The following is a 56,742-nucleotide window of genomic DNA, read 5'->3' on the forward strand; positions in this document are numbered from 1 at the left end:
CGGATGGCCTGCACGATCGCCCGGTGGCGGTGTCGCTGCTCGAGAGCCTCCCCCTCGCCGTGAGAGTCCTGGCCGAGCACACCGGCCCAGATCGGCACCATCTCCGCATGGTACGAATGGCCGTGCCCGCCGGTCACCTTCACCGACAGCGGCATATCGGCCGCGATCTGCCAGAACGTGATCCAGGGGAACCAGCGCATCGCCGGGGTGACATCGTGGCCCACCCGCTCTCGCAGCCAGTCGGGCTCCTCCCACAGCAGCGAAGGCCGCCACCACACCACGGGGTCCGACGGGTGCTGGGCATAGACCACACGCGGATGCTCCCAGCGCCGGTACAGACCGCCGAAGTAGTTGCGGTGCAGATCCTGCGGGCGCGTGACCACCCGGATATGCCGACCATGTTCGATGATCGGGGCGATCGCCGGTGCCCCGGGGCGGCTGCGGGAGGCGATCTCACGCCAGAGCGGCGTGAAGCTCGGAGTGCCCGTCCACACCGCCCCGTCGACCGAGGCGAGCAGATCCTGGACGTCCCGGAATGCAGAGTTCCCGCCATAGGAGCCCAGCGACTCCCCGGCCACGTACAGCGCGGGCCGCTCCTCCTCGGGCATCGCGTCCAGTCGGCGCCGCACCGCGTGGAACAGCTGGTGTCCGGCGCGCTGCGGGGTGCGACGGTCCAGCACATAGCTCAGCCCGCTGGTGTAGACGGAGTACTGCAGGGACGCCGTGGCGCAGTCCCCGCCGGTGAGGAACTCGATCGCGGAGAGCGACCACTCCTGCAGCCAGCCGGTCCCCGTCCCGGTGAACAGGACGAGCGTCCCGCGCTCCCACGCGCGGGTGCGATCCAACTCGGCGAGCACCGTCTGCACGGTCTCCTCGAGGGTGCGGGAGGTCGACTTCCCGGCATACACCCGGATCGGCTCCTTCGCCTCCGCGCCGGTGGTGCGGGCGATCATCTCCTGGGTCGGCCCTGCGGAGACGATCTTGCGGCCCGGGGCACCGAGGGATTCCCAGCTCTCCAGCGAGGAGGGGCTGCCCGAGCGCAGCGGGGAGGCGGGCCGGGGGACATCGGGGGAGATCAGCCGGTTGGCGGCCTCGCCGCTCTCGATCATGTGCTCGAGCACCCGGCCGCGCAGCAGCCGCTCGGCGAGCACGGTGACCGTGGCGGCGGTCAGCAGCAGCGAGGCGAGGCGCACCATCCCGGCCGGCAGATAGGGGCGCAGCAGAGCGCGATACAGCTGAGCAGTGGCGAGCACGCCGCGCACCGTCGCCAGCACGCCGACGGAGGCCGCCAGGCCACCGAGGCTGCCCACCACATGAGTGGCGACGTTCTTCGGCTCCTCGTGCACCAGGTGGCTGATCTCGCGCTGACGCAGCACGCCGCGCACCCACGAATAGGTGGAGATGCCCACCAGGGCGGCTGCACCGATGCCGCGCGCACGGTCCCGGTGATCCTCCTCGATCTCCATCCGCAGCCCGATCGCCTCCATGATCCGCAGGACGATCCTCTCGGCGAGCACACCGCCGGCGTAGCCGTAGGTCTGGGAGGCGCCGAAGTTGAGGGTCCACATCCACCAGGTGCGCGGCAGCATGCTCGGCGAGGTCGCGATCCAGCTCGTCACCGAGGCCCCCAGGAACCCACCGGTGGACAGCGGTCGGGCGATCGCGGTGCGGCGGGCGCGATGCTCCGTCCGCTTCGTCAGGGTGCGCACGACCTTCGCCGTGCTGCCGAGAGTTCTCACGAGGCCGGTCACGGGCGAATCGGAGCCAGAACGCATGCGGAAAGGGTATCGGACGGGCCCCCGCGCGACGCTCTGGCTGATCGGATGCGGTCCGGCCCGGCCCGGCCTGGCCCGGACCAGCTCAGGTCCGCTCCGCTCAGCCCTGCTCTGCTCAGGTCAGCTCTACTCAGCACAGGTCGGCGCCGGGCCGCGCGGCGGGCCGTCCTCGTGAGCGCCGTGCGACGCAGGGCCCGTCTCGCCGTAACCTGGGGGCATGAAGATCCTCCTGCCTGACACCATGCCGCTGAACCCCGCCCTGCCCGAGGGATGGGTGGCCGTGACCGTCGACGCGCGCGCCGAGATCCCCGCCGAGCACCACGACGCCGAGGCGCTCGTGCTCTGGGGCCCCTCCCGCACGCACCTGACGTCCGCGGTCGAGAACCTCGAGTCGCTGCGTCTGGTGCAGTCGCTCTCCGCCGGGATCGACGGGATCCTCGCCGCCGGCTTCCGGCAGGACGTGGTGATCGCCGCGGGTGCGGGTCTGCACTCCTTGACCGTCAGCGAGCACGCTCTGGCGCTGCTGCTGAGCCTGGTGCGCCGCCTGCCGGAGGCACGCGAGGCGCAGGCCCGCCACGAGTGGTCCACCGAGCTCGGTGGTCTGCAGCCCCTGCACCCCGCGGACCGCGTCACCACTCTGATCGGTGCCAAGGTGCTGATCTGGGGCTTCGGGGAGATCGGCCAGACCCTCGCCCCGACGCTGAAGGCCCTCGGCGCCGAGGTGCGCGGTGCGGCGCGCAGCGCGGGCACCCGAGGAGGCTTCGAGGTGATCGCCGAGGGTGATGTCCTCGCTGCGCTGCCCGAGGTCGACGTGCTCATCGACATCCTGCCCGCGTCGGAGCAGACCGCCGGAGCCGTCGGCGTCGAGGCGTTCGCCGCCCTGCCCGATCACGCGATCTTCCTCAATGTGGGGCGCGGCGCGACCGTGGACCAGGTGGCGCTGCGCGAGGCGCTCGAAGCGGGGACGCTGGGCAGCGCCGCGATCGACGTGACCGACCCGGAGCCGCTGCCGGCGGACAGCCCGCTGTGGGATGCTCCGCGCCTGCTGATCACCCCGCACGGTGCCGGCGGCCGGCCGGTCGGGGCCGACGAGCGGATCGCCGCGAACGTCCGCGCGCTCATGGAGGGCACCGAGGTCCTGCACGCCGCTGCGCGCTGAACGCTCTGCAACGTGACGAGGCCCGGTGGCAGCAGCCACCGGGCCTCGTGCTGAGCGGATGCCGTCCAAGCGCATCCGCGGTCGCCAGTGCTAGCGGTCCTGGGACTTGCGGCGACCTGACCCGGACGGGCGGCCCGGCTCGGGGGAGCCGGGGTCGGTGGACTCCGCGGGAGCCTCGCCATCGAGCGAGATGGCGGGGTGCTCAGCGGTGTACGTCGAGAGCTGCTCCGCCACCTGGGCCTCGACCTGCTGGTTCAGCTGGTCCTGGATCTGCTGGCCGTAGGGGCCCTCGAGGTGCGACTCCACGTGATCGCCGATGTCGCCGGTGACGCGATCGGTGACCTCGTCGGTGATCTCCTCGGTATAGCGCTCCATGAACTCCCGCTGACGCAGCCGGAGCTCGAGCTTCTCGATGACCTTCACCTCGTGGGACAGGGAGCGCCACAGGGAGATGCACATGCCGATCATCACGATCGAGAAGGGCAGCGCGGACAACAGCGCCAGGGACTGCAGCGCGGTCATGCCGGAGGCATCCGCATCGCCGGACAGCGAGCTCACCCAGATCAGCGACGCCGCGATGACGCCCGAGGCCGAGGCCCAGAAGATGCGCGTGATGCGCGGCGGATTCGGATCGCCCTTGTGCGCGATCATGTCCATCACGAAGGCGCCGGAATCGGCACTGGTGATGAAGAAGATGGAGACCAGCACGACGGCGATGCCGGAGAGCAGCGCTCCGCCGGGCAGGTTCGCGAAGGTGTCGAACAGTGCGGTGTTCGGGTCGATCGCCCCGGTGCCCCCGGTGAAATCGATGCCCTTGAAGACGGCTTCGTACAGAGCGGTGCCGCCCATGATCGTGAACCACAGGAAGGTCAGCGCGGTGGGCACCAGCAGGACCCCCGTGATGAACTCGCGCACGGTGCGACCCTTGGAGATACGGGCGATGAACACGCCCACGAAGGGCGACCAGGAGATCCACCAGCCCCAGTAGAACGTGGTCCAGCTGCCCAGCCAGGAGGCTCCGTCATCGCCACGGAAGGGCAGCGTCTGGAACGAGAGCTGCAGGAAGTTCTGCAGGTAGAAGCCGATGTTCGAGACCACGTCGCGCAGCAGGAACAGCGTGGGCCCCAGGATCAGCACGGCGATCAGCAGCAGTGCCGCCAGGCCCATGTTGAGGTTCGACAGGATCTTGATCCCCTTGTCCACGCCGCTCGCGGCGGACAGGGTCGCGAGCGCCGTGACCACCAGCACGATGATGACCTGCACCATCGTGGAGTTCGGGAGGACGCCGAGGTGATCGAGACCGGCGGCGATCTGGTTCACGCCGAAGCCGAGCGAGGTGGCGATGCCGAACAGGGTTCCGACCAGGGCGATGATGTCGATGACGTCACCGATCCAGGTGTCGGTGCGCTTGCCGAGGATCGGTTCGAGGGCCCAGCGGATGGACACGGGCCGGCCCTTGCGATGCACCGCATAGGCGACGGAGAGGCCGACGATCACGTAGATGCCCCAGGCATGCAGGCCCCAGTGCAGGAAGGTCTGCCCCAGCGCACGCTCGGCGCGGACGGGGTCGTCCATCCCGGCGGCGTTCGGCGGGATGCCGGGTCCGGCGGTGTCCGCGAAGAAGGTCAGCGGCTCGGCGGCGCCCCAGAAGACCAGGCCGATGCCCATGCCGGCGGCGAACAGCATCGCGAACCAGGAGAAGACGCTGTACTCCGGGACGTCGTCGTCCTTGCCGAGCCTGATGTTGCCCATCCGGCTCACCGCGATCACGATGCCGAACACCACGAAGGCCGTGACGATCAGGACGTAGTACCAGCCGATGGAGGCTACGACGGTGTCGTTCAGGGTGGTGATCAGCGAGTTGAAGACGTCGGGCAGCAGCAGCGCGAAGAGCACTGCCAGCAGGATGATCCCTCCGGCGAAGAAGAAGACGGGCTTGGAGAGGCCGTAGCCTCCGGAGCCGCCTGATGAGCCTGCGCCCTCAGGGGCGGAGGGGGGAGAGTTCTGAGCCGTGGATGCCGACACATTTCCTCGTTCCGGGTGGGGGATGGGGACGGGGCCGCTCCTCGCCACGATCCGGCGTGCGATGGGATCGTGACGCGGGAGAACGGCCTCCAGCACGGTATAGGCGATAGCGGCACGGTGCGAGCCCTCTGGAGCGACGGTGGCGCACGGAACTCACAGCCGTGGTGGTCACCACACGATAGTCGAATCCGACGTGAGGTGCGCCACAGGAGGTGTGTGCTCCGGTGCCCTGCGCCGTCCGATGCGGCCGATCCGCACTGCTCCGGTGCTCCGGGGCGGACGTTCCGGGTGGGAGTCTTCGGACCGGCTCAGTCGGCGAGCGAGCGGGCGAACTCCTCGACGGCCGCTGCGGAGATCTCCGCGACCAGAGCGATCTCGAGGTGGAACTGCTGACCGGCCGCCGGGCCGCACAGGTCCGAGACCGCCCGCAGGGCCACGAAGGGCACGGCGAGGCTCTCCGCCGTGCGGGCGCTCGCGGTCGTCTCCATGTCCGCGCTCAGCGCGCCCGGGAACTGCGCGCGCAGCGGGTCGGCGAGAGGGGCCGTCACGAAGGCATCACCGGAGAGCATGAGACCGCGGCGGTATCCGGCCTCCCCTGCTCGGGCTTCGGCGGCGTGCTCGGCGCGGTCGGCCCAGTCGGCGGCGGCGAGGTGGCGCTCGGGGCCGCCCGGGACCTGGCCCGGGGCGTAGCCGAACGCGGTCGCATCGGCGATGGAGTAGGTGAAGGAATCGCCCACGATCAAGGTGCCGACCTCGACGTCGGCCGCGAGACCGCCGCAGGAGCCGGCGGCGACCACGGCTCGCGGAGCATGTGCGAGGATCCCCCAGGTCGCCGCGGCCGTCGCGGCGGCGACCCCGATCCCGGTGGTGACCACGACGCTCTCGACCCCCGCGAGCATCCCCCGCACGGCGGAGACCCCGCCGATGAACGGTGTGCGCAGCTCGGCCGCGCCCTCCAGACGGGCGGTCACCGGCGCCGATTCCTCGGGCATGGCGGCCAGGACGAGCAGCGGGCCGACGGCACGGGCGGAGTCGGTGGAGACATGGGTGGGCGTCATGGAGGGAAGGATACCGGCGGCGCCGACCGGGGCGGACCCGGCTCCCTGCGGATCTCTCCGGACCTCTCCAGACCTCTCCGGTCCTCTGCGGGCACCAGTTCGTACGCCTGCCCGTGCACGTGCCCGTCCGCTGGTTCGTGCAGCAGTTTCGTGGGTCTGCACCGTGGGGGTCCCAGTCCGGTTCGTTACGCTGGAGGCATCCGCAGCGAAGCGACCCCTCGGGTCGCAGGTAGGAGGCAGTCATGGGTCGTGTCCGCGATGCAGTGATCACCGGAGCGCGGGCGGTGCGTCGCATCCCGATCCCGTCGGCCCTCACGCACCAGGCGCTGCGCGAGGCGCGCAGCCCGCAGCCCCCGAGCCATGTGCTGAAGTCGCACGCGGTGGAGCACGAGATGATCGGACGCTCCCGCACCGTCTGGCTGGACCGGCACCGTGCCGATCGCGGCATCATCGTCTACCTCCATGGCGGCGCGTACGTCTCCGGCCCTTTCGCGAGCGACTGGACCTGGCTGTCGAAGCAGGCTGACGCCCACGACTGCGCGGGGCTGATGATCGATTACCGCAATGCCCCGGATCACCAGCATCCCGTGGCCCGCGACGACGCCGAGGCGGTGCTCGCCGCGCTCGCCGCCGACGGACGCCTGACGGGGCAGCCCTGGGTGCTGGCCGGTCAGCACTCCGGCGGCGGGCTCGCCGTCGTCGTAGCGCGTCGGCTGCGCGAGCAGACGGAGATCCCTGCGCCGGCAGCGCTGATCGTGATGTCTCCGTGGCTGGATCTCGAGCTCTCCAACGCCGGTATCACCGAGACCGATCAGGTGGACCCGGTCCACGAGCGTCGGCTGCTGAAGGACGCCGCCCGGCGCTACGCGGGCCGCACCGCGCTGGATGACCCCGACCTCTCGCCGATCAACGCTTCCCTCGAGGGACTGCCGTCGATGCACCTCAGCGCCGGCCTGCGAGACCTGTTCCTCTCCGACGTCCGGGTGGCGAAGCTGCAGCTCGAGGAGAACGGCGTGGACCTCGACTACCGGGAGATCAGCGGCCGGCTGGGGCTGCAGCTGATCATGCGCAAGGGCGAGGACATCGAGCGTCTGCACCGTGAGCAGTCCGAGCTCATCGGGCGGGTCCTCGCCGGCGAGTGGGACCGGGACGGGTCGCGGCTCGGCACGCCTCGGCGCGGCTGAGCCCGGCCCGACTCAGCTCTCGACGATGACGAGGGCGGCGCCCGCGCGGCACGCGGGGGCCCAACGGCGCGCCGGGATCGCCTTGACCAGACCGGCGATGAGCAGGGCATGGCCGACGGTGTACGTGAGCATCACCCAGACCGCGCTGTAGGCGATCGAGGCCCCGGGCAGGAACCAGCTCATCGCGAGCATCGAACTGGACAGCAGGAAAAGGGTGCCGCCGGTCCAGGTGAGGCTGTTGCCGCCGGCGGCGAGGAAGGCCATCGCCGCCAGCGCGAGCGCGTAGGCGGCGACCGCGGGCAGCAGAGTGCCGGATCCGTCGGCGCAGGCCACGAACAGGCCGATCACGACACCCCCGTAGGGGATCGCCAGGGCGATGCGCAACGGATCGCGATGGCGGTTCCACAGTGGGAACAGCGCCGCCGAGTAGGCCAGCAGCGCCCCGAGGAAGCAGAGCACGGAGACCAGCTGCGCCGCCTCGGGCGCGAACTGGCTGAGGGAGTCCCCGGCCCAGGCGAACAGCAGCCCGATCAGCATCAGGGTGCTGGTGCGGGTGCGGCGAGGCAGCGCCGAGATCAGCACGGCGATCAGCAGGGGAGCGAACAGCGGCTGCGTCACCCGCTGGATGGTCTCCGCCTCGACGAGCAGGCTGCCGATATGCACCACCACGACGAGGGCATAGGCCGTCCACAGGGCGATGTGGAGGGTTCTGATCGGCGGCACGAGTCAAGGTTAGAAAGCAAACGTTCGCCGGACCAGGGGTTTTCCCCTGTACTGGGGCACATTTGCATAACATCCGATGACGTAACGGTCACGGAGCTCCTGTGAGCATCCCCTCCGAGGCGCGGCCGACGGTCATCACCTCAGCTTTCGCCGGGAAGTTTCGCCGGGAGCGTTCACATCTGCTGGGGTGCGTTCACGCCGAGGGCGTCGAGACCGTCGACGAGGACCCGCTCGGTCAGCTGGGCGAGGGCGAGGCGGCCGGCACGCAGCTCCTCGTCGCTCTCCTTGAGGATCGGCGAGGCCTCGTAGAAGGACGTGAACGCCTGCGCGAGGGAGAACAGGTACGCGCACAGCCGGTGCGGCTCGTACTCCGCGCCGACCTGCTCGAGCGTCGGGCCGAAGTCCAGCAGCTGCAGGGCCAGCGCCCGCTCGGCGCCGTTCTCGACCCGGGGAGCGGCCGCAGCGGTGATGCCCTGCGCCTCGGCCTTGCGGCCGATCGAGCGGATGCGGGCCACGGCGTACTGCAGGTACGGCGCAGTGTTGCCGGTCAGGGCGAGCATCCGGTCCAAGTCGAAGGTGTAGTCCGAATCGTGCGCGGTCGAGAGGTCCGCGTACTTCACGCCGCCGATCCCGATGTCGTGGGCGATCTGCTCCCGCTCGGCCTCGGGCAGGTCGGGGCGCAGTTCGTCGATCACGGTGCGGGCGGTCGCCACGGCCTCCTCGAGCAGCGCCATCAGCCGCAGCGAAGCGCCGGAGCGGGTGCGCAGGATCTTGCCGTCCTCGCCGAGCACGGAGCCGATCTTCACGTGCCGCGCCTCGACCGACTCGGGCAGCCAGCCCGCCTCCCGTGCAGCGGTGAACACCATCTGGAAGTGCAGCTCCTGGGCGGCGCCGACCACATAGGCGACGCGGTCGGCGCCGAGGTCGCGCACGCGGTGGCGGATCGCCGCGAGGTCCGTGGTGGCGTAGCCGTAGCCGCCGTCGGACTTGCGGATGATCAGCGGCAACGGCTGCTCGTCGCGGCCGGTGAAGCCCTCGGGGAACACGCACAGCGCGCCGTCGGAGATCGTGGCGACACCGTCGGCCTCGAGGTCCTTGCACACGATCTCGAGCTGGTCGTTGTAGCTGGACTCGCCGGCGAGGTCGTCGTCGGTCAGCGTCACGTCGAGCATGTCGTAGATGCGGTGGAAGTACTGCTTGGACAGGTCCACGAGGTGCGTCCAGATCCGCAGCGACTCCGCGTCCCCGGACTGCAGGGTCGCCACGCGCCGACGGGCGCGGGAGGCAAAGTCCTGGCCGTCCTGGCCGTCCTCGGAGGAGCCGGCGGCGCCGTCGGTCTCCGCGGTGTCGAACTTCGCGCGGGCTGCCTGGTAGAACGCGTTGGGATCGGTCTTCAGCAGCGTTGCCTCGGCGCTGTCCTCGCCCACCTCCAGGAGGTGTTCGATGAGCATGCCGAAGGGCGTGCCCCAGTCCCCGATGTGGTTCTGGCGGATCGCGGTGTGGCCCAGCTTCTCGAGCGTGCGCACGATGGAGTCGCCCACCACGGTGGTGCGCAGATGGCCGACGTGCATCTCCTTGGCGACGTTCGGCGCCGAATAGTCCACGACGACCGTCTGGGCCGCGGCCGGGGCGGGGATGCCCAGCCGTGCATCGGCGGAGAGCTCAGCGGCCTGCGCGGCGATCCACTCGGTGCGCAGGCGGATGTTCAGGAAGCCCGGCCCGGCGATCTCCGGCGTCTCGGCGATGTCGTCGAGGTCCACTGCGGCGAGGATCTCCGCGGCGATGTCTCGGGGCTTCTTCCCCAGGCGCTTCGCCAGCCCCATCGCGGCGTTGCACTGGAAGTCCGCGAACTGGGAGGGGCGGATGATCGGGTCCGCATCGGCGTACTCGGGCCCGAAGGCGGCGACGAAGGCGGACTGGAAACGCTGGGTGAGCGCGATCTCGGGAGAAGGCATGGGGCAAGCCTAGTCGGGAGCGCGACCCGGTTCGTCTGGCGTGGACGTGATGCTCGACGGAATGCGGCGAGGACGCGACGGTGCACGGTGTACGGGGATCCGCGGGGATCTGCCGGGAGGTACGGGGACCTGCGGGAGGGACCGGGGGCTCTCCCCCTTTCTCGCGCCCGCGACGAGTGCCTATGGTGGCCAGATGCGCACCGTTCTCTCGCTCCTCCTGAACATCATCTGGCTGCTCACCGCGGGCTGGGCCCTGTTCCTGGCCTACGTGCTCGCGGGGATCCTGGCATGCCTCTTCATCGTCACGATCCCGTTCGGCCTGGCGTCGTTCCGGATCGCCGGCTTCGTGATCTGGCCGTTCGGCCGCGAGGTGGTCGACACCGGCCGCGGTGGCGCGGTGGGCACGCTCGGCAACGTGATCTGGTTCGTCATCGCCGGCTGGTGGCTGGCGCTGGGCCACGTGGGCACCGCGATCGCCCAGGCCGTGACGATCATCGGACTGCCGCTGGCCTGGGCGAACATCAAGCTCATCCCGGTCACCTGCTTCCCCTTCGGCAAGGAGGTCGTTAACTCCTCCTCGGCCCGTGCCCGCATGCTGCCGACGGCACGCTGAACCGTGACCGCTCCGCAGAGCACCAGCGGCGCCCGCGAGCCCGTCGACCAGGATGACTACCGCGAGCTCAGCGAGCTCCTCACCGCCGGACTCGCGGTGCTCACCACCCGGCAGGGCCGCCACGACGTGGCGGTCACGGTGGACTCCTTCCTCGACGTCTCCTATGACCCGCCCACGATGCTGGTGGCCCTGTACGGGATGTCCCGAGCAGCAGAGGCCGCCGAGGAGGCAGGCCACTTCTGCCTGAACCTCCTCACTGAGGACCAGCAGCATCTCGCCGACCGCTTCGGCACGCCGGCCGCGCCGCTGATCGGCATGCTGAGCGGGATCGAGGTGACGCGCACGGCCGACGGCGATGCCGTGCTCCCGGGCGTGCTCGCGCACTTCGGCGTCTGCATCGAGCAGGCGGTCGACGCCGCCACCCATCGCCTGCTCATCGGGCCCGTCGTGGAGCAGGGCGCGGGACTCGCCGCTGTCGGCCCCGCCGTGCGTTTCGCGGGGGAGAAGCACCGGCTGCGGTGAGCACCGGCACCTATGCTGGGCCGATGGGACGTCTCTGCTCCGATCCGGTCGTTCATCCGTGAACCCCCTGCTGAAGGCCGCGCTGCGGCTGTTCGCCGCGCCACGGGTGAACATGCGGGAGGACTACGAGCGGGTGCGGCGCCTGCAGCGCCAGCTGGCCGCCCTGCCCCGGCCCCGCTATCGCGCCGCCTCCTGGCGCACGATCCCCGGTGACGTCACCAGCCGCGTGCCGGTGCGGGTCTTCGAGCCGCAGGAGCGACGCCGCGACGAGCTGCTGCTGTTCTTCCACGGCGGCGGCTGGGTCACCGGGGACATCGAGAGCTACACCCCGGCCTGCGCCACGATGGCCGAGCTCACCGGCGCCGACGTGGTCTCGGTCGACTACCGGCTGGCCCCCGAGCACCCCTTTCCTGCCGGCCTCGAGGACTGCTTCCAGATCGTGCATCGGCTGCTGGAGGACCCATCGCTCGCCGGCCGCGATGACGCGGACCGGATCGTGCTGATGGGCGACTCCGCCGGGGGCAACCTCGCCGCCGCGGTCTCCCTGCTGCTGCGTGAGCGCGGGTATCGCGGCGCCCGGCAGCAGATCCTGCTGTACCCCGTCACCCATTGGGACCATGACCCGGCCACCGCTCCGTTCGAGTCGGTGCGCCACCACGGCGAGGACTACCGCCTCACCAGCACGGAGGTCCAGGACTACATGCAGATGTACGTCCCCGACCCGCTGGCGCGACAGGACCCGCGGGTCTCCCCGCTGATGGCCGAGGATCTCTCCGCCCAGCCCCGCACCCTCATGATCACCGCCGAGCTGGACCTGCTGTGCGACGAGGGCGAGGCCTATGCGCATGCGCTCGAGGCCGCCGGCAACGAGGTGCGGATCCACCGGGTCGAGGGTGCGCTGCACGGCTTCATCACCCTGCCCCGCTTCTCCCGCTCGCTGCGCGATGCGTACGAGGTGATCAACACCTTCCTCGACGAGGGGCACCTCGCCGGCTCCCGCGAGACCCCACCGGGCGGCACCGCATGATGCGCCAGCACTGGGTGCGTCTGGACAACGCCTCGAACATGTTCCTCGCGGCCCGCAGCGATGTGGATCCCAAGGTGTTCCGTCTGGGTGCCGAGATGGATCATGAGGTCGATCCGGCGCTGCTCCACAAGGCGCTCGAGAAGACCTACGAGAAGTACCCGCTCTATCACGCAGTGCTGCGTCGAGGCGTGTTCTGGTACTACCTCCAGGACAGCGACCTGCGCCCGGAGGTCACTGCCGAGCTGACCGCCCCCTGCGCTCCGATCTATCAGGCGGACCGCCGGACCCTGCTGTTCCGGGTGATGCACCATCGGCGCCGCATCTCGCTGGAGGTGTTCCATGCGCTCTCCGACGGCACCGGCGCGCTGTGGTTCCTCACCGATCTGGTCACCGCGTACGTCCGCCTGCGGTTCCCGACGGGGCGGCCGACGGATCCGGGTGCGGACGGCGCGACGGAGGCGGCCGGGGGATCGGGCGCAGCGGACGCCTCGGACGGAACGGGAGCGATGCCGGGGGAGGACCTCGACGATCTCGCCGCCCACGAGCCCGTGCATGATCTGACCGGTGATTCCTTCGCGCACTACTTCCGTCGACGGCGTCGTCCCGGCAGCGATGCCTGGCAGGCCCGGGCCGCCTTCACCCAGGAGGCGGAGGCCGAGGACCGGGTGCTCAGCGTCGGATCTCGGGGCGCCGACGCCGACCCGGGCCCCCGTGACGGCACCGGCTCCCGTGACGGCACCGGCTCTCGTGACGGCACCGGGGACGGGGCCGGAGCGGACGGCTCGACCGAGGACTCGGCGGACGCCCCGCGCAGGGAGTCCGGCGGCCGACGGCGTCTCTCGCTGCGCCGTCGTGTGTATCGGGTGCGCGGCACCCGCACGCCGGATCACCGCACCCGGGTCGTCGAGCTCACGATGCCCGCCGCCGCGGTGATCGCGCTCGCCCGCGCCGAGGGCGTGGCGCTGACGATGTACCTGACCGCGGTGTTCTTCGAGGCCGTGCGCCGGGCAGCCGAGCACGACGCCCTCACCCTGGCCGCCACGGTGCCGGTGAACCTGCGCCAGTTCTTCCCCTCCACGTCGGCCCGGAACTTCTTCGCGACGACCCGGGTGGAGCACGCCTACCGCAGCGGGCCGAACGATCTCGGAGCCGTGGCCCGCACCCTCGAGCGCGATTTCCGGGCGAAGGCCACGGCGGAGGCCCTCGAGGGCAAGCTGCGCCGTTTCCTGCGGTTCGAGCGCCACCCCGCGCTGCGGATCATGCCGCGCCCGGTCAAGGACGTGCTGCTGAGCGGGATCAACCGGGCCAGCAACCGGGGCCTCAGCGTGGCGGTCTCGAACCTCGGCAGGGTGGTGCTGCCCGAGCCGGTGAGCGACCACGTCGGACGCCTGGCCTTCGAGGTCTCCGCGGTGCGTCCCCAGTTCTGCGCGATCTCCCACGCGGGCCGGCTGACCGTCACGTTCACCTCCCCGTTCGTCGAGACCGATCATGTGCGGGAGTTCGCGCGGATCCTCACCGGCGCCGGGGTGGAGATCTCCGTGGCCGCGGGCCGCGTCACCGGTCAGGAGCTCGCCGAGGCCTTCGAGGACCGTGAGGGCGATGAGCCCCAGGAGGATGCCTCATGAGCGCCGGTCCGAGCAGATGCGTCGACTGCGGCGTCGACGTCGAGGGGACCTGGAGCCGCTGCCCGCTGTGCGGCGCAGCGCTCCGGGAGCCGCAGGAACCGGGGGAGCGGACGCCGAGCCCGCTTCCCGACGTGCCTCTGCGGTTCTCGCGGAGCCGCCTGCTGCGCGCCCTGGTGCTGACCTCGCTGGCACTCGTGCTGGCCTCCTTCCTCGTGCAGCTGCTGATCAGCCCCGGGGTCTCGGGACTCGGCGTGCTGCGCTCGGTGTGGCTCGCGGTCGCCTCGCTCTGGCTGGTGGCGCTGATGGCGGTGCGCAAACGACGCAACATCGCCAAGTCCACCGTGTACTTCGTCGTGCTGGCGGGCCTGGTCTGCGTGTACTGGGACTTCCTGCTGGGCTGGAGCGCGTGGTCCCTCACCTACGTGGTGCCGATCCTGTGTGCGAGTTCACTGCTCGCGGTGATGATCGTGGTGCGGGTGATGCGGATCGAGGTGGGCGAGCACATCGTCTACAGCGGACTGATCGTGATCCTGGGCCTGACGCCCCTGGTCTTCCTCGCTCTGGGCTGGGTGAACACCCCCTTGCCCTCCGCGCTGTGCGGCGCGCTGTGCGTCCTGGCGCTCGGCCTGCTGCAGCTCTCCAGCGGCTCCGCGGCGCGCCACGAGCTCGCCAAACGGCTGCATCTCTAGCGCTCGCACGGCCCTCACGCGACCCTCACGGCCGGTCCCTGCGGCGCGTCGCCACGGGGCGGCGGGAGTCGTCTCTCTATGATCGGAAGGATATGTGCGCGCCGAGCAGGGGACACCCCTCCGGTCGATGCACGCGGAACCACGGGAGAGCAGGTCGATGGACAAGGAGCGCCGGCACGGGGAGAACCAGGATTCGGACTGGATCTTCGCGACCGATGACCCTCACACCCTGCCCACCGAACGTCTGCCCGACCGTGCAGAATTCGACCGCTACTCCGCCCCGCTGCTCGCACGGCGCCGCAGCGCCGCCCTGCCGCCGGGCGAGAACGAGACCGTCGACCTCAGCGGCCTGGACCCCGAGCAGCTGCGCGCGGGCACCGAGCCCGACGCGGCGACCGGCGCGATCCCCGCGATCGACCCCGACGCCGAGGAGGATGCGGTCCCGACCACGGTGACCGTGCCCGAGGAGTCCGTCGGCCCCAGCACCACCGCTCCGCTGCGGGCCCCGCGAGACGTCACCTACGCCCGCTCGGGCACCACGCCCAACGCCGAGGATGAGGACGCCCCCGCCACCGGGCTGAACGGCTTCGTGCTCCCGGAGCGCTTCAAGAACCTCGGGATCTTCGACGCACTGCGCGACGTGATGGCCCTGATCTGCATGGTCGCGGCCATGACCACCACCTTCACCGTCGCCCACAGCACGCTGGTGGACGGCGTCGGCAAGATCGTCATCGGAGTGGGACTGGCGGCCCTGGTCGCCGTGCACCTGATGCGCTGGATCCCGTCGACGCCGCCGCTGCCCGCCATCCGCGTGGTGCGGGTGGCGGGTCTCGCCCCGGCGCTGCTGGTGGCCGTCGGCACCGTCGTCTCCGATCTGGTGGGCTCGCTGCCGGTGCTGTTCTCCTCCCTGCCCGACGGCCCGCCCGTCGGCCTCGGGGTGGGCGTCTCGCTGCTGCTGCTCGGCGCGATCCTCGGCATCGAGCCCCGCGCTCATGAGGGCTACCTCCCGCAGGCCCGCGCCCGCCGCGTCGCGAGGATCCTGCTGGTCGCCGTCGGGATCGCCGCGGCCGCAGCGCTGCTCCTGGCCCTCGTGATGATCATCGGGCGCCTGTTCACCACGGGCTGGAGCTACTCGCTGCTGGTCATCGGCGACACCGTGATCTCCGCGCTGCTGCTGGGCATCGTGCTGGCCTCCGCGCTGCTGCGCGAGCGCTCCTGGTACGTGTTCTCCACCGCCGCGGTGAGCAGCCTGGCGGTCGCGGCACTCGCGGACAACACCCTGCAGCTGCAGTTCGCCGCACCGCTGAGCTTCGCGACCGACTACGTGTACCTGCCGTTCCTCTTCGCCGCCCTCGGGCTGATGATCTCCCGGTCGTTCGTGCGCACCATGCCGATCGCCTTCCAGCGCACGGACTGGCTCGTGTTCACCGTGCGCGCCTTCGAGTTCAGCGCCCTCCTGCACACCGCGGCGGTCCTGTGGCACGTGCTGGCCGCCGTCGTCGCGACCAGCGGGCGCATCCAAGGCAGCCCCGTGCTGCACCTCATCGATGCCGCCGTGTGCCTGTGCTTCGTCGCGGTCTCGCTGTTCGCCCGCACCTCGCTGCTGTCGCGGCCCGCCGTCACCGCCCGGGCCAACGGCGTGATCGCAGGCCTGCTGATGGTCGTCGTCGGCTTCCTGGACGTCATCGTGAACTCGCTCGCGACCGGCGCCGGCGCGGGGCTCGTCACGGGCGGCACGGCGCTGACCGTCGGCATCGCGGCCGCGCTCATGCTCACCGTGCCCGCCCCGGTCCGCGACGAGTTCGGCGCCCCCGACATCGTGCGCATGTTCGCGGACTTCCGCGCCCGCGACTCCGGCAGCATCTCGCTGCTGAGCCAGGTCCCGGACGTCACCGAGGAGACCGCTCGCAAGAAGGCGTTCCCGGGCCGCTGACGCCCGGAGGCCTGCTCCGCCTGACCCCGCGACCGCTGCGGTCGCCCGGCCCCGATCACCCCTGGGAGACCTATGTTCCGCTGGAGACTGCACGGCGACGGCCGCACGATCTCGCCCGACGCCATCGTCCTGCCCGAGGAGCGCCTGACCTGGCCGCTGACCATCGGCATCGGCGCCCAGCACGTGATCGCCATGTTCGGCGCCACGTTCCTGGTGCCGCTGCTGACCGGCTTCCCGCCCTCGACGACACTGCTGTTCTCCGGCATCGGCACGATCCTGTTCCTCACCATCACCCGGAACCGGGTGCCCAGCTACCTGGGCTCCTCCTTCGCCTTCATCGCGCCGATCACCGCCTCCACACAGGCGCACTCCATGGGCGCGGCGCTCGGCGGCGTGATGATCACCGGCATCCTGCTCGCGCTGCTGGGGCTGCTGGTCTCCCGGATCGGCACCGGCTGGATCGGTGCGCTCATGCCGCCGGTCGTGATGGGCGCGATCGTCGCCCTGATCGGCTTCAACCTCGCCCCCACCGCGTACGAGAACTTCCAGGAGTCGGCGTTCACCGCGACCGTCACCCTGTTCGCCGTGGTGCTGTGCACGGCCCTGTTCAAGGGGATGCTGGGCCGGGTCTCGGTGCTGCTGGGCGTGCTGGTCGGCTACGTCGTGGCCGTGCTGCGCGGAGAGGTCGACTTCAGCCCCGTGGCGGAGGCCGCCTGGTTCGGTCTGCCCGAGTTCCACCACCCCGAGTTCCATCTCGGCCTGCTGCCGATGTTCCTGCCCGTGGTCGTGGTGCTGCTGGCGGAGAACGTGGGGCACGTGACCAGCGTGGGCCTGATGACCCATCGCAACCTCGATCACATGGTGGGTCGCACGCTCGCCTCCGACGGCCTGGCCACCGCGCTTTCGGCGGGTTTCGGCGGCTCGCCGACCACCACTTACGGCGAGAACATCGGTGTCATGAGCGCGACCCGCGTGTACTCCACGGCCGCCTACTGGGTGGCCGGCATCGTCGCCGTCCTGCTCTCGCTGTCCCCGAAGGTGGGCGCCGCGATCTTCACCATCCCGCCGGGCGTGCTCGGTGGTGTGACCTTCGTGCTCTACGGCCTGATCGGGATCGTCGGGGTGCGCATGTGGGTGGACGGTCGCGTCGACTTCTCCCAGCCCAAGAACCAGATCACCGCCGGTGTGGCCCTCGTGGTCGGCATCGCGAACGTGACCTGGACCTTCGAGGGCATCACGCTCACCGGTATCGCGCTGGGCACCATCGCGGCTCTGGTCATCTACCACGCGATGAACGTGCTGGGCCGGATCACCGGCACCGATGTGCACTCCGAGCCGGCCGAGGCCGTGGAGCCGACGCCGCACGGCTGAGCCCGACGCATGAGCCCGATGGCTGATGCTGACGTCGGGCATCCGACCTCGGGCGTCCGACGTCGGGCGCCCGACGGTCACGGGCTGCTCACAGAATTGGACAAGCCTCGACGCGCGTAATGAGGTAAGGCTAGGCTTCCCCTCGTGCCCGAGAACCTCTCCACCCCTCGCCCCGCCCTCACCGGGCAGGAGCTGCATCTGCGCTACGGCCGGACGCCCGTCGTCCACGGGGTCTCGATCGACCTGATCCCCGGGACGGTCACGACGCTGCTGGGCCCCAACGGCAGCGGCAAATCCACCGTGCTGCGGTCCCTGGCGCGCCTGCATCCGCTGGGCAGCGGCGAGATCCGGTTGGGCGGGCCCGCGGGGGAGCGCGACGCCGCTCTGCTGAGCGCCAAGGAGCTCGCCCGGGCCCTCACGCTGTTCTCCCAGTCCCGCACCAGCCCGCAGGGGCTCTCCGTGCGCGACGTCGTCGCCTTCGGTCGGCACCCGCACCGGCGGCGCTTCGCCGGCCTCACGGACGCGGACCGCGCCGCGATCAGCCACGCCATGGAGCTGACCGGCATCGCCGACTTCGCTCCCCGCGGCATCGGGGAGCTCTCCGGCGGCGAGATGCAGCGCGTCTGGCTCGCCTCGTGCCTCACCCAGGACACCGGGATCGTGCTGCTGGACGAGCCCACCAACCACCTCGACCTGCGCTACCAGATCGAGACCCTCGACCTGGTGCGCGATCTCGCCGAGATCCACGGCGTCGCCGTGGGCATCGTGCTGCACGACCTCGACCATGCCGCCCGCATCGCCGATCAGGTGGTGCTGCTCAGCGCCGGCCGCATCCATGCCGCGGGCGCCGTCGCGGACGTGCTCACCTCCGAGCACCTCAGCGATGTCTACGACATCCCCATCGACGTCGCGCACGATCCCGGCACCGGCCGTCTCCGCATCGACGCCCTGGGACGTCACGGCGCACGCGTGGCCGCACCGGTCTGACCGCCGACGCGCTGGGTTCTGTGTGATCTCGGGGCGGCCCCGCGTCTGACCGCGGCACCTGACCACCGTGACCCCGGCGCTTGATCCCCGCGACCCCCACGCCTGACCTCTCCGTCATTCCTCCGCCCGACGCCGATCCCGTCGACGTCGTCCCTCATCCCGCCAGGAGCCCCCATGATCCGCAGTCCCCGTCGCGCCCTCGCCACGCTCACCGCCGTCGCGGCCACGGCTGCCCTCGCCGCCTGCGGCACCACCGAGACGGACGACTCCGCCGCGGGGGCGCCCTCGGACGCCGCCGCGCTCAGCGACTCCTGCGCACAGGACACCACGACCACGTCGACCGAGCCGGTCTCGGTGACCGATGACCTCGGCCGCACCGTCGAGCTCGACGGGCCCGCCGAGCGCGTCGCCGTCCTGGAGTGGCAGCAGGTCGAGGACGCCCTCACCCTGTGCGTCGCGCCCGTCGCGGTCGCGGACGTCGAGGGCTTCGGCACCTGGAACACCGCCGAGACCCTGCCCGAGGGCACGGCCGACGTCGGCACCCGCGGAGAGCCGAACCTCGACGCCCTCGCGGCGGCGGATCCGGACCTGATCGTCGTCGAGGCCACCGGTGAGGACGATCCCGTCGTCGAGCAGCTCGAGAGCCTCGGCGTGCCCGTCCTGGCGACCGTCGGCGCCGACGCTGCGGACCCGATCGGCACGATGACCGGGCTGTTCTCGCTCATCGCCGAGACCACAGGCCGCACCGAGCGCGCCGACGCGGTGCTCAGCGAATTCGACGAGCACATCGCCGAGGCCCGCACCCAGGTCGCCGACGCCGACCTCACCACCACCGACTTCGTCTACTTCGACGGCTGGGTCGACGGCGGCAATGTGTCGATCCGGCCCTTCGGCTCGGGCGCGCTGTTCACGGCGCTCGGCGAGGAGCTCGGGCTGACCAGCGTCTGGACCGGCGAGACCGACCCCGCCTACGGACTGGGCCAGACCGACATCGAGGGCCTGACCGCGGTGGGCGATGCCAACCTCATCTACACCTCGACCGACGACCCCGCGGGCAACTACGTCACCGAGCTCGAGAAGAACGATCTGTGGACCGGCCTTCCTGCCGTGCAGGACGGCCGCGCCTACGCCTTCCCCGCCGGCATCTGGACGTTCGGCGGCCCCCGCTCCTCCGAGCAGGCCATCGACGCCTATGTCGAAATCCTGACCGCCTCGTGACGTCCCGGGCGACCCATCCCTCGCCCGCTCGCCGTTCGCCCGCTCACCCCTCGCCCGATCAGGCCCCGGGCCGCAGGGCTCGCGAGTCGCTGCGGGTCGGCGCCGGGGGGATCCTCGGCGGGATCTCCACGCTGGTGCTGCTGGCACTCGGCGTGGCGCTCGTCGGCGCCTGGCACCTGACCCAGGGCACCTCCGGGATCGGGCTGGGAGACCTGCTCGCCGCCCTGGCCGGGGGAGAGGACACGGTGGGCGGGGTCGCGATCAGCGACGTCGTCACCGCGTCCCGGCTGCCGCGCCTGCTGGCCGGGGTCGCCGTCGGAGTGGCCCTCGGCTGCGCCGGCGCCCTGCTGCAGTCCGTGTCCCGCAACGCGCTCGCCTCGCCGGACACCCTCGCCGTCACCGCCGGATCCTACTTCGCCCTGTCGCTGGTCGCAGCGCTGAACATCGCGGTGCCGCTGTGGGCCTCCAGCGGCGTCGCCTTCGTCGGCGGGCTGCTCGCCGCCGGCATCGTGCTGGCCCTCGCCGGCGGCGCCGGCTCCTCGACCACGCGCCTGATCCTCGCCGGCTCCGCGGTCGCGATGGCGCTGCAGTCGGGCACCTCGATGCTGCTGATCCTCTTCGAGGCCGAGACCACGGGGCTGTACGCGTGGGGCAGCGGCTCCCTGTCCCAGCTGAACCTCACGGCCTCCCTGCGCGCGCTCCCGCTCATCGCCGCCGTGCTGATCCTGGCCCTGGTGCTGAGCAGGCGCCTGGACGTGCTCGGTCTCGGCGACGACGCCGCTTCGGGGCTGGGCGTCCCGGTGCGCTCCACCCGGGTTCTCGCCGTGCTCGCCGCCGTGCTGCTGACCAGCACCGCCGTCACCGTCGCCGGGCCCATCGCCTTCGTCGGCCTCGGCGCCCCCGTGCTCGCCCGTCTGCTGGGCGGCGTGGTGCGCTCCCTGAACCGCCACCTGCTGTTGATCCCCGCCGCCGGACTGATCGGCGCCCTCGTGGTGCTCCTGGCCGACGCCACGGTGCGCGCGATCCTCGGCCCGCAGGGCGCGACCTCGGTCCCGACGGGGATCCCCACCGCGCTGCTCGGCGCGATCGTCATCATCCTCATGGCCCGCAGGCTGCCGGATTCCGGGGCCGCCGCCCAGCCGCCGCAGGCGCGCACCGGCCTGCGCTCGCGACGCCGCGTGGTGATCGTGCTCGTGGCGTGCGTGACGGCACTGCTGGGCATCGCGCTGCTGGGCCTGCTGGCCGGGAGCCTGTGGCTGCGCACCGGCGACATCGCCCTCTGGTTCCAGGGGGACGCCCCCTCTCTCGTGGCGCGGGCGCTGGGGGAGCGCGTGCCGCGGATGAGCGCCGCCGTGCTCGCCGGTGCGGCGCTGGCCCTGGCCGGCTGCGTCGTCCAGTCCACCGTGCGCAACCCGCTCGCCGAGCCCGGCCTGCTGGGCATCACCGCCGGTGCGGGCCTCGGCGCCGTGATCGTCGTGACGGCGCTCGGCGGCGGCCGAACGCTGATGATCCTCGCCGCCGTGCTCGCCGGGATCGCGACCTTCGCGCTCATCGGGCTGCTGGCCTGGCGTGGCGGTCTGGCCCCGGAGCGCTTCGTGCTGGTGGGCATCGGCGTGGGCTACGCGATGAGCTCGTTGACCACCTTCCTGCTCCTGCAGGCCAATGCCTGGGACACCCCGCGGATCCTCACCTGGCTCTCGGGCACCACCTACGGCCGCACTCTGAACGACGTGGTCCCCGTGCTGGTCGTGCTCGCGATCGCGGTGCCGCTGATGCTCGGACTGCACCGCGAGCTGGACCTGCTGGCGATCGACGAGGACTCCCCGCGTCTGCTCGGCGTGCGGCTCGAACGCACCCGCATGGCGGTGCTCGGCCTCGCCGCGGTGCTCGCCGCGATCAGCGTGGTCGCCGTCGGCGTGGTGGGCTTCGTGGGTCTGATCGCTCCCCACCTCGCGCGATCCCTCGTGGGCGGCCGGCACCTGCGCAGCATCCCGGTGGCGATGCTGCTGGGCGGCGTCCTGGTGGGGCTGGCCGACGCGCTGGGCCGCTCGCTCATCGCCCCGGCACAGGTGCCCGCCGGGCTGCTGGTCTCCCTGATCGGCGCGCCCTACTTCGTCTGGCTGCTCTGGCGCTCCCGCGTGTGAGCGCACGCGGCACGCTCCAGTGCCGGGTGCCGGGCACCGAGCATCGGGCAGACAGAAGTGCTCTCGCCGGTCCGCCCGCCTCGCACCTCCCGCCACCCCGGCGTAATAGGCGGTATAGGGCGCTCTAAACGCCTATTACGCCCGGTTACCGGAGCCTTGCCGGAGCGTCGGCCACTGCGGGCCGAGGATCTGGGGTGGCCAGCTTCGCGCTGTCGCGTTGTCGCGTCGGACGGGACGCAGGTGCTGGGGGAGGAGCTCACGGAGGACGAGAGGGTGGTCCGGGTGCTGGCGGACCTGAGCGATTCGGCGTGGGCGGTGCGAGCCCGGCGGATCCATGCTGCCGCTCCTCTCGCGGTCGGGTGCTGCTCCGGGGCGCTCAGATCGCCTCAGGTCGCTCAGATTCCCTTTCCCTCAGGTCGTTCAGCTCGCTCACGTCCCCTCGGGCCCCTCAGGCCCCCTCAGCCCACCGGTGCGAGCACGTCCACCAGGGAGAAGAGGTCCTTGGGATCGTCGGGGTCGGCCACCAGGTCCACAACTGACTGCAGGTCGGTCCCGGCGGTGGCGTCGCGGGCGCAGCGCAGCGCGGAGAAGTCGGAGATCGCGAAGCCGACGGAGTCGAACACCGTGATCGCCTCGGGATCGATACGTCCGGCGGCCCGACCGGTGAGCACCTGCCACAGCTCGGTCACGGGGAAGTCCGGCGCCATCTGCTGGATCTCTCCCTCGATGCGGGTCTGCGGGGTGAACTCGACGATCACCTGCGCGGCCTGCAGGATCCGGGCGTCGAGCTCCGTCTTGCCGGGGCAGTCACCGCCGATCGCGTTGACGTGCACGCCCGGCCGCACCTGGGCGATGTCCAGGATCGTGTTGCGGGCCTTGTCCGCCGTGCAGGTGGTGCTGATGTCGGCCCCCGCGACCGCGTCGTCGACCGAGGCGGCGGCGTGCACCCGGAAACCGAGGGGCTCGAGGTTCCTGCGCACCTTCTCGATCGCGGCAGGATCGATGTCGAACACCCGTAGGTCCTCGATGCCGAGCACTCCGCGGGCGGCGAGAGCCTGGAACTCCGACTGCGAGCCGGCACCGATCAGGGCGAGGGTGCGGGAATCGGGCCGGGCGAGGAGTCTCGCCGCGAGGGCCGACGTCGCAGCGGTGCGCAACGCTGTCAGCAGCGTCATCTCCGCGAGGAAGGTCGGGTAGCCGGTGTCGACGTCGGCCAGCACCCCGAAAGCCGTGACGGTCTGCAGGCCGCGCGACGGATTCGAGGGATGGCCGTTGACGTACTTGAAGGAGTAGAGCTCCCCGTCGGAGGCAGGCATCAGCTCGATCACGCCCAGCGGGGTGTGGCTGGCGATCCGCGGGATCTTCTCGAAGCTCTGCCAGCGGCGGAAGTCCGCCTCAAGACAGTCGGTCATGCGCATGAGGATCTTCTCGACCCCGTCGCGCCGGAGCCATCGGGCCGTGTGCGCGACATCGAGCAGCTGGGTCATGGCGGCACCTCCTGGATGCGGGGCCGACGACGGTGTCGGCCCGGACCCCTCCAGGGTAGGGAACGCAGGGAACGCAGGGAATGCAGGGAGCGCACGGAACGGCCTGCGGTCCGGCTCTGACGCCCCCGCAGCTCGGAGGGGCCTCAGATGCCGAGCACCCAGGGCTCTGCGACGAGGGTGCCGATCATGCCGACGACGGCATAGGCCGTGACCGCCGTGCAGAGCAGCCACTCCCGCAGGCTGCCGGCGTCGCCGAGCAGCGGCACCGCGATGTCCCCGCTGCGCTGCCAGAGGCCCGAGGCCATCCGCTTCGGCGGCTTCACGACGAGCGGCCAGGTGGGGAAGGGGATGCCGTCGGTGGTGAGCAGGTCGCCGACCAGATGCGTCAGCACGCCGACGGCCACGGCGGCCGGGAGCCAGATCGAGGTGTCCGGCGCGATGGCGGCGACCAGCAGACCGGCGACGATGCCCACCGCCCAGGGCAGCAGGCGTCCCTCGACCATCTTCAGGGCCCGGGTGCCGAAGGCGCACATCACGGTGACCAGGAGGGCGGCGCCCGCTTCGATCTCGCCCAGCACGGGCACCCGGACCTGCCAGTCCAGGCGATTCACGAGCACCGCCAGCGCGGTGAAGGCGACGGCGGCCAGGAGGGTGTGGGTCGCGCCGCGATGACCCGCGACGGTGCTGACCGCTCGGGTGACGGCCTTGGTGAGGCCGCCGCCGGAGCGGGAGATGGTGGCGCTGGGATGGTCGATGTCCGGCAGCAGCGCGGCGCCGGTGGCGACCACGGCACCGGAGACCACCTGCGCGGGGTCGAGGTCCCACAGGTCGAGGCCGGCCGCATGCCCCATCACGGGGACGGAGCCCGCCAGGGCCAGCCAGGCGGCGGTGCCGCTGATCGCATGGTGTCCGCCCATCATGGGCATCGTCCTCCTCGGCAGATGGTCGACATGGCCTCACCAGGGGAAGAATGCGGACGGAGCCGCTGGTGGGACACAGGTCGTCACCGGGGGAGGAGGGCCGCCGGGAAGACTACCGGCGGGTCATGACAGGCGAGTCCAGTCGAGTCCTGGCGCGTGCTCCGCCGAATCGCTGCCGTCGTGCCGCCGTGCTGCCGTGTCGCCGTGCAGCCCGGCTGCCATCCCGGAGGAGTTGTTGGCGATCACCGCCGCGATGGTGCAGGCGACCTCGGAGTCGGCGCGCGGCCCAGCCGTCGCCTCGCGGCACCTCGCGGCCGCGGGGGCTGCGGGGCGCGCGGGGGCCGCGTCGGTGGGGGAGGCGACGGCATCGGCGCCGAGCAGGGGTGCGACGCGCCATGCCCGACGGGGCTCCGCGAGGTCCGGCGGGCGAGGCGTTCCCGTGCGGCGCACCGCCCTGGCCTGTGCCGTCGGCCTGTACCGTCAGGGGCGTGACAAGCGCACTGACCACGTACCTGGACCGGCTCACTCGGGCTCTGTCCACCGCCTCGGCGACCGGTGATCCCGACGTCGTGCTCCCGGATCGCGGCATCTCCGGAAGCGCTGAGGCCGACGGCGACATTCCCGAGCTCTCGCTGGTCTCCGGCGCCGAGTCCCACCACCTCGGTGTGGCGCTGTGCTCCGTCGAGGGCGAGATCACGGGGGCCGGCACCGACCATGCCTTCCCCATGCAGTCGATCTCCAAGGCCTTCGCCTACGGGGCGGCGATCGATCTGCACGGCATGGACTATGTGGACTGCGTCGTCGACGAGGAGCCGACGGGGGAGCAGTTCAACGCCCTCAGCCTGGATGCGCAGACCAAGAAGCCGAAGAACCCCCTGGTCAACATCGGGGCGATCCGCACGCACGCGATGCTGGGCACCACGCAGGCGCAGCGCACCCAGCGACTGCGCGAGGTGCTCGACGCCGCCGCCGGGCGCCGTCTCGAGGTGCATCGCGAGACCCTCGAGACCGAGCTGACGATCGCCGACCGCAACCTCGCGCTCGCGTACATGCTGCGCGCGGCCGGTTCGATGGAGGACGACGCCGGGGAGGTCGTCGCCGGCTACATCGAGGGCTGCGCCGTGCAGACCACCGTCTCGGACCTGTCGGTCATGGCGGCGACCCTCGCCTCGGGCGGCACCAATCCGTTGACGGGCGAGAGGGTGTTCTCCCGCGTCGCGGCTCGGCAGGTGCTCTCGGTGATGCTCACCTGCGGCATGTACGACAACGCCGGCGACTGGGTCAGCGACGTCGGCCTGCCCGCGAAGTCCGGAGTGGGCGGCGGCATCATCGCGGCGCTGCCCTCGCGCTACGGGATCGCGAGCTACGCCCCGCAGCTCGATCTGCACGGCAACTCGGTGCGCGGCACGCTGTTCTTCGAACGCTTCAGCGAGGATTTCGTGCTCCACATGCTCGACGGGGTGGAGCCCGTGGACCTCGAGGAGCGCGCCCGGGAGCTGATGGAGGTCGGCACGCATCTGTGAGGCCCCGTGAGGCCCGTCCGGGTGCGGGCTTCTGGTCGTGCCGAGCGGGTGTCGGCGAACCCGGTTGCGCGGCGGGCGGCCGACGAGAAGACTTGCGGGGTGATCACCGTGCGCTCCCTGGACTCCGATGAATGGCCGATCTGGCGGGGCCTGCGCCTGCGCGCCCTCGAGGACTCGCCCGAAGCCTTCGGCAGCACCCTGGCCGAGGTGATCGCCCGCGACACCGAGCACTACTGGCGCCAGGGCGTCTCGCCGCCGATGGTCCCGTTCGTCGCCGAGGTCGACGGGGCGCCCGCCGGCATGGCACGGCTGATGTTCCCCGACCATCCTGATCGCGCCGAGCTGATCTCCGTCTGGGTCGCCCCGGAGGCTCGTGATCGCGGCGTCGGCCACGCGCTCGTCGCTTCCGGCATCGACCACCTCGCCGCTCACCATCCGCTGACCCGGCTGCGCCTGGCCGTCGTCGAGACCAACATGCCCGCCCGTCGGCTGTACGAGGGCTGCGGCTTCGCCGTGATCGGTCGCAATCCGGACGACGACGCCGAACTGCTCATGGAACGACCGGCTCTAGCCAGCGCCTCACCCAGCACCTCAGCCAGCGCCTCACCCAGCTCCACAGCCAGCGCGTCAGGCAGCGACGCGAAGCCCGGGGCGTGAGCGTCCGACGAGGCACCCCTGCGGATCGGTAGACTTCTCGCATGAGTTCCGCCTCGCATGATGCCCTGGTCCTCCGCCCCTTCGAAGGGCTGCCGAACGAACGCGACCTGGTCGCGATGCGGCAGCTCATCCCCGCGGCGACGATGGCCGCGAAGACCACCGCCGAGTACGGTTCGGTCGACGTCGAACTGGCGACGATCCTGCCGATGGCCTGGCCCGCCGTGCGCCGCACCGACGGCTCGGTCACCGTGGGCATCCAGGCCGGCTTCCCCGGCGGCGACCTCTCGCGCGGTCTCGGCCAGGCGATCAAGCAGGCCCTCGCCCTCGAGCCCGGCAACCCGGTCACCGCGGTGACTCTCGACGACGACGCGCCGCGCCTGCAGGAGATCCTCGATCTGGACGGGGACTTCGAGATCTCCGTGGAGGACACCTTCGAGTTCTGGCTCGATCCGCGCGCCGAGCGCACCGCCGAGATCGAGTCGTCGATCCAGCAGGCCAACGACTCGATCATGCCCACTCGGCCGGTCGAGGGTCTCCCGCACGCCTACTGGGTGGATGCCGGTCCGAAGGAGCACCTGCGCTGGGTGCTCGACGCCGCTGAGGAGACGGTCATCGATGCGGTCACCCGCCTGCACGCCCGCCGCGAGTCCGGCATCGGCGAGGGCACCAAGTACGTGGGGTCCTTCCGTGCCGAGGGTCTCTCGGTCCCCGTCTGGGACCTGCCCAAGGGCTTCGGCGCGGAGGGCGTCGAGGCGGAGGCCGAGGCCTTCCGCGCCCGCTTCGAGCAGGCCCTGACCACCGAGGAGCCCCTCACCGCGCTCGAGCGGCGTGCGCGCGGCGGCATCGTGGCTCGCCAGGTGACCCTGCGATGAGCACTGCGGGGCCGCTGACGGCATACCGCCCCGAGCGGGTGGCCGTCGTGATCCCCGCCAAGAACGAGGCGGAGAGGATCGAGGCGACGATCGGCGCTGCCCGGGAGATCCGGGGCGTGGATCTCGTCGTCGTCGTCGACGACGGGTCCAGTGATGCGACCTCCGCCGTCGCCATGGGGGCCGACGCGCTCGTGGTGCGTCACAAGTCCAACCGCGGCAAGGCGGCCGCCATGGCCACCGGCGCGCAGATGGTCGCGATCCGAGAGGACGCCGAGCGCGCTGACGGTGGCGACCACTTCTCCGAGGAGCTGCACGCCGAACCGCGCTCGCCGGGCCACACCGGTCCGCTCCCCGTGATCGGGGGAACGGCTCCGCCTCCGCGCGCGCTGCTGTTCCTGGACGCCGACATGGAGACCTCTGCGATCGCCTCGCAGCCGCTCGTGGATGCTGTGCTCGGGCAGGGCGTGGACATGGCGATCGCGCTGCTGCCCCCTCAGGACGGCGCTGCCGGGATGGGCATCGTGGTGCGCACCGCGCGCAAGGGCATCCAGCGGGCCACCGGGTGGGAGGCGGCCCAGCCGCTGTCGGGCACTCGCTGCATCACGCGCGAGACCTGGGATGCCTGCCAGCCGCTCGCACCCGGCTGGGGCGTCGAGACCTCGCTGACCATCGACGCTCTGACCGGCGGGTTCTGGGTCAAGGAGATCGAGGCGGACCTGCGTCACCGGGCCACCGGCAAGGACCTGCGGGGCCAGCTCCACCGCGCCGCCCAGCTGCGCGACGTGATGCGCGCTCTCGCCCGGCGCCGCCACGTGCTCCCGGACGAACCGGCCGACGAGCTGGACGAGGGGACCGAGGTCCAGACGCCCCCGACGCAGGCACCGGTCGACGCGCCCGACGCCCCTGACGCCCCTGGCGACGTCGACGCGGAGTCCGCGGACACTCCGACAACGGGCGCGACCCCGCTGGCGTTCGAGGACGAGAACGTCGACGAGGTCAACGCCTGGGACCAGATCGACGCGATTCCAGCGACGGGCTCGGCCGCGAGCTTCGAGACGGACGTGGACCTCGAGCCGACCCTGGATCGCGAGACCGAGAAGCGGACGGAGACGGAGGAGGACCCGGCGGCGGCGACGGACGAGGACGCCGTTCCCAATCTGGATGCCGATGCCGACACCGACGCCGTTCCCGACACCGGAATCGCCGCGGAGGCCGTCGACCGCACCGCAGCCGCCGATGACCGCGCCGCCCTCGCGGAGCGCCGTCGCGACCGGCTCGAGGCGCTGCCCGTGCGCGGTGGGTTCTCGGACAGCGAGACCCGTGCCCTGGGCGACCTGGACGTCGAGACGTTGAACCGTCAGCTGCGCGCCCTGCCCGTGGCGGGAGATTTCGCGCCCGACGACGTCGTCTACCTCGCGGGCGTGGACCTCGAGGCGCTCGCGGCACGGCTGAACTCTGCGCCGGTCCAGGAGCGCTTCGAGCCCGAGCATGCCGTGATCATCGCCTCGCACCTGTCGGTGCCGGAACCCGAGCTGCCGCCGTCGATCCGTCCGCCGCTGACCAGCGACGAGTACACCTCACTGGTGGTCCACGCCGCGGTCGACGCCGGCAACGCGTCGGACGCCTGATCGGCGCGGCGCGGATCACTCAGGAGCGCGGATCACTCAGGGGCTCCGCGGCCCCCGTCCCCGTCGGCCGCGGAGCCGGGAGCGCCGCCGGCAGGAAGGCGAGCCAGATCCCGAAGACGGCGGCGACCAGCACCGGACCGGTGTCGTTGACCGCGTAGCCCAGCCAGGTGCCTGCCACGGTCGCGACCCGCACCCGGTACGCGGCGGGATGGGCCGTATCGAGTTCGACCAGCCGCGCGAGATGGAACCTGCGCGGTGCGAGGATGGCGATCGAGGCCAGCACGGCCAGCAGCATCACCAGCGCGAGCGCCCAGTAGCCCGTGGTCATCGCGATATTCTGGGCGAGCTTGCGGATGATCACGGAGAACAGCTCTCCGCTGAGCAGCTCGTCGATGAAACGTCCCAGGTGGGTGCGGTCCTCGGGCGGGCGCAGCCAGTCCAGGAAGGACACCCCGAGCACGGCGACCGCTCCTCCCGCGCACAGCGCGACGATGTGCCACAGCCGCGGTCGCACACCGGAGACCAGCAGAGCGAGCAGGCCGAAGGTGGGGATCGTGGCCAGCATCGACCCGAAGTCCGCTCCCATCGACGGGGCGACGCACACGATCGCGACGGCGGCACCCACCACGATGGTCCAGACCACGCGCGCTCGCGGCGTGCGCAGCACGGTGAACAGACACAGCAGCGCCATCATCGCCCCGGCGAACACCATCCCGAACAGGTGGTTGGAGAGCCCGTAGAAGCGCCCGCCCGAGATCGGCTGCGCGCCGAGCGGCGAGCCCAGCTGGAACCGGGAGCCCAGCGCCGATTCGCCCAGGATCACCACGGCGACCAGCGCCGCTGAGACGCCGAGCGGCCCGAAGCGGTGGCGCCGCCAGGGCCCGCCGAGCACGATCGCCGAGAGCAGGGCGCAGGCGCCCCAGACCACGCCCGTCAGCGCGAGGATGTCGTGGTCTCCGCGCCACCACGGCACGATCGACGCGCACAGCCCCACGGGCAGCGCCAGCGGAGCGATCGTCGCCAGAGCACGGCCCACCCGGCGGAGCCCGGGGCGCCGCGCCAGCGGAGGCACCAGGAGGATCACCAGACCGATCACGCCCAGCGCGAGCCAGGAGCCGAGGGCCGGCACGGTCGCCGAATCCACGATCTCTGCAGCTCGTGAGCGGTCCAGGGCGAGCAGCTGCGGATCGTCGTGATCCACGCCGCGGAACGGCTGGCCGGGGATGAGGCCGTCGGCCGTGGCGTCATAGGAGGTGAGAACGGTGGCGAGCACGTCGGTCAGCACCACCACACCGTTCTGCTTGGTGGCGCCGCTGGTCAGTGCCTGCCCCGGGAAGGCGGAGTCGAGGGCGACCTGGAGGCCGACGGTGCGGGAGGCGACGGCTCCGGTCGTCTCGACATCGTCCGGGTCGGCGGGATCGGTCGAGGCGACGGAGATCAGCAGAGTACGGGGCAGATCCGCGGCATCGCAGCCCCCGGCGGCTTCGAGCGCAGTGCCCGCACGTTCGTCGAGCTCGGCCAGCGCCTGTTCGCGGGCGGGGTCGTCGTGATCGGGCACGGAGCCCAGATCGACCTGCACGATCTCGTCGCCGGCCAGCGCGTCCGAGACGTCGGCGGCGGAGCCATCGGCGTGTGAGGACGCGTCGACCTCGGCCGTGTCCACCGGCAGTCGCTCCCACTGATCCTGCGCGGGCGTGGGGATCCCGGCGGTGCGCGGCGCCTCCTCGGCCAGCCCGCGATAGCCGGAATGGAGCGTCTCCAGGCCCTGCCGCTTCGTGGAGACCACCGACGTGGACGTGGTGTTCATGGCTGCAGCGCCCGAGCGATCGGCGAGGCACTGCAGGTTCGGCGTCGCCTCGGCGGAGATGTCCTCCCAGGTGAGGCCCGCGGTCACGAGGACCAGACGCACCGGATCGCTCGCGTCGTCGGGCTCGTCGGCCTCGGCGGCGGGCGTGAGACCCAGCATCAGGGAGCTCAGGAGAACGGCGAGAAGCAGCCCTGCCAGCACATGGAGTCGGCGGGCGGAGGAAGAGGCGAGCGAATCCTGAAGCACGTGACGATGCTACGGGGCATCGAGCGCTGCAGCGCTGGTGAGGGCCGACAGGCGCAGAGATTCCACGCTTTCCTCACGGGGCATGCCCGCGAACTCCACGAGGCGGCCGAAGAGCAATATCGTTGTCGACATGAACATCCCGACTCCTCCTTATGAGCAGGTCCGCCGCGAGATCGTCGAGCAGGTGCGTGCGGGCGAGCTCGCCCCGGGCGACCGGCTCCCCGCCATCCGTGTGCTCGCCGGCGATCTCGGCCTGGCCGCCGGCACCGTGGCTCGCGCATACAAGCTCCTCGAGGAAGCGCAGATCATCGTGACCAGGCGCGGTGCGGGCACCACCGTGGCTCCCGGCGCAGTGGCGGCGTGCGAGGAGTCCGCGGCGGCGACGAGTCGCGAGTCCGGCGCAGTCGCCGATCCTGTGGTTGTCGCGCTGTTCGCGGGCCCGGTCGCCGAGGCGCGTGCGAAGGGGCATGGTGACGTGGAGATCCTGGCCGCGGTGCGTGCGGCGCTGGCCGCTCGGGGCGTTGCCGGCACGTCGTGATTCCTCCGCGAGAGGTGACCCGCCAGTCCAGCGCACGCCTGACGCTGGAGCCGCTCGGAGTGCAGCATGCCACTGCCATCCTCGCTGGTCAGGATGACGCCCTGGCGGAGGAGATCTCGGGCCGACGGTGGGACTCGACGGCGATCACCGAGTTCCTGGACCGTGCCTCCAGATGGCAGGAGGACGGCCCGATCCGGGAGTTCGCTGCGCTCGCGGCTCCTGCGGCCGCAGATCATGCGGAGCGCGCCTCCGCAGGGGCATCGACCGAGTCGTTGTCGGGCATGACCTTCGTGGGTGGCGGCGGGCTCAACCTCCTGGCACCGGGAATCGACCGTGGCCAGGCCGCGATGACCTATTGGGTGACCGCGGCCCGGCGACGGAAGGGCTGGGGCCGCGAGATTGCGCGGCACCTCGTCCGCCGCGCCCGCGATGAGCACCGGATCTCGCAGCTGGTGCTCTTCATCGCACCGCACAACGCCGCCTCGCAGGCAGTGGCCCGCGGCCTCGGCGCGCGGCCCGAGGGTGAGCTCGAGCAGCATCCGGCCGACCCGATGCGCACTGTGCACCGCTGGCTCCTCGACCTGCGCTGAGGGCGTCGCGCCCTGGACGCGCCCTGGACGCGTCGTGAGCGCTGATCGGGGAGGCGCTGATCGGGAAGGTGCTGGACGGGGAGCAATGCGGGCAGCAGAACGGGCAGCAATGCGCTCAGGATCGCGCGGCACCGTTCCTCCCCACACGCATGTCATCCACAATGACCACCTTTCCTCCCCAATGGAGGGTTATCCACAGGACGCCGTCACCTGCACCGTTGAAGTGCCTCATGGGGTCTCCTTTCCTCCCCAAGCCATGTTATCCACAATTCCCACGATATCGGTAAATTGCTTGCGAGTAACCACTCGAAACCATAAAATGGACGCATAGCAAAAAGGGTGTGAGGGGTTCTCGGCGTCGCGTCGTGGGTGCGGCGGAACGAGCGACCGCCGGTTCGATCGTCTCGGGGGAGGGGTGAGTGTCATGACGCTGCTGGAGCATGAGCCAGGCGAGTCCATGTCGCCGTCCGCCCGGATGTCCCGGTCGTCCCGGACGCGCCAGGGGGCCCGGCGTGCCGACGGGGTGGAGCCGCCCCGACAGCGCGTGCAGGCCAGGACGCCTCTTACCGAGAAGTCCCTGCTCAAGCGAGGCGGGCTCGAGTCCGGATCGGCCGACGCGGCAGCGGCGACCCGCCTGATGGGGATGCAGCGCGATGCCTCGAGAGCACGCGCCCATCTGCTGCGGACAGTTGCGGACTTCTGGGTGGACAGGGGCGATCCCGACCTCGCCGACGACCGCGAAGAGGCGGATCTCGCGATCGCCATCGCTCTGCGTACCACCACCTCGCGAGCGGCGACGCTGCTGCGTGACGCTCATATCGCGGTGGACGAGATGCCGTTGGTCTTCGGTCGCCTGGCGGCGGGAGATATGCCCGCGGAATGGTTCGACAGACTCCTGAGATCCGTGCGCGAGCTGACGACATTTCAACGCGGAGAAGTGGATGAGCGAGTATCCACGTGGGATCTGGCTTCCATTCCTGCACCACGATTCCTGGAGAGCCTTCGGCTTCTCGTCGCATGGTTCGATGCTGACGGGGCACGCCCTCGTCCGGAAGATATGCGCGACGTCGCTCTCGAGCGCTCCCCGCAGGACGACGGCACCGCCTGCCTGCGCATCACCGGACCGCTCCACGAGATCCTGGGTCTTGCCCGCCGCCTCGACACCAGTGCGCGGGCGGTCCAGGCGCAGCAGCGTCACGCGCTCGAGGACGGCAGCCCGGTCCCCTTCGACCTCGACGGTGACACGGCGGCTGAGGGCTCTGCGATGCCGCTCGCGGCGATCAGGTATGCACTGATCACCCGCACCATGCTCGACACGGCGGGCGTCGAGGTCCCGCGTGAACGCCATCGCATCAACGTGGTCGTGCCCGTGCTGACCCTGATGGGTCTGGACGACGCGCCGGCGACCTACGACGGTGTGATCCCGCTGCCCGCGGACATGGCCCGACGGCTCGCCGCCGGCGAGGAGGTCTGGCACCGGGTGCTCACCGATCCGACGACCGGGGAGTTCCTGCCCCTCCCGGCGGACCAGTACCGTCCCACCGCGGCGATGGTCGAGCACCTCCGTCTCCGAGATCCCGTCTGCGCGGCCCCCGGATGCACCCGGACCACCAGCTCCGATGCGGAGAACGACCACATCGAGGAGTTCGACCACTCCGACCCGCAACGGGGCGGGCCCACCAGCATCGAGAACCTTCATCGATTGCACTGGGCGCACCACGATGCCAAGACCAAGGGGCGCACCGATCCCGTGCGCAACGCGGACGGCTCCACCACCTGGACGGTGGGCACACCCACGCGTGCCGAAGTCACCATCGCTCCCCGCACGGATCTCGTCACGCCCATCATTGCCGCAGCGCTCGCGGACTCCTGGGCGCAGTACGAGTGGACCCTCGAACTGGATGCCCTCGAGCGGATGGGCGAGTTCGAGCGCTTCGAGCGAGAAGCGGGCCCGTACGATCCCGCGCTCGACATCGGCTATGGCGTCGAACCGGTCTGGGGCACGCCCCCGTGCAACGCCCGCTACGACGCCGACCCGCCGTTCTGATCCAGGAGCGCGTCGACCTTCTGAGGCAGAAGCACGTCGGCCTCGTCTCGACCGGATCGGGTTCGGTCGGGGACAGCGTCCGGACCAGTACTGTTGGATCCCATGCGGTATGGATTCCTCGGCCCCGAGACCACCTTCACCCACCAGGCACTCCTGCAGGCCCTCGAGGTCATGCCCCGGGAGTTCACGGACGCGGTGGAGCAGGTGCCGTTCGCGGCCGTCGCGACCGCCACCACCGACCTGCTCGCCGGAGAGATCGACGCGCTCATCGCGCCGATCGAGAACTCCGTCGAGGGCGGGGTCTCCGGCACCCTCGACGTCCTGGCCGCCACGGACTCCATCACGATCGTCGCCGAGCAGATCGTGCAGGTCACCTTCGTGCTCGCTGCCTGTGCGGAAACCGCGCTCGAAGACCTCCGGGTCGTCTCCTCCCACCCGCACGCGCAGGCCCAGGTGCAGGGCTGGCTGCGCGAGAACGTGCCCGGAGCGAACGTCGCCACCGCGTCATCCACCGCAGCAGCCGCTCGCGACCTCGCGTCGATGAGCTCGGAGGAGGCCCACGGCCGCGCCGCCGTCTGCTCCCCGCTGGCCGCCGCGCACTTCGGGCTCACCGTGCTCGCCGAGCAGATCGAGGACAACTCCGGCGCACAGACCCGATTCGTGCTCGTCACCCGCGAGGGCCGCATCCCTGCGCGCACCGGTGCCGACAAGACCACCCTGGTGGTGCAGCTGCCGCACAACCGCTCCGGCGCCCTGCTCGAGACCCTCGAGATGTTCAGCAGCAACGGCGTGAACCTCTCCCGGATCGAATCCCGCCCCATCGGCGATTTCCTGGGCCGATACTCCTTCTCGATCGACGCCGAGGGCCACATCGAGGACCGTCGGGTCGCCGCGTCCCTCCGTGCGCTGCACCGGATCTGCCCCGTCGTGCACTTCCTCGGGTCGTATCCGCGGATCGACGGGCAGGCCCCGGAGCCTCGCGAGGAGTTCGCCGACGCCACCTACGACCAGGCGCACGCCTGGATCGAGAAGCTCACGGCGATGGTGACGCCGGCTTCCGAGGTCGAAGGCGCGGGGACCGGCAGCCCCGCGGCGGTCGATGCCCGGCCGGAACCCGACGCCTGATCAGGGCTGGGACGGATCCGTCCCCGCCGGGACCCGTAGCCGGAGGGCTCCCGGATCGATGCGCGCGATCAGATGGGTCGCCTCCGCATCGGTATCGCCGTCCAGCTGCACGGGCTGCGCCTTCGTCGTCGCAACCCGCACCTCGCTGGCCTGGTAGCGCTCCATGGTCGACAGCTTCGTGGCCTGGGCGAACCGGCCGCGGGGGACCAGCTTCGGCGTGACGACCTCCGTGAGCACCTGGCTGAAGCCGGCAGCGCCCCGCCAGCCCGCCACCACGATCTCGAGGCGACCGTTGTCCGCCGTCGCCCCCGGCATCAGCACGAAGCCGCCGGGCAGCCGACCCACGTTCCCCAGCAGCACCGTGCGGGCCTTGTGAGCGTGCCGCGTGCCGTCGGGCAGATCGAGCACCACGTCGACCGAGCGTCCCAGGATCGTGCGCACGCCGCCGACCACGTAGGCGACCCAGCCCAGGCGCCGCTTCAAGGTCGGATCGGTGTGGCCGATCATCTCGGCGTCGGCCCCGAAGCCAGCGATCACCAGGAAGATCTGCTCGGCGGAGGATGCTGCCTCGGAGACCGATCCGCCCGTGCGCAGCCATCCCACGTCGATCCGCTTGTCCTGGCCGGCCATCGCGGCGGTGATCGCGCCCGCCGGGTCCTCGAGAGGAATGTCCAGATTGCGCGCCAGCAGGTTGCCGGTCCCCGAGGGGATGATGCCCATCAGCGCCTCGCTGCCCGCGAGCACGGACGCCACCAGGCGCACCGTGCCGTCGCCGCCGGCCGCGATCACCAGATCGGCACCGTCCTGGAGCGCCAGCCGCGCCTGGCCACGGCCCGGATCATCGACCGAGGTCTCGTAGAAGCGGACCTCGGCCCCCTCGAGGCCCTCGACCACCTCGCGCACGCGGCGGCGGAAGAGCTCGGTGTCGTCGAACTTCGTGGGGTTCAGGACGACACCGACCTTCCGCACCGCGGGCTCGATCCCGGCGCCGGCGTCGGCGGCGTCGCCGCCCGCCGCGTCGTCGGAGCCGTCGCCCGCGGAGCGCTGCGGCGCCAGTTCGCGTTCGTACCGCTCAGCAGTCTCCCGCAGGGCGGAGATCTCGCGACGGTGCCGGGTCAGGTGACGCAGCACCACCACGAGCAGCACGACGGCCACGACCATGATCACGACCGAGGCGATGCTGAGTGCGAGCAGTGTGTGATCCATGAGGTCACACTACTGAGCCTGCCGCCCTCCGGTGACCGCCGCGGCGCAGGTACCCTGGTGCAATGATCGATCTGCGGCTCCTGCGCGAGAATCCCGATGCCGTCCGCGACGCCCAGAAGGCGCGCCGACGAGACCCCGCCATCGTCGACGCCGTGCTCGCGGCCGACTCCCACTGGCGCGAGGCGACGGGATCCTTCGAATCCGCGCGAGCCGAGCAGAAGGCCTTCGGCAAGAAGGTCGCGCAGGCGAAGGGCGAGGAGAAGCAGGCGCTGCTGGCTGAGGTCAAGCAGCTCTCCGCCGACGTCAAGCGTCTCGAGGCGGAAGCCGGAGAGGCCATCGCGGCCCGCGACGCGGCGCTGCGCGCCATCCCGAACCTCTCCGAGGGCGCCCCCGAGGGCCTCGAGGACGACTTCGCGCTGCGCGAGACCGTCGGCGAGAACCCGAGCTTCGACTTCGACGTCAAGGACCACCTCGAGATCGCCGAGGGGCTCCGCGCGATCGACATGGCCCGCGGCGCGAAGGTCTCCGGCGCCCGTTTCTACTTCCTCACCGGCGTCGGCGCCCAGCTCGAGCTCGCGATCCTCAACTCCGCGATCGACCAGGCCACTCAGGCCGGCTTCACCCCGATGATCACCCCGACCCTGGTGCTGCCGGAGTCGATGGAGGGCACCGGCTTCCTCGGCGAGCACGCGGACGAGGTCTACCACCTGGACAAGGACGACGACCTGTACCTCGTCGGCACCAGCGAGGTCGCCCTGGCCAGCTACCACAAGAACGAGATCCTCGATCTCGCCGACGGTCCGATCCGCTACGCCGGCTGGAGCGCCTGCTACCGCCGCGAGGCCGGCAGCTACGGCAAGGACACCCGCGGCATCATCCGGGTGCACCAGTTCCACAAGGTCGAGATGTTCAGCTACTGCCGCATCGAGGACTCCTACGAGGAGCACGAGCGCCTGCTGGATCTCGAGCGCCAGATGATGGCCCGCATCGATGTGCCCTACCGGATCATCGACACCGCGGCCGGCGACCTCGGCACCTCCGCCGCCCGCAAGTACGACTGCGAGGCGTGGATGCCCAGCCAGAACACCTACCGCGAGCTCACCTCCACGTCGAACACCACCCAGTTCCAGGCGCGTCGGCTGAACATCCGCGAGCGCACGGACGACGGGCTGCGCCCGGTCGCCACTCTCAACGGCACCCTCGGCACCACCCGGTTCATCGCCGCGATCCTCGAGAACCACCAGCAGGCCGACGGCTCCGTCGTGGTCCCCGAGGGGCTCCGCCCGTACCTCGGCGGCCGCGAGGTCTTCGAGGTCGTGTCCTGACGTGACCCACCTCCCCGGAACCAGCGTCCTGCGCCGTCTGCGCGACCGCCTGCGTCACCGCCGGTTCACCCGGATGTCAGATGCCGGTGACAGACTCGGCGGCATGAACCCCACCGCTGAGCTCACCGATCGCGATGCGACCCGCACTCGGCTCGGGGAGCACCTCGTCTCCCTGCCCGGGAATCGTCTGCTGATCGGGCTCGACGTCGACGGCACGCTGGTCGACCACGACGGTGTGATGTCCCCGCCGATGCGCCGCGTGCTGCAGAAGGCGGCGAACGAGCACGTCGTCGTCATCTCGACCGGTCGCTCCCTCGGGGCGACGCTGCCGATCGTCCAGGCCGCAGGCATCACCAGCGGGTACGCCGTCTGCTCCAACGGCGCGGTCACCCTCGAACTGGATCCGGAGGCCGACGGCGGCTACCGCATCATCGACACCCGCGTCTTCCAGCCGGGCCACGCCCTGCGCACCCTGCGCGACGTGGCGCCCGACGCGCACTACGCGGTCGAGAAGGCCGACGGGTCCTTCCACGCCACCACCGGGTTCCAGGACTCGAGCTTCGGTGTGCAGGCGCAGGAGCGACCGCTGGACGACCTCCTCGAGCTCGAGGCCGTGCGCGTGGTGGTGCACGTCCCCGATCTGACCCCGCAGGAGTTCAGCCGGGTCATCGCGGAATCCGGCGTGCACGGCGTGGAGTACTCGATCGGGTGGACGGCCTGGCTCGACATGGCCGCCCCCGGCGTCTCCAAGGCCACCGCGCTGGAGACCGTGCGCGAGAGCCTCGGGGTGCAGCTGGAGCACACCGTCGCCGTCGGCGACGGCTTCAACGACACCGAGATGCTGCAGTGGGCCGGCGTCGGGGTCGCGATGGGCCAGGCGCCGCAGGGCGTGAAGGATGTCGCGGACATCGTCACCGACTCCGTCTACGAGGACGGCACCGTGCTCGTGCTGCAGACGCTGCTGCGCTGAGCCGGCTTCGTCGGGACCTGTTCAGCTCGTCCGCGGCGCGACCTCCAGGATCACCTTGCCCAGGTGCCCTCCCGTCGTGAGCACCTCGTGGGCCGTGGCGGCCTGCTCGAGGGGGAAGCGCGCATGGACCGGGACCGTCAGGGAGCCGTCCGTCAGCAACGGCCAGGCCAGGGCCTCGGTGGCCTCGAGGATCTCGCGCTTCTCCTCGGTGCGCCGGGAGCGCAGCGTGGTGCCGATGACCCGAGCCCGCTTGCCCATGAGCATCCCGATCGGCAGCTCGCCGTGCGCACCGCCGAGGGTGCCGATGATGACCAGACGGCCGTGCTCCCGCAGCATCCCCACGTTGTCCGCGAGGGCCGGGCCGCCCACGATGTCGAGGATGACGTCGGCGCCGCCGGTCTCGCGCACCGCCTCCAGGAGGTCGGTGGTGCGACGGTTCCAGGCCATGTCCGCCCCGAGGGCGCGCACCTGGTGGACCCCGTCGTCGGAGCCGACGGTGGTGAGCACCCGTGCGCCGAGGTGCCGCGCCAGCTGGATCGCGACGGTGCCGATGCCGCCCGTGCCGCCATGGATCAGCACGGTCTCGCCCTCCGCGAGAGCACCCTCGAGCACGAGGTTGGAGACCACGGTCGCGCACACCTCGATCACGCCGGCCGCGTCGACCAGGTCCAGGCCCTCCGGCACCGGGAGCAGCTGCCCCTCGGGGACCGCGACGACCTCGGCGTAGCCGCCACCGGCGAGCAGCGCGAGGACCGGCTCCCCGGTGTCCCGGCGGTGGCCGGAGACCTCCAGGCCGGGAAGCTCGGAGGTGTTCGGCGGCGGCGGGTACTTGCCGGCCGTCTGGGCGACGTCGGCCCGGTTCACGCCCGCGGCGACCACGTCCACGAGCACCTCGCCGGGTGCGGGGACGGGCTCGGGGAGCTCGACGAGCTCGAGCTGGTGGTCCTCGGTGATGGCGATCGCGCGCATGGTCACTGGGTCACCTCCACGACCGTGCGGCCGCGGACCTCGCCGGCGAGGATCCGCTCGGCATAGGGGACGGCCTCGGACAGCCCGATGCTGGTCGTCATCGCATCCAGCTGGTCGAGGTCGAGCTCCCGGGCCAGGGCGTCCCAGGCCCGTTCGCGCAGGGCGAGGGGAGCGTCGACCGAGTTGACGCCGGCGAGCGTCACGCCGCGCAGGATGAACGGGAGCACGGTGGTCGGCAGGTCCGGGCCCTGCGCGAGGCCGAAGGCGGCGACCGTCCCTCCCCAGGCGGTCTGGGCGAGCGCATTGGCGAGCGTCGTGCTGCCCACGCCGTCGATCACGCCGGCCCAGCGCTTCGACTGCAGCGGACGTCCGGGCTCCTCGGAGAGCTCGCGACGGTTGATGACGTCGGCCGCACCGAGGGCACGGAGGTACTCCGTGTTCGCCTCGACCCGATCGGTCGAGGCGACCACCCGGTGGCCGCGCCCCGCGAGCAGTGCGACGGCGACCGAGCCGGCTCCGCCCGAAGCGCCTGTGACCAGGATGTCCCCGTTGCCGGGCTCGACGCCGCCGTCCTCGAGGCGCAGCACGGCGAGCATCGCCGTGAACCCGGCGGTGCCGATCGCGGCCGCGCGCTCGGGGGAGATCTCCGCCGGGAGCCGCACCAGGGCGTCGGGCCGCACCCGGGCGCGGGTCGCGAAACCGCCGTGGAGGGACTCGCCGATGCCGTCGCCGTTGAGCACCACCAGGTCGCCGGCGGAGTACGGCCCGGACTCGGCGGCGGTCACCCGGCCCACGAGGTCGATGCCGGGGATCAGCGGGAAGCTGCGGGCGATGCCCTTGCCGGCGATCGCCATCCCGTCCTTGTAGTTGTAGCTCGAGCACAGCACGTCCAGCTCGACATCGCCGGTGAGCAGGGATTCGTCGGCGTCCTCGACGAGGCGGGCGTCGGCGCCGTCGGACTTGATCAGTATGGCGCGCATGCGGGATGTCCTCTCCCTCGGGGGCGGGTCCGGTCAGCTTAGTTGCCATGGGCCATGACGCTGTCGACGCCGGCGTGCGCGGTGGATGCTCCGGATCGGAGCAGGTCCCGGGAAGGGGTTGACGGCCCCTCGGTTCCATGGTTCATTAGTGGAGTAATGAACCGAGCAACCTTCGGAGGCTCGGCCCCGACGATCCGACCTGGAGGCGGTGTGCTGGACGAGTCGAAGCCGCTGTTCATCGCCGTTGCAGAACAGATCGAGGAGGGGATCCTCGATGCCACCTACGTGGAGGACGAGCCCGTGCCGTCGACCAATGAGCTCGCCGCCTTCCTCCGCATCAACCCCGCCACCGCCGGCAAGGGCCTGAACCGTCTGGTCGACGCCGGCGTGCTGGTCAAGCGGCGCGGTGTCGGGATGTTCGTCGCCCCCGGCGCGGTCGAGCTGCTCCGCAGACGGCGACGCGAGGCCTTCACCCGGACCTATCTCGTCCCGTTGCTGCGCGAAGCCGCTCGGCTGGACATCCCGCCCCACGAACTCGTCCAGATGATCACGAAGGAGGCGTCCCGATGAACGCCATCGAAGCCCGGGACCTCAGCAAGCACTATCGCGACGTCGCCGCCATCGATGAGGTCAGCATCTCCCTCGAGGAGAACCGCGTCCACGGCCTGCTCGGACGCAACGGCGCCGGCAAGACCACGCTCATGAAACTGCTGACCGCTCAGATCTTCGCCAGCTCCGGGAGCATGCAGGTGCTGGGGGAGGACCCCGTGGAGAACGCCGGAGTCCTCTCTCGGACCTGCTTCATCCAGGAGAGCCAGAAGTATCCCGACGGCTTCCGTCCCCGCGACGTGCTGCGGATCGCGCAGAAGCTCTATCCGGCATGGGACCAGGGCCTGGCCGCTGATCTGGTGGCTGACTTCCGGCTCCCCGAGAAGCGGGCGATCCGCAAGCTCTCCCGAGGGCAGCTATCGGCCGTCGGCATCATCATCGGCCTCGCCTCGCGGGCCCCGCTGACGTTCTTCGACGAGCCGTACCTGGGCCTGGATGCCGTAGCCCGCCGGTTGTTCTTCGATCGCCTCCTGGCCGACTACGCCGAGCATCCGCGCACCATCGTCCTGTCCACCCACCACATCGATGAGGTCTCCAACCTCCTCGAGCACGTGGTGCTGCTGGACCAGGGCAGGGTCATGCTCGACGAGGAGGCCGATGCCCTGCAGGGCGCCGCGATCGAGGTCTCCGGGCGCCTGGCCGAGGTCGAGGAGTTCACGGCGAGGTCCGAGGTGCTGCACGAAGCCCGCATCGGAGCTCTCGCCACCGCCACCATTCTCACCGACGGCGAGACGACCGCAGCAGCTGCTCGCGCCGCTGGGCTCGACGTCGCGCCGGTGTCCCTGCAGAACTACATCGTCCATCGCACGACCGCCGCAGCGCCCGCGGCGGCCCGCTGAGAGGAACCCCGACATGCGATACCGCACCGTCATAGACATGCACTTCGTCAACCGCATGCAGGCTTACGGCTGGCCACTCCTCGTGATGGTCATCGCACTGGTCATCGTGCTCTCCATCGGTGCGATCGTCGGCACCCAGGGGGCCGAGGTCCGAGCGGAGATGTATGAGGGCATGACCTGGAGCGGAGCGATCTTCTCCCTGCTCGGCCCGCTGATCGGCTACGGCTTCGTCTCGATGGGGCAGTACTTCCCGCTCGCCCTGGGCCTGGGAGTGACCCGCCGTGAATTCGCGGCCGGGCAGAGCCTGCTGTTCCTGGGCAACGCACTGGCCTACGCGCTGCTGGTCACCCTCGGCAAGACGGTCGAGGCCGCCACCGGTGGGTTCGGCCTGGGGATCCGCTTCTTCGACGTGTTCTACACCGGCACCGGTGCCTCCTGGCAGACCTTCGTCCAGACCTTCCTGCTGATCGTGGCCATACTGTTCCTCGGTGCCGCTATCACCTCCGCCTTCCTGCGCTTCGGCCAGCCGATCCTGTGGATCTCCGGCAGCCTCCTGGGGCTCCTCGGAGTGGCGATCGTGGCCGGCATCGTCCTGGTGGACGGCTTCGGCGGGCGACTGCTGGAGCTGCTCACGCTCAGCTGGGGCTCGTGGATGGGCGTGATCGCCGCGGTCGGCCTGGTTGCGGCGGGCACCTGGGTGCTGCTGGTGCGACGGACGCAGGTGCGCTGAGCCTGCCCGGCTCCCGGTAGACTCCTCAGGTGTCTCCGGGCACCGGGAGGGTTGTCAGAGCGGCCGAATGAGATGGTCTTGAAAACCATTGTGCGGTCACCCCGTACCGCGGGTTCGAATCCCGCACCCTCCGCCCTGTGATGTCGCTGGACATCGGCATGGCCCGACCCCACGTCGTGTGGGTTCGGGCCTTTGTCCTCTCTGCTGTGGTGGGTGATCCAGCGTGGGGCCGCGCGGACGGCTCGGCCCACCGCGTCGGGGGACCGATAGCCTGGCAGGACATGACCGACATGCCTGCCCCGCCTGCCCTGCCGGCCCCGACTGAACTTTCCGGCTCCCGTCGCCTCACGCCGCAGGCGCTCCATGTGCTCTGCCGTGACGCGGTGCTCGCGGCCGGTGGCTCGCCCGAGATGTCCACGAGCCTCGCCGAGGCGACGGTCGCGGCAGAACGTCGCGGGAAGCGGGACGTCGGCGCCGCGCACCTCCTCGACTACCTCGCTGCCCTCCGCGAGGGCCGTCTGAAGGGCGACGCCTCCCCGCGGATCGACCGACCCCGCGCCGCCGTGGTGAGGGTCGATGCCGACCACGGCACCGCGCAGCTCGCCGTCGATCGTGCGGCCGGCGCCCTGGTCGAGGCGGCCCGGGACTGCGGCATCGCCGTGCTCACCACCTTCAACTCCTACCCGGCCGGTGAGCTCGCCCTGTACGCCACCCGCTTCGCCCAGGAGGGGCTGGTCGCCCTGGTGTGCGGGAACTCCTCGCCGCTGATGGCCGTGCACGAGGCCCGCGAGGCCGTCGCCGGCACGAACCCGCTCGCCTTCGCCCTGCCCCACCGTCACGGCCCGCGGGTGTTCGACCAGGCCAGCAGCGCGACAGCCTGGGTGAAGGTCCGTGATGCCGCCCAGCGCGGGGAACCGATCCCGGACGGGTGGGGGCTGGGCCCCGACGGCGAACCGACCACGGACGCCACAGCGGCGCTCGCCGGAGCGCTGCTGCCGTTCGGCGGTGCCAAGGGGGCCAACATCGCGATGATGATCGAGATGCTCGCGGCCATGTCCGGCGGCTCCTTCTCCCTCGATGCCGCCCCCTTCGACACCGGAGCCGAACCGCCCGACCTGGGCCTGTTCATCGCCGCGATCGATCCCACCGCAGTGGACCCGCGGTACGAGGAGCGCGTCGAGGAGCACCTCCAGCGCCTGACCGGCGAGCACGGCGTCGACTTCGGCCGACGCAAGCCCCCGCGCACCCGGATCGATCTGCCCGAGGACCTCTACCAGGCGCTGCTCGCCGGCTGAGCCCGGTGCGCGGCCGGCGGCGCCCATCGTCCATCGCGACCACCAGGAGCACAGAACGCATGAGAAGCACCCGAGTCATCCACACCGTCGACGCCCATGTCGAGGGTCTGCCCGTCCGCGTCGTCACCGGGGGAGTGCCCACCTTCCCCGGGGAGAGCATGGACGAGCGGCGCCGCTGGTTCCTGGAGAGCTCCGACGACCTGCGCACGCTGCTGATGTGCGAGCCGCGCGGCAACGGCTGGATGTCCGGCGCGATCCTGCAGCCCCCGACCCGTCCGGACGCCGACTACGGTGTGCTGTTCATCGAGGTCACCGGCGTGCTGCCGATGTGCGGCGCAGGGACGATCGGCGTGGCCACCGTGCTGGTCGACACCGGGATGGTGCCGGTGACGGAACCGGTCACGACACTGCGCCTCGACGCGCCCATCGGCCTGATCACCGTCGATGTGCAGGTCGCCGACGGCAAGGCCACCTCCGCCACGATCCGCAACGTCCCCTCCTACGTCCATGCGCTGGACGCGACCGTCGAGGTGCCCGGGTACGGCACGCTCATCTGCGACCTGGCGTTCGGCGGGAACTTCTACGCATTCGTGGACCTCGAGGACCTCGGCATCCCCTTCGAGCATGCGGCAGCGGAACGCCTGGTGGCGGCCGGTACGGCGATCATGGCCGCCGTGGACGAGCAGATCCCGCTCACCCATCCGGAGAGCGGGTTCTCGGGCTGCGAGCACGTGGTCCTGCTCGCACCGGGCTCCGATGCCCGGCGCACCCGCCACGTGCTGATCAACCATCCGGGATGGCTGGACCGCTCACCGGGCGGAACCGGGACCAGCGCGCTGATGGCCGTGCTCCATGCTCGCGGGGAGCTCGACCTGCACACCGACTTCGTCAACGAGTCGTTCATCGGCACCTCCTTCACCGGACGCCTCGTCGAGCGCACCCGGGTCGGCGAGATCGACGCCGTGGTCCCCACCATCACCGGCAGCGCCTGGATCATCGCCACCGCGCAGCTGCTGCTCGACCCGACCGACCCCTTCCCCGCGGGCTTCACGCTCTAGAGGTCCAGCTCAGAGGCACCCTCTGAGAGGCCGATCTCCGCCCGGGCCCAGGTCGTGACGTCCCGCGCCAGGTCCCGGTCCAGCGCGTCCGCGGAGCGGCGCAGGAACGTCGGCCTCCCGCGAAGACCCCCGGGACCGTCCGGCCCGATGTAGGAGCCGGGCGGCAGCGGCTGGGTGGCCGCGAACAGCACCGACGCGGCGCCCTGCTCCGCGGGCATCGCGATCGGTCGGGTCACCTCGGTGACCACACGGTCCAGACGCGGGGAGCCGGTCGCGTTCTGCAGATTCGTGAGCACCCATCCCGGATGCACGAGCTGCAGGTCCATCCCGGTGCGGCCGACGCCGCTGGTGCGGCCGGAGCGCAGGCGCTCGGCCAGCTCGAGGCCCCACAGCATCGTCACGAGCTTGGAGCGGCCGTAGCCGGCGCGCAGAGACCAGCCGCCGCGCCGGAAGTGGGGGTCGTCCAGGTCGATCCGTCCGACGGTGTGCGCCCCCGAGGCGACCACCACGACCCGCTCGCGCACGTGCGGCAGCAGCAGCTCGGTGAGGAGCAGCGGCGCCAGCGCGTTCACCCCGGTCATCAGTTCGAAGCCGTCGGCGCTCTCCTCCCGATGGCGGGAGACCGTCCCGGCCACGCTGATCAGCAGATCGATGCCGCGCTCGCCGACGGCCTGCACGATCTGCGCGGCCCCCTCACGCACCGAGGAGAGGTCTGCGAGGTCCAGGGCCGTCAGCTGCACCGAGTGCGGCCGGCTGGTCTCGCGGCGGATCCGTGCGGCGACGGTCTCGCCCTTGTGCCGGGTGCGCACGGGCAGCACCAGATCCGCGCCCCAGCGGGCCAGCTGGAGCGCCGCCTCGCGGCCCAGGCCGTCGCTGGCACCGGTCATCACGACGGTGCGACCGGTGAGATCGGGCTCGCTCAGGTGCTCCCATGCCATGGCGTTCATCGCGTCATCGTAGGGACTGCACCTGCGAGGTGCGGGCAGGGCCTCGCCGCCGGAGGGAGTCGGGTCTGCGCCGCGTACGATGAAGCTGTCGTCGAACCGGGTCGGTCAGGTGACGGTGCCAGAGCGCCGGCCTCCCCCTGCGACGCGCCCACGGATCCCGCAAGGAGAAGCAGCGATGGCCCAGTACACAGGTGTTGCAGTCAGCCCCGGCCGAGTGGTCGGCACGATCCGCGCGATGGCGCCGCCGGTGGCCGAGCCGGCCGCCAAGGAGACCCTGCCCGAGGGCGCGGACCCCGCGGCCGAGGCCGAGCGGATCCCGGTCGCGGCCGCCGCCGTGCAGGCCGCGCTGATCCGACTGGCCGAGCGGGCCAGCGGCGACGGGAAGAAGATCCTCGAGGCCACCGCGCAGATGGCCGCGGACCCCTCCCTCACCCAGACCGCGCAGGGCCTCGTGCTCTCCGGCGGCAAGTCCCCGGCACGGGCCGTCTGGGAGGCAGGCGACCAGGTCGCCTCCATGCTCGAGGGACTCGGCGGCTACATGGCCGAGCGCGCCACCGACGTGCGCGACGTGCGCTCGCGGATCGTCGCCGAGCTCCGCTCCGAGCAGGCCCCCGGGATCCCCGACGTCGAGGAGCCCTTCGTGCTCACCGCGATCGATCTCGCCCCCGCCGATACCGCGACCCTCGACCCGGAGCGCGTGCTCGCCCTGGTGACGTCCGACGGCGGCCCCCAGTCGCACACCGCGATCCTCGCCCGCCAGCTGGGCCTGCCCGCGATCGTCGCCGCCAAGAGCATCCACGAGTTCTCTGACGGCACCGAGGTGTTCGTCGACGCGGGCCTGGGCACCATCACCGATGAGGTCACCGAGGAGCATCACCGCTTCGCCGAGGCGTGGACCGAGCTGCAGAAGAACCCGCTCACCTATGACGGAGGGGGAGGCGTCCTGGAGGACGGCACCCGGGTGCAGCTGCTCGCCAACATCGGCGGCGCGGCGGATGCCGAGAAGGCTGCGGAGGCGAACGCCGACGGCGTGGGCCTGTTCCGCACCGAGTTCCTGTTCCTGGACCGTGAGGACGAGCCGACGGTCGAGGAGCAGACCGCCGCGTACGTCGAGGCGTTCGCGCACCTGCCCGGGAAGAAGGTCGTCGTGCGGACGATCGACGCCGGCGCCGACAAGCCCCTGCCGTTCCTCACCGACGCCGACGAGCCGAACCCGGCGCTCGGCGTGCGCGCCTTCCGCACCTCGTGGGAGAAGCGCTCGGTGCTCACCAACCAGCTCGACGCGATCGCGGCCGCCGCGGCGCAGTCCGACGCGAAGCCCTGGGTGATGGCGCCGATGATCTCCACCGTCACCGACACCGAGGACTTCGTGGCCCTGTGCCGTGAGCGGGGCCTCGAGCCGGCCGGGATCATGGTCGAGACCCCATCGGCCGCGATCACCGCGGACCGCCAGCTCGCCGCGTGCGACTTCGCCTCCATCGGCACGAACGACCTCACCCAGTACACGATGGCTGCGGACCGTCAGCTGGGCTCCCTCGCCCACCTCAACAACCCGTGGCAGCCGGCCGTGCTCGCCCTGGTGGGAGCCACCTGCGACGGGGCCCGCGTCGCCGGCGGCGATCCGGAGGCGTTCGGGGAGACCGCGAACAAGCCCGTCGGCGTGTGCGGCGAGGCGGCCGGGGATCCCGGTCTCGCCGTGGTGCTCGTCGGGCTCGGCGTGAACAGCCTGTCGATGACCCCGCGCTCCCTGCCCGCGGTCGCCAAGGTGCTCTCGACGGTCACGCTCGAGCAGGCCAAGGAGCTGGCCGCGAAGGCCGTCGCCGCTCGCACCGCGGAGGAGGCCAACAGCCTCGTGCGCGCGGGGCTGCCGATCCTCGGCGAGCTGGGGCTGTGAGCGAGCCCGCGGGCCGATGAGCGGGTGAGGCGCTGAGCCCCGCTCGACGAAACCCCCGATATGCGCCGTCTCCGGTGCGTATCGGGGGTTTCGTGCTGATGCTCTCGCGAGGCCGGCGTGATGCCGACCTCGAGCGGTCACTCCTCGGCGTCGAGATCCTTCTCGAGGAGGTCCGCCAGAGCGTTGACGGACTCCTCGGCGCCCTCGCCCTCGGCGCGCAGCGTGACCTCGTCGCCGTGGCCGGCGCCCAGGGTCATGAGCATGAGCATGCTGGAGGCCTGCACGGCGTTGCCGCCGGCCTTCTCGATGGTGACGGTCGCGGGCTGCTCGCCGGCGGCCTGCGCGAAGATGCCCGCGGGGCGCGCGTGGAGCCCGGAGGCGCTGGCGATCGTGACGGTGCGCTCTGCCATGGTGTGTGCCTTTCGACGAGCCGCCGCGCGGTGCGCGACGGGTGAGGTGACGCGGTCGCCCGCGTCGGGGACCAACGGTCGTGGTGTCATCGTGGAATATACCGGGCTGGCCAGTGAGCCCGGTGAACGGAGGCTCGCTCGCCCTCAGAGGGCCGACTGCCGTGCGGCGATCGCCTCCCGCACGGCGGGGAAGAGCGGATGGTCGGTGTCGAGACCGGTGATCTCGGAGGCGGCGGCGTCGGCGTCCTGCGTGCGCAGGATCTCCTGCAGCCGTGTCACCTCGTCGTCGCCCTCGGGGGTGAAGGCGAGCGCTGCCGAGAAGGAGGCCAGCAGGCCCTCCGAACCCAGACCGCGCTCGGCGAGCTCCGCGGACGGGCCCACGATGCGGTCGTGCCGGGAGAGCTTGCGCAGCGGCGCCCGCCCCACCCGCTCGACCGGATCGGGGAGCGCCTCGTTCGCGAAGCGGCCCAGGACCTTGGTGCGATAGCTCGCCATGTCGTCCTCGGCGAAGCCGTGCTTGGCCACCAGCAGCGCAGAGGTCTCCCCGAGCACCGCCTCGACCTGCTGGGCGACGGCCCGGTCCGCGATGGCCTCGGCGATCCTCGCGTGGCCCGCCGCCCAGCCGTGCCAGGCGGCGGTCGCATGGCCCGTGTTCACCGTGAACAGCTTGCGCTCGATGTACGGGCCCAGGTCGTCCACCCAGGTGATGCCCGGGACCTCGGGCTCCTGGCCGCCGAAGGGGCCGCGCTCGACGGCCCACTCGTAGAAGTCCTCGACCGTGACGTCCAGTCCGGCGTCCTCGGCCTGGACCGGCACGATGCGGTCGACGGCGGTGTTCGAGAACAGCGCCTTCTCGTCGAGGTCCTCGCCCTGATAGTTCGCCCGGATCTCCTGCTCCAGAAGATCCGTCGCGTTGATCGCGTTCTCGCACGCCATCACGGCGAGGCGGGGCGCCCCGGCGGGGCGGGCCGCGATCCCGGCGGCGATGTTCGGCGCGACGAAGCGCAGGATGTGCGCGCCGACGGCGGTGGTGACGATGTCCGCCGAGGCGATCTGCTCGGTCAGGCCCTCGGGGTCGTTCGTCGAGTTGATCGCGCTGAAGCCGTCGACGACGGTCGTCGCCGCGTTCTGGCCGACGGTGCGGACCTCGTAGGAGTCCGTCTCCTGCAGCTGCGTGATCAGGGCGTCGGCGACGTCCGCGAACACCAGCTCATAGCCGGCCTCGTGCAGCAGCAGGCCGACGAAACCGCGGCCGATGTTCCCTGCACCGAAATGGACTGCCTTGCTCATGCGCTCACTCCTTCTCGTCGCCGAAGATCGCCAGGATCTCCTGCGCGCTGGTGGCCTGCTCGAGACGCTCGACCTGGGCGGGATCGGAGAAGGTCATCGCGACCTTCTGGAGCAGCACGAGATGCTCGTCGCCGACCCCGGCGATGCCGATCACGAACTTCGTGGGGTTGCCGTTCCACTCGATGCCCTCGGGGTAGCGCACGAACGACATGGCCGAGCGCTTGATCGTGGACTTCGCGTCGTTGGTGCCATGGGGGATGGCCAGGCCGTTGCCCATGAACGTGGAGACCGTGGCCTCGCGCGCGTGCATGGCGTCCACGTAGCCCTGGTCCACCGCGCCGGCGGCGACCAGCAGTGCCCCGGCCTCGTCGATGCCGGTGGCGGAATCGGAGGCGGTGCCGGTCAGGACGATGCTGTCGGGGGAGAGGATCTCGGTTCCCTCGCCCGTGTCGGGCTCGGCCCCGGCGTCGGCCGGAGTGGCCGTGCCCGGTGCCGCCGCAGCGGAGTCCTCCGCCGGGCGCTCCGCGGCACGTCGGCCGTGGGCTCCGGAGGCCGCTGCAGCGGGCGCACCGGCACCGGCGTCAGCCGCCTCCGCGTCGGCCGTCGGTGCGTCGTCGGCGGAGTCGGGGTTGTTGCGCGCGTCCACGAGCTCCACGACCTCGTCGTAGCGCGGGGAGTTCATGAACTGGTCCACGCTCACGTGGATGGCGGAGCCCGTGCGCTGACGGGCCCGGTCGGTGAGTTCCTTCTGGGTGACGACCACGTCCCACTCGTCGTTCAGGCTCGAGATCGCCTTGTTGGTGACCTCGACGTCGTCGAAGCCGGCGGCGCGCACCTTCTTGCGCAGCACCGTCGCGCCCATCGCGGAGGAGCCCATGCCGGCATCGCAGGCGAAGACGATCTTGGAGATCGGGCCCGTGTGGTCGGAGCCGTCGGCCGCACCGGCGGCGCCGGCTGCTCCGGCCGCTGCTGCGCCGGCACCAGCGCCGGTCAGGGCACCCGAGACGGAGGACTTCTTGCCCTTCATCTGCTCCATCTTGGCGGTCGCCGAGGCGATGTCGCCGTCGTCCTGCTTGCCGATCTTCAGGAACAGGGTGGAGAGCAGGAAGCTCACCCCTGCGGCGGCGAGCACGGCCAGGGCGATGCCCAGATAGGAGTCGCGCGCGGCGACGCCGAAGATCGCGAGGATCGAGCCCGGAGCGGCCGGGGAGATGAGGCCGGTGCCGAAGGCGACGTTGACCGCCACGCCGGCCATGCCGCCACCGATCGCCGCGAGGATGAGGATCGGCTTCATGAGCACGTACGGGAAGTAGATCTCGTGGATGCCGCCGAAGAACTGGATGATCGCGGCGCCCGGCGCGGAGGCACGTGCGGCGCCCCGGCCGAAGAACGTGTAGGCGAGCAGGATGCCGACGCCGGGGCCGGGGTTCGACTCGAGCAGGAACAGCACGGACTTGCCATTGGTGCCGGCATCGGAGATCCCCAGCGGGGTCAGCACGCCGTGGTTGATCGCGTTGTTGAGGAAGAAGACCTTCGCCGGCTCGATGAGGATCGACACCACCGGCAGCAGGTGCGCGTTGATCAGCGCGGCGACGCCCTCCGCCAGCAGAGTCATCAGGCCGTTCACGAGCGGGGCGAGGCCGAAGAATCCGGCCACCAGGGCGATGAAGCCGAATATCCCCGCGGAGAACATGTTCACGAGCATCTCGAAGCCGGCCGGGATGTGGTCCTGCCACAGCTGGTCCAGCTTCTTCATGATCCAGGCCGCGAGCGGTGCCATGATCATCGCGCCGATGAACATGTGGACCTCGGGCAGTGCCTCGAACGCGCTCTCGGCGTTGCCCGCGGCGAGCCACTTCTCGAGGGCAGCGGCATTGTCCTGCGCGATCAGCCAGTCCGAGCCCGCGATCACGCCCATGGTGGCGATGACGCCCACCACGGCGCCGCGCGCCTCGTAGATCATCCGGCCGCCGGTGTTCGCGATGAGCAGTGGCAGCAGATAGTGGATCATCGGGCCGACGGCGCTCTCCAGCGGCGCGTTCGGCGTCCAGCCGTCCTCGATGAAGAAGGCGGTGAGGATTCCCCAGGCGATCAGGGCGGGGATGTTCGGCATCACCATGTTCGACAGTGAGGTGCCGACCTTCTGCAACGCCACGCGCGGGCTGAAACCGCTCTTGGCCTCGGTCGTTGTAGTCATGACACGTCCTCGGTGGCAACTGGGGACCGCCAGCCGGGGTCCCGTTCGGGCGGCGGAGCGCTCCGGTCGGCGCGCCGCAGCCAGGCGGGGCGGTCCCCGTCAGGGATCAGAGGAATGCTCCGTCGGCGTGCCAGCAGTGTAGTCCGGGTGGCCCGGAATCGCCCGCCCGCCCCGAGTCTCGGTGCGGGAGTTCTCCGAGGTGAGGGCGCAGAACCGGTGGCGGCGAGGTTACTCGGTGGAAGGAAGCGATCTCCGCCAGCGACGGTAGGAGAGGACCGTCAGGATGATCACCGCGATCCACGAGATCACCACCACGGCACCGTTGAGGACGGTCGGGCTCCCGAGGAACGCGCCGATGGCGATCAGGGAGACCTGACCGGGCAGGGCGGAGAGCGCGGTCGCGATGAGGAAGTCGCGGCTGGAGACGCCGAGCGCTCCGCTGCCGTAGTTCACCGGCCAATAGGGGATCCCGGGCATCAGCCGCACCGTGCACACGGCGTAGAAGCCGCCGTTCTCCAAGCGGTCCTCGATCATCTCGGCGTGGGAGCCCAGTGCCCGCATCACCGTCTCGCGGCCGAGCCCGCGGGCGATCCAGTAGCCGCCCCAGCAGCCGATCACCACTCCGATCATCGACAGCACCGTGCCGCCGGGCAGACCGAACAGCAGGCCCGCCACCACGGCCATGATCGTCACCGGGATCGGCGTGAGCGCGACCACCGCATAGGCGCCGATGAAGGCGAGCGGCCCCCAGGCACCGAGTTCGGCGAAGTCCTCGCGCAGCTCCTCGAGGGAGGGCAGGCGCACGTTCAGCGCCAGCCAGAGCATGACCAGCACCGCGAGCACGAGGGCGACGTTGCGCAGCACTGAACCCCACGGCACGTCGCCGCGACGGGCCCAGGGAGTGGAGCGCGTACGGTTCTCGCTGCTGCTGCTGCTGCTGCTGCTGCTGCTGCTGGTGCTGGTGCTGGTGCTGGTGCTGGTGCTGGTGCTGTCGCTCGACGGCGTGCTCGAGCGCGGGTCCGGGGCGTCGACAGGGTGCTCGGGCATCCCGCGATCCTAGGTGGTGACGGCCGTTCAGTGCTCCGTCTGCTCGACGCGCGACTCGCCCGCGCGCACGGCGAGGGGCAGGTGGTTGCCTGCGGGCGGCTTCGGGCAGGTGCCCCAGGCGCTGAAGGCGGAGGGGAAGTTCAGCGCGTAGTTGAGGTCCACCCGCACCTGATCACCGTCGAGCTCCGCCCGCACCTGTCGCCAGTCGGCGCTCTCCGGGCCGGAGGTCTCGTCGGTGAACAGGATGCTCGCCTCGCCCGTGAGCACCAGCTCGACCTCGCTGCCCGCCACGTCGAGCACGGCCACACCGGGGGAGGGCAGCTTCGCCTCCAGCCAGGGCATCGCCGTGCCGACGGTGACGGTGGTGGGGTCACGCCGCCACGTGCCGGTGAGCACCTGGGCGGCGTCGTAGGCGAACGTCGGCACGCCGTCGAAGGCGGCGAGACGCGGCGCGGCCGGATCCAGCAGTCGCAGGCCGATCAGTCCGCCACGGCGGATCACATCGATCTGCACGTCCTGCCCGAAGCCGGCCAGGCGCACGTCACCCGCGGCGAGCACGGTCGCGGTGGTGCTCTCGCCGTCCGCGTGCGCCTCCACCTCGGGGGATCCTGCGAGCAGGCTCACCTCCGAGGTGGGGAACGTCGCGACGAGACGGTCGTCGACGACCTCCCAGGAGCCGGGGACATCGCCGACCTGCTGCGGCCCGGCCGTCGGGTCGATCCAGTGCAGGCCGACCTGGGCGAGGATGCCGTGGGGAGCGGCCAGGGACTCGTCCCGCCGGCGACGGAAGCCCTCCCAGGTGGTCTTCGCGGTGCTGTCAGAGGTCTGGGCGGTGGTGCTCATGGGCGACTCCTCGCTCGGTGCGGATGCCTCGAGTCTGCCCCTGCCCGGTGGCGCGTGCACGCCACGCGTGATCTGCGGACACAAAGGCGCGGACTCACCGCACGGCGCTCACTACACCGCGCTCACCACACCGCGCGGAGCACCCGGATCGCGTCGCCCAGGTCGAGGCCGTCCTCGCGCGAGCTCGCGGCGAGGCGGCGGGCGGCATGGGCGACGTCGGGGGAGACGGGCGAGGCCTGGTCGCTCACCCGGGACCCGGAGCCGGCACGGGAGACGATCAGCCCGCCGGCCTCCAGGGAGCGATAGGCCTTCGCGACGGTGCCGGGGGCGACCTGCAGGTCCGTCGCGAGCTGACGGACGGAGGGCAGGCGATCCCCGCGGGCGAGAGCGCCGGTCGTGATCAGCCCGGCGATCTGGTCGCTGATCTGCTCGGACGGGTTCCCGCCGGTCGGCGAGATCTCGATGATCATGCCGTCTCGCGACGGGAGCTTGCAGAGCCTGCAGGGCTTGCAGCGCTTGCAGAGCCCGCGGAGGCGGGGAGCGCGGTCAGCGCGGTGTGGACCCAGAGTCCCAGTCCGATCGCCGCGACGAGTGGGGCGCCGTACTCGAGGAAGGGTGCCAGGTCGGAGAAGGCCGACCCCGTGGAGAAGTGCTCTCCCGATTCGGCACCTACGGTGAGGCTCAGCCTGGACGTCGACTCCAGGTCGCGGAGGATCGCGGCGAGATGGAGCAGCAGCGCTCCGGTCGTGATGCGGGCGACGTTCGTGCTCCGCAGACGGCGCCGGGCGATGTCCTGCTCGACGTCCTCGGGGTGGGGAGGTCGGGCGATGCCGGCCCAGGCCCTCACCGTGGCCACGACCAGGATGACCAGGGCGATCATCGGGGCCATGGAGTAGTGCCATCCGTAGAAGTCGGTCTCCGCGCCCCCGTTGCCCAGCTCGATGACGTAGCGCGTGAAGCGGCCGTCCTCGTCGGGCTGCGAGACCACACCGGCGGAGAGGGTGAGGATGACGACGAGCGCGAGGACGATCCCCAGGATCGCCACCCATGGCCGGCTCAGGAACGAGGTCCAGGTGCGCCGCGTCAGCTGGGCACCGCCGGCGCGCCCGCTGCGAGCGGGCAGTCCGAGCAGGAGCACGGTGAGGATCCCGAGGGCCAGCGGGAGCACGAAGCGCACGGCGCCGTACGTCTCCCACGGGAAGGACGGGACGTCGGCGACGTACATCGGGATCACCGTGGAGGTCGAGAACACGATCATGATCAGCGAGGAGGCGCCGGCCGCCAGAGCGGTCACGAGGGCGGCGGGGCGGTCGAGGCGGGGACGCTTCGCACGCAGGACGAGTCGCAGCAGCGCCGCGCCGAGCACGCCCGCGACGACGGGGAAGAGCAGGAGCCACATCGGAAGGAACCTCGATCCGTATCAGTTGAATGGTACGGACCGTATCACGCGATGAGTACACTTTGAGGTGCGGGTGCGTGCGAGAAGCGCGGACGGAGTCGCGCGACCGGGTGGGGCGACCGAGCCGCGCGACCGGGTGGGGCGAGTGGACTGGGCGGGGGCGCCAGGACGACGGAGGCGGCCGACGGGAGGGTCCCCGTCGGCCGCCTCTGCGGTGAGCCGTCCGCTCAGAGCAGCCCCTGGGCCTCCGTGCCGGCGGGGATCGGGGTCATGCGGGTGACCACGGCCGGCTTCTCGACCAGGTCGGCGATGTCGGCACGGAAGATGTTCACCTGATCGCTGTCCCCGTGGGTGTCCAGCGCCTCGACGGAGGACCACTTCTCGATCATGGTGATCGTGCCGTCCTCGGCGTCGTGGATCGAGTACAGCTCGCAGCCCTCCTCGGTGTGCACGGCGGCGATGCCGCGCTGCATGGCGTCGGCGAGTTCCTGCTTCCGGCCGGGCTTGGGATAGAAGACGGCGGTGACGACGACAGCGCTCATGAGGGCTCCTGATGCAGATCGGGGGAGTGTGCGGAGCCCCCATCCTGCCTGGTCCCGCGGGACACCTCCACCTCGTCCGAGCGGCGGGCGCTCAGCGCGCGGTCCACGCCTCCCAGAGCGTCGCGTAGAGCCCGTCTCCCCGGCTGAGCTCCTCATGGGTCCCGGAGTCCACGACGCGGCCGTGCGCCATCACCAGCACCCGGTCGGCGGTGACGGCTTGGGAGAGCCGGTGGGCGACCACCAGGCCGCCGCGGCCGGTGAGCACCGCCCCCGCCGCCGTCTCCAGATCGCGCGCGCCCGAGGAGCCGGCCTCGGCGGTGGCCTCGTCGAGGATCACGAATTCCGGATCGGCCAGGACGATGCGCGCGAGCGCCAGCATCTGCTCCTGCATCGCCGTGAGCGAGTGCCCGCCATCGCCCACCACGGTCTCCACGCCCTCGGGCAGAGTGCGCATCCAGCAGTGCGCGCCGACGGCCGTCAGCGCGGCGAGGACGTCGTCATCGGGCGCCTCCGGGCGGGGAACACGCACGTTCTCGGCGATCGAGCCGCTGAAGACGTGCACCTCCTGGCTGACCATCGAGATCCGAGCGCGCAGCTCGTCCGGGGGCAGGTCGCGCACGATCGTCGAACCCAGGCGCACCGTGCCGTCGGTGGGAGGGACGGTGCCGGCCACGATCTGCGCGAGCGTGGACTTGCCGGCGCCGGTCGCGCCGACGACCGCGACGACCTCGCCCGGGGCGATGC

At 71.2% G+C, this 56,742-nt stretch carries 52 protein-coding genes and 1 tRNA gene (2 of these 53 running past the window's edge); 30 read left to right on the forward strand and 23 right to left on the reverse strand.

What is annotated here, in order from left to right:
* A protein-coding gene (locus tag CIK81_RS05800; protein WP_114355502.1) for an alpha/beta-hydrolase family protein crosses the window boundary here: on the reverse strand, window positions 1–1,775 show its 5' portion. 22 nt of this gene lie to the left of the window's left edge; the window shows 1,775 of its 1,797 coding nt (coding positions 1–1,775); it begins with the start codon at window positions 1,773–1,775; its stop codon lies off the left edge, out of view.
* 217 nt (window positions 1,776–1,992) lie between these two features.
* Here CIK81_RS05800 and CIK81_RS05805 point away from each other — a divergent pair, with 217 nt between their 5' ends.
* Entirely contained in the window at window positions 1,993–2,934 is a 942-nt protein-coding gene (locus tag CIK81_RS05805; RefSeq protein ID WP_114355503.1) for an NAD(P)-dependent oxidoreductase, read from the forward strand.
* Window positions 2,935–3,024: 90 nt separating this feature from the next.
* Here CIK81_RS05805 and CIK81_RS05810 read toward each other — a convergent pair whose 3' ends face one another.
* Both CIK81_RS05810 and mtnN read right to left on the reverse strand, forming a co-directional pair.
* Window positions 3,025–4,959, reverse strand: coding sequence for a BCCT family transporter (locus CIK81_RS05810; RefSeq protein ID WP_199586298.1), 1,935 nt, complete (start codon window positions 4,957–4,959; stop codon window positions 3,025–3,027).
* Window positions 4,960–5,267: 308 nt separating this feature from the next.
* A complete protein-coding gene (gene mtnN, locus CIK81_RS05815; RefSeq protein ID WP_096166488.1) occupies window positions 5,268–6,017 on the reverse strand; it encodes a 5'-methylthioadenosine/S-adenosylhomocysteine nucleosidase in 750 nt (249 codons plus the stop codon).
* A gap of 242 nt (window positions 6,018–6,259) precedes the next feature.
* Here mtnN and CIK81_RS05820 point away from each other — a divergent pair, with 242 nt between their 5' ends.
* On the forward strand, window positions 6,260–7,201 hold the full coding sequence (locus CIK81_RS05820) for an alpha/beta hydrolase fold domain-containing protein (RefSeq protein ID WP_114355504.1): 942 nt from the start codon (window positions 6,260–6,262) through the stop codon (window positions 7,199–7,201).
* 12 nt (window positions 7,202–7,213) lie between these two features.
* Here CIK81_RS05820 and CIK81_RS05825 read toward each other — a convergent pair whose 3' ends face one another.
* Window positions 7,214–7,924, reverse strand: a complete 711-nt coding sequence (locus CIK81_RS05825; protein ID WP_096166490.1) for a lysoplasmalogenase family protein — start codon at window positions 7,922–7,924, stop codon at window positions 7,214–7,216.
* Window positions 7,925–8,097: 173 nt separating this feature from the next.
* Entirely contained in the window at window positions 8,098–9,879 is a 1,782-nt protein-coding gene (gene argS / locus CIK81_RS05830; RefSeq protein WP_114355505.1) for an arginine--tRNA ligase, read from the reverse strand.
* Between the two features lie 193 nt (window positions 9,880–10,072).
* Between argS and CIK81_RS05835 the strand changes: the two genes are divergently transcribed.
* The 10 genes from CIK81_RS05835 (at window position 10,073) to CIK81_RS05880 (ending at window position 22,008) form a co-directional block, all read left to right on the forward strand.
* Window positions 10,073–10,492: a YccF domain-containing protein gene (locus CIK81_RS05835; protein WP_114355506.1), complete on the forward strand. Its 420-nt coding sequence runs from the start codon at window positions 10,073–10,075 to the stop codon at window positions 10,490–10,492.
* 3 nt (window positions 10,493–10,495) lie between these two features.
* Window positions 10,496–11,014 carry a flavin reductase family protein gene (locus CIK81_RS05840; protein WP_096196657.1) on the forward strand — a complete coding sequence of 173 codons (519 nt, stop codon included), beginning with the start codon at window positions 10,496–10,498 and terminating at the stop codon, window positions 11,012–11,014.
* A gap of 58 nt (window positions 11,015–11,072) precedes the next feature.
* Window positions 11,073–12,041, forward strand: coding sequence for an alpha/beta hydrolase (locus CIK81_RS05845; RefSeq protein ID WP_096166494.1), 969 nt, complete (start codon window positions 11,073–11,075; stop codon window positions 12,039–12,041).
* Entirely contained in the window at window positions 12,038–13,666 is a 1,629-nt protein-coding gene (locus CIK81_RS05850) for an alcohol acetyltransferase (RefSeq protein WP_114355507.1), read from the forward strand. The genes CIK81_RS05845 and CIK81_RS05850 overlap by 4 nt, the downstream gene beginning before the upstream one ends.
* A complete protein-coding gene (locus tag CIK81_RS05855) occupies window positions 13,663–14,355 on the forward strand; it encodes a DUF6320 domain-containing protein (RefSeq protein WP_114305834.1) in 693 nt (230 codons plus the stop codon). The genes CIK81_RS05850 and CIK81_RS05855 overlap by 4 nt, the downstream gene beginning before the upstream one ends.
* A gap of 157 nt (window positions 14,356–14,512) precedes the next feature.
* Window positions 14,513–16,288, forward strand: coding sequence for a hypothetical protein (locus CIK81_RS05860; protein ID WP_096166496.1), 1,776 nt, complete (start codon window positions 14,513–14,515; stop codon window positions 16,286–16,288).
* A 72-nt stretch (window positions 16,289–16,360) separates the two neighbouring features.
* Window positions 16,361–17,659 carry a uracil-xanthine permease family protein gene (locus CIK81_RS05865; RefSeq protein WP_096166497.1) on the forward strand — a complete coding sequence of 433 codons (1,299 nt, stop codon included), beginning with the start codon at window positions 16,361–16,363 and terminating at the stop codon, window positions 17,657–17,659.
* Window positions 17,660–17,803: 144 nt separating this feature from the next.
* Window positions 17,804–18,646: an ABC transporter ATP-binding protein gene (locus CIK81_RS05870; RefSeq protein ID WP_114355508.1), complete on the forward strand. Its 843-nt coding sequence runs from the start codon at window positions 17,804–17,806 to the stop codon at window positions 18,644–18,646.
* A 174-nt stretch (window positions 18,647–18,820) separates the two neighbouring features.
* On the forward strand, window positions 18,821–19,864 hold the full coding sequence (locus tag CIK81_RS05875; protein ID WP_114355509.1) for an iron-siderophore ABC transporter substrate-binding protein: 1,044 nt from the start codon (window positions 18,821–18,823) through the stop codon (window positions 19,862–19,864).
* Window positions 19,861–22,008 (forward strand): iron ABC transporter permease, encoded by a 2,148-nt coding sequence (locus CIK81_RS05880; RefSeq protein ID WP_114355510.1) that lies wholly within the window; start codon window positions 19,861–19,863, stop codon window positions 22,006–22,008. The genes CIK81_RS05875 and CIK81_RS05880 overlap by 4 nt, the downstream gene beginning before the upstream one ends.
* A 458-nt stretch (window positions 22,009–22,466) precedes the next feature.
* Here the strand turns inward: CIK81_RS05880 and CIK81_RS05885 are convergent, their stop codons facing one another.
* From CIK81_RS05885 to CIK81_RS18160, 3 genes are all read right to left on the reverse strand, one after another.
* Window positions 22,467–23,495 (reverse strand): ornithine cyclodeaminase, encoded by a 1,029-nt coding sequence (locus CIK81_RS05885; RefSeq protein WP_114355511.1) that lies wholly within the window; start codon window positions 23,493–23,495, stop codon window positions 22,467–22,469.
* Window positions 23,496–23,638: 143 nt separating this feature from the next.
* Window positions 23,639–24,421: a metal-dependent hydrolase gene (locus CIK81_RS05890; RefSeq protein ID WP_114311229.1), complete on the reverse strand. Its 783-nt coding sequence runs from the start codon at window positions 24,419–24,421 to the stop codon at window positions 23,639–23,641.
* A gap of 117 nt (window positions 24,422–24,538) precedes the next feature.
* The gene (locus tag CIK81_RS18160) at window positions 24,539–24,865 is read right to left on the reverse strand and encodes a hypothetical protein (RefSeq protein ID WP_158541936.1); all 327 of its coding nucleotides are present in this window, start codon (window positions 24,863–24,865) and stop codon (window positions 24,539–24,541) included.
* A 38-nt stretch (window positions 24,866–24,903) separates the two neighbouring features.
* Here CIK81_RS18160 and glsA point away from each other — a divergent pair, with 38 nt between their 5' ends.
* The 4 genes from glsA to CIK81_RS05910 all read left to right on the forward strand — a co-directional run bounded on the left by glsA (window position 24,904) and on the right by CIK81_RS05910 (window position 29,095).
* Entirely contained in the window at window positions 24,904–25,938 is a 1,035-nt protein-coding gene (gene glsA / locus CIK81_RS05895; RefSeq protein WP_158541937.1) for a glutaminase A, read from the forward strand.
* Window positions 25,939–26,037: 99 nt separating this feature from the next.
* Window positions 26,038–26,595: a GNAT family N-acetyltransferase gene (locus CIK81_RS05900; protein ID WP_114311231.1), complete on the forward strand. Its 558-nt coding sequence runs from the start codon at window positions 26,038–26,040 to the stop codon at window positions 26,593–26,595.
* A gap of 41 nt (window positions 26,596–26,636) precedes the next feature.
* Window positions 26,637–27,467 carry a DUF5926 family protein gene (locus CIK81_RS05905; protein ID WP_114311232.1) on the forward strand — a complete coding sequence of 277 codons (831 nt, stop codon included), beginning with the start codon at window positions 26,637–26,639 and terminating at the stop codon, window positions 27,465–27,467.
* A complete protein-coding gene (locus CIK81_RS05910; RefSeq protein WP_114355512.1) occupies window positions 27,464–29,095 on the forward strand; it encodes a glycosyltransferase in 1,632 nt (543 codons plus the stop codon). Before CIK81_RS05905 ends, CIK81_RS05910 begins: the two co-directional genes overlap by 4 nt.
* A gap of 19 nt (window positions 29,096–29,114) precedes the next feature.
* Here the strand turns inward: CIK81_RS05910 and CIK81_RS05915 are convergent, their stop codons facing one another.
* Window positions 29,115–31,148: a hypothetical protein gene (locus CIK81_RS05915; protein WP_241964016.1), complete on the reverse strand. Its 2,034-nt coding sequence runs from the start codon at window positions 31,146–31,148 to the stop codon at window positions 29,115–29,117.
* Between the two features lie 9 nt (window positions 31,149–31,157).
* Entirely contained in the window at window positions 31,158–31,280 is a 123-nt protein-coding gene (locus CIK81_RS18705; RefSeq protein ID WP_255411050.1) for a hypothetical protein, read from the reverse strand.
* On the opposite strand from CIK81_RS18705, the gene CIK81_RS05920 reads away from it, so the two are divergent.
* The 4 genes from CIK81_RS05920 (at window position 31,279) to pheA (ending at window position 35,448) form a co-directional block, all read left to right on the forward strand.
* Window positions 31,279–31,686 (forward strand): GntR family transcriptional regulator, encoded by a 408-nt coding sequence (locus tag CIK81_RS05920; protein ID WP_096166508.1) that lies wholly within the window; start codon window positions 31,279–31,281, stop codon window positions 31,684–31,686. The genes CIK81_RS18705 and CIK81_RS05920 overlap by 2 nt on opposite strands.
* Window positions 31,687–31,700: 14 nt before the next feature.
* Window positions 31,701–32,276 carry a GNAT family N-acetyltransferase gene (locus tag CIK81_RS05925; protein WP_255411051.1) on the forward strand — a complete coding sequence of 192 codons (576 nt, stop codon included), beginning with the start codon at window positions 31,701–31,703 and terminating at the stop codon, window positions 32,274–32,276.
* Window positions 32,277–32,733: 457 nt separating this feature from the next.
* Window positions 32,734–34,323 (forward strand): HNH endonuclease signature motif containing protein, encoded by a 1,590-nt coding sequence (locus CIK81_RS05930; protein ID WP_241964018.1) that lies wholly within the window; start codon window positions 32,734–32,736, stop codon window positions 34,321–34,323.
* 102 nt (window positions 34,324–34,425) lie between these two features.
* Window positions 34,426–35,448, forward strand: a complete 1,023-nt coding sequence (gene pheA, locus CIK81_RS05935) for a prephenate dehydratase (protein WP_114355513.1) — start codon at window positions 34,426–34,428, stop codon at window positions 35,446–35,448.
* Here the strand turns inward: pheA and CIK81_RS05940 are convergent, their stop codons facing one another.
* Entirely contained in the window at window positions 35,449–36,654 is a 1,206-nt protein-coding gene (locus CIK81_RS05940) for a diacylglycerol kinase family protein (RefSeq protein ID WP_114307011.1), read from the reverse strand.
* 62 nt (window positions 36,655–36,716) lie between these two features.
* Between CIK81_RS05940 and serS the strand changes: the two genes are divergently transcribed.
* Window positions 36,717–37,979 carry a serine--tRNA ligase gene (gene serS, locus CIK81_RS05945; protein WP_096196667.1) on the forward strand — a complete coding sequence of 421 codons (1,263 nt, stop codon included), beginning with the start codon at window positions 36,717–36,719 and terminating at the stop codon, window positions 37,977–37,979.
* Window positions 37,980–38,082: 103 nt separating this feature from the next.
* Window positions 38,083–38,949 carry an HAD family hydrolase gene (locus CIK81_RS05950; RefSeq protein WP_114355551.1) on the forward strand — a complete coding sequence of 289 codons (867 nt, stop codon included), beginning with the start codon at window positions 38,083–38,085 and terminating at the stop codon, window positions 38,947–38,949.
* A 21-nt stretch (window positions 38,950–38,970) separates the two neighbouring features.
* Here CIK81_RS05950 and CIK81_RS05955 read toward each other — a convergent pair whose 3' ends face one another.
* Together CIK81_RS05955 and CIK81_RS05960 are read right to left on the reverse strand one after the other, a co-directional pair.
* Complete coding sequence (locus CIK81_RS05955; RefSeq protein ID WP_158541938.1) at window positions 38,971–39,918, reverse strand: NAD(P)H-quinone oxidoreductase; 948 nt, start codon at window positions 39,916–39,918, stop codon at window positions 38,971–38,973.
* A 2-nt stretch (window positions 39,919–39,920) separates the two neighbouring features.
* Entirely contained in the window at window positions 39,921–40,898 is a 978-nt protein-coding gene (locus CIK81_RS05960; RefSeq protein ID WP_114355515.1) for an MDR family oxidoreductase, read from the reverse strand.
* Window positions 40,899–41,108: 210 nt separating this feature from the next.
* Here CIK81_RS05960 and CIK81_RS05965 point away from each other — a divergent pair, with 210 nt between their 5' ends.
* The 6 genes from CIK81_RS05965 to CIK81_RS05990 all read left to right on the forward strand — a co-directional run bounded on the left by CIK81_RS05965 (window position 41,109) and on the right by CIK81_RS05990 (window position 45,429).
* Window positions 41,109–41,468, forward strand: coding sequence for a GntR family transcriptional regulator (locus CIK81_RS05965; protein WP_096163773.1), 360 nt, complete (start codon window positions 41,109–41,111; stop codon window positions 41,466–41,468).
* A complete protein-coding gene (locus CIK81_RS05970; RefSeq protein WP_096163774.1) occupies window positions 41,465–42,346 on the forward strand; it encodes an ABC transporter ATP-binding protein in 882 nt (293 codons plus the stop codon). Before CIK81_RS05965 ends, CIK81_RS05970 begins: the two co-directional genes overlap by 4 nt.
* Window positions 42,347–42,359: 13 nt before the next feature.
* The gene (locus CIK81_RS05975; protein ID WP_096196672.1) at window positions 42,360–43,076 is read left to right on the forward strand and encodes a hypothetical protein; all 717 of its coding nucleotides are present in this window, start codon (window positions 42,360–42,362) and stop codon (window positions 43,074–43,076) included.
* Window positions 43,077–43,121: 45 nt separating this feature from the next.
* Window positions 43,122–43,209: transfer RNA gene (locus CIK81_RS05980), tRNA-Ser, on the forward strand.
* A 148-nt stretch (window positions 43,210–43,357) separates the two neighbouring features.
* Window positions 43,358–44,371 (forward strand): Ldh family oxidoreductase, encoded by a 1,014-nt coding sequence (locus CIK81_RS05985; RefSeq protein ID WP_158541939.1) that lies wholly within the window; start codon window positions 43,358–43,360, stop codon window positions 44,369–44,371.
* A gap of 59 nt (window positions 44,372–44,430) precedes the next feature.
* The gene (locus tag CIK81_RS05990) at window positions 44,431–45,429 is read left to right on the forward strand and encodes a proline racemase family protein (RefSeq protein ID WP_114355517.1); all 999 of its coding nucleotides are present in this window, start codon (window positions 44,431–44,433) and stop codon (window positions 45,427–45,429) included.
* Here the strand turns inward: CIK81_RS05990 and CIK81_RS05995 are convergent.
* Window positions 45,426–46,376, reverse strand: coding sequence for an SDR family NAD(P)-dependent oxidoreductase (locus CIK81_RS05995; RefSeq protein ID WP_114355518.1), 951 nt, complete (start codon window positions 46,374–46,376; stop codon window positions 45,426–45,428). The genes CIK81_RS05990 and CIK81_RS05995 overlap by 4 nt on opposite strands.
* 175 nt (window positions 46,377–46,551) lie before the next feature.
* Between CIK81_RS05995 and ptsP the strand changes: the two genes are divergently transcribed.
* Window positions 46,552–48,270, forward strand: coding sequence for a phosphoenolpyruvate--protein phosphotransferase (gene ptsP, locus CIK81_RS06000; protein ID WP_096163778.1), 1,719 nt, complete (start codon window positions 46,552–46,554; stop codon window positions 48,268–48,270).
* 137 nt (window positions 48,271–48,407) lie between these two features.
* Here ptsP and CIK81_RS06005 read toward each other — a convergent pair whose 3' ends face one another.
* From CIK81_RS06005 to CIK81_RS06020, 4 genes are all read right to left on the reverse strand, one after another.
* Window positions 48,408–48,680: an HPr family phosphocarrier protein gene (locus tag CIK81_RS06005; protein WP_096163779.1), complete on the reverse strand. Its 273-nt coding sequence runs from the start codon at window positions 48,678–48,680 to the stop codon at window positions 48,408–48,410.
* Window positions 48,681–48,824: 144 nt separating this feature from the next.
* A complete protein-coding gene (locus CIK81_RS06010) occupies window positions 48,825–49,970 on the reverse strand; it encodes a mannitol-1-phosphate 5-dehydrogenase (RefSeq protein ID WP_114355519.1) in 1,146 nt (381 codons plus the stop codon).
* 4 nt (window positions 49,971–49,974) lie between these two features.
* The gene (locus CIK81_RS06015) at window positions 49,975–52,167 is read right to left on the reverse strand and encodes a PTS sugar transporter subunit IIA (protein ID WP_114355520.1); all 2,193 of its coding nucleotides are present in this window, start codon (window positions 52,165–52,167) and stop codon (window positions 49,975–49,977) included.
* A gap of 228 nt (window positions 52,168–52,395) precedes the next feature.
* On the reverse strand, window positions 52,396–53,031 hold the full coding sequence (locus CIK81_RS06020) for a TVP38/TMEM64 family protein (RefSeq protein ID WP_241964019.1): 636 nt from the start codon (window positions 53,029–53,031) through the stop codon (window positions 52,396–52,398).
* On the opposite strand from CIK81_RS06020, the gene CIK81_RS06025 reads away from it, so the two are divergent.
* Entirely contained in the window at window positions 53,021–53,227 is a 207-nt protein-coding gene (locus CIK81_RS06025; RefSeq protein WP_147272344.1) for a hypothetical protein, read from the forward strand. The two genes, CIK81_RS06020 and CIK81_RS06025, sit on opposite strands and share 11 nt — an antisense overlap.
* A 14-nt stretch (window positions 53,228–53,241) precedes the next feature.
* On the opposite strand, the gene CIK81_RS06030 is transcribed toward CIK81_RS06025, so the two are convergent.
* The 5 genes from CIK81_RS06030 to CIK81_RS06050 form a co-directional block, all read right to left on the reverse strand.
* Window positions 53,242–54,057 carry a DUF1684 domain-containing protein gene (locus CIK81_RS06030; protein WP_114355522.1) on the reverse strand — a complete coding sequence of 272 codons (816 nt, stop codon included), beginning with the start codon at window positions 54,055–54,057 and terminating at the stop codon, window positions 53,242–53,244.
* A 122-nt stretch (window positions 54,058–54,179) separates the two neighbouring features.
* Complete coding sequence (locus CIK81_RS06035) at window positions 54,180–54,527, reverse strand: GntR family transcriptional regulator (RefSeq protein WP_096163784.1); 348 nt, start codon at window positions 54,525–54,527, stop codon at window positions 54,180–54,182.
* Window positions 54,524–55,456: a hypothetical protein gene (locus CIK81_RS06040; protein WP_096196676.1), complete on the reverse strand. Its 933-nt coding sequence runs from the start codon at window positions 55,454–55,456 to the stop codon at window positions 54,524–54,526. Before CIK81_RS06040 ends, CIK81_RS06035 begins: the two co-directional genes overlap by 4 nt.
* Before the next feature lie 227 nt (window positions 55,457–55,683).
* The gene (locus CIK81_RS06045; RefSeq protein ID WP_096163786.1) at window positions 55,684–55,998 is read right to left on the reverse strand and encodes a putative quinol monooxygenase; all 315 of its coding nucleotides are present in this window, start codon (window positions 55,996–55,998) and stop codon (window positions 55,684–55,686) included.
* Window positions 55,999–56,089: 91 nt separating this feature from the next.
* On the reverse strand, window positions 56,090–56,742 hold the 3' portion of the coding sequence (locus CIK81_RS06050; protein ID WP_114355523.1) for an ABC transporter ATP-binding protein. It continues 1,147 nt past the right edge of the window; the window shows 653 of its 1,800 coding nt (coding positions 1,148–1,800); its start codon lies off the right edge, out of view; its stop codon occupies window positions 56,090–56,092.

The organism is Brachybacterium sp. JB7 (assembly GCF_003335205.1).
GTDB lineage: Bacteria > Actinomycetota > Actinomycetes > Actinomycetales > Dermabacteraceae > Brachybacterium > Brachybacterium alimentarium.

Bases quoted from the DNA above. Each gene is read 5' to 3' on its own strand.
- CIK81_RS05805 (WP_114355503.1), top strand. From the start codon at position 1,993: ATGAAGATCCTCCTGCCTGACACCATGCCGCTGAACCCCGCCCTGCCC.
- mtnN (WP_096166488.1), bottom strand. From the start codon at position 6,017: ATGACGCCCACCCATGTCTCCACCGACTCCGCCCGTGCCGTCGGCCCG.
- CIK81_RS05820 (WP_114355504.1), top strand. From the start codon at position 6,260: ATGGGTCGTGTCCGCGATGCAGTGATCACCGGAGCGCGGGCGGTGCGT.
- argS (WP_114355505.1), bottom strand. From the start codon at position 9,879: ATGCCTTCTCCCGAGATCGCGCTCACCCAGCGTTTCCAGTCCGCCTTC.
- CIK81_RS05835 (WP_114355506.1), top strand. From the start codon at position 10,073: ATGCGCACCGTTCTCTCGCTCCTCCTGAACATCATCTGGCTGCTCACC.
- CIK81_RS05850 (WP_114355507.1), top strand. From the start codon at position 12,038: ATGATGCGCCAGCACTGGGTGCGTCTGGACAACGCCTCGAACATGTTC.
- CIK81_RS05855 (WP_114305834.1), top strand. From the start codon at position 13,663: ATGAGCGCCGGTCCGAGCAGATGCGTCGACTGCGGCGTCGACGTCGAG.
- CIK81_RS05860 (WP_096166496.1), top strand. From the start codon at position 14,513: ATGGACAAGGAGCGCCGGCACGGGGAGAACCAGGATTCGGACTGGATC.
- CIK81_RS05865 (WP_096166497.1), top strand. From the start codon at position 16,361: ATGTTCCGCTGGAGACTGCACGGCGACGGCCGCACGATCTCGCCCGAC.
- CIK81_RS05875 (WP_114355509.1), top strand. From the start codon at position 18,821: ATGATCCGCAGTCCCCGTCGCGCCCTCGCCACGCTCACCGCCGTCGCG.
- CIK81_RS05885 (WP_114355511.1), bottom strand. From the start codon at position 23,495: ATGACCCAGCTGCTCGATGTCGCGCACACGGCCCGATGGCTCCGGCGC.
- CIK81_RS05890 (WP_114311229.1), bottom strand. From the start codon at position 24,421: ATGCCCATGATGGGCGGACACCATGCGATCAGCGGCACCGCCGCCTGG.
- CIK81_RS05905 (WP_114311232.1), top strand. From the start codon at position 26,637: ATGAGTTCCGCCTCGCATGATGCCCTGGTCCTCCGCCCCTTCGAAGGG.
- CIK81_RS05910 (WP_114355512.1), top strand. From the start codon at position 27,464: ATGAGCACTGCGGGGCCGCTGACGGCATACCGCCCCGAGCGGGTGGCC.
- CIK81_RS05920 (WP_096166508.1), top strand. From the start codon at position 31,279: ATGAACATCCCGACTCCTCCTTATGAGCAGGTCCGCCGCGAGATCGTC.
- CIK81_RS18705 (WP_255411050.1), bottom strand. From the start codon at position 31,280: ATGTCGACAACGATATTGCTCTTCGGCCGCCTCGTGGAGTTCGCGGGC.
- CIK81_RS05930 (WP_241964018.1), top strand. From the start codon at position 32,734: ATGTCGCCGTCCGCCCGGATGTCCCGGTCGTCCCGGACGCGCCAGGGG.
- pheA (WP_114355513.1), top strand. From the start codon at position 34,426: ATGCGGTATGGATTCCTCGGCCCCGAGACCACCTTCACCCACCAGGCA.
- CIK81_RS05940 (WP_114307011.1), bottom strand. From the start codon at position 36,654: ATGGATCACACACTGCTCGCACTCAGCATCGCCTCGGTCGTGATCATG.
- serS (WP_096196667.1), top strand. From the start codon at position 36,717: ATGATCGATCTGCGGCTCCTGCGCGAGAATCCCGATGCCGTCCGCGAC.
- CIK81_RS05950 (WP_114355551.1), top strand. From the start codon at position 38,083: ATGAACCCCACCGCTGAGCTCACCGATCGCGATGCGACCCGCACTCGG.
- CIK81_RS05955 (WP_158541938.1), bottom strand. From the start codon at position 39,918: ATGCGCGCGATCGCCATCACCGAGGACCACCAGCTCGAGCTCGTCGAG.
- CIK81_RS05960 (WP_114355515.1), bottom strand. From the start codon at position 40,898: ATGCGCGCCATACTGATCAAGTCCGACGGCGCCGACGCCCGCCTCGTC.
- CIK81_RS05970 (WP_096163774.1), top strand. From the start codon at position 41,465: ATGAACGCCATCGAAGCCCGGGACCTCAGCAAGCACTATCGCGACGTC.
- CIK81_RS05975 (WP_096196672.1), top strand. From the start codon at position 42,360: ATGCGATACCGCACCGTCATAGACATGCACTTCGTCAACCGCATGCAG.
- CIK81_RS05985 (WP_158541939.1), top strand. From the start codon at position 43,358: ATGACCGACATGCCTGCCCCGCCTGCCCTGCCGGCCCCGACTGAACTT.
- CIK81_RS05990 (WP_114355517.1), top strand. From the start codon at position 44,431: ATGAGAAGCACCCGAGTCATCCACACCGTCGACGCCCATGTCGAGGGT.
- CIK81_RS05995 (WP_114355518.1), bottom strand. From the start codon at position 46,376: ATGAACGCCATGGCATGGGAGCACCTGAGCGAGCCCGATCTCACCGGT.
- ptsP (WP_096163778.1), top strand. From the start codon at position 46,552: ATGGCCCAGTACACAGGTGTTGCAGTCAGCCCCGGCCGAGTGGTCGGC.
- CIK81_RS06005 (WP_096163779.1), bottom strand. From the start codon at position 48,680: ATGGCAGAGCGCACCGTCACGATCGCCAGCGCCTCCGGGCTCCACGCG.
- CIK81_RS06010 (WP_114355519.1), bottom strand. From the start codon at position 49,970: ATGAGCAAGGCAGTCCATTTCGGTGCAGGGAACATCGGCCGCGGTTTC.
- CIK81_RS06015 (WP_114355520.1), bottom strand. From the start codon at position 52,167: ATGACTACAACGACCGAGGCCAAGAGCGGTTTCAGCCCGCGCGTGGCG.
- CIK81_RS06030 (WP_114355522.1), bottom strand. From the start codon at position 54,057: ATGAGCACCACCGCCCAGACCTCTGACAGCACCGCGAAGACCACCTGG.
- CIK81_RS06035 (WP_096163784.1), bottom strand. From the start codon at position 54,527: ATGATCATCGAGATCTCGCCGACCGGCGGGAACCCGTCCGAGCAGATC.
- CIK81_RS06040 (WP_096196676.1), bottom strand. From the start codon at position 55,456: ATGTGGCTCCTGCTCTTCCCCGTCGTCGCGGGCGTGCTCGGCGCGGCG.
- CIK81_RS06045 (WP_096163786.1), bottom strand. From the start codon at position 55,998: ATGAGCGCTGTCGTCGTCACCGCCGTCTTCTATCCCAAGCCCGGCCGG.